Here is a 57671-nt window from a genome sequence, read left to right as displayed (position 1 = left end):
TGGCATTTTACTCCCCAACTCAAAGGCAATTTGCCATCTGATGACGGCTATAATCATCATGTGGGGGCATTTTAGAATAAAAAAAACCCAGCCGAAGCTGGGTTTTCTTAAATCCACTAAAATTATTTAATTTTAGCTTCTTTGTAGATCACATGCTGACGTACAACCGGATCAAACTTTTTCAGTTCAAGTTTTTCTGGTTTGGTACGTTTGTTCTTGGTAGTGGTGTAGAAGTGACCAGTACCAGCAGACGAAACCAGCTTGATCTTCTCGCGAATACCTTTAGCCATGATTCAGTTCCTTAATACTTCTCACCGCGGGCGCGAATTTCGGCCAAGACCGTTTCGATACCCTTTTTATCAATAACACGCATACCTTTAGCAGATACACGCAGAGTTACAAAGCGCTTCTCGCCTTCAACCCAAAAGCGGTGTGAATGCAGGTTAGGCAGAAAACGGCGTTTGGTTGCGTTCATCGCGTGGGAACGGTTATTACCGGCCACCGGACGCTTGCCAGTAACTTGGCAGACTCGGGACATGTCTATTCTCCAAAAATCAAATCAGCTCGAGCTTCGTATAGGAAGTAGCCGCCTCGTCAGGCTTTAGAGCCCATCTCAGCAAACTTCACCGAGGAGACTCTGAGTCAGGTCGAAACCTGCTGAGATAGGCTCTTAACGCTACAACCAAGATTCTCAAAGGTGGCGTAGTATACGCTCTGAAGCGTAAGTGCTCAAGACCCGAACAGCAAAGATCCCTAAGGATCGCGAAAAAAAGCTTAAAGCCACCCTCTTTCAGCAAAAGATACGCTCTGGCCGTGACCGATCACCATATGATCTAGCACACGGATATCCAATAACGCGCAAGCTTTCACCACTCTTTCTGTGAGCACACGATCTGCTGCACTGGGCTCTGCTATTCCGGACGGATGATTATGTGCGAGGATTAACGCAACGGCGTTTACCTTAAGCGCACCACGCACAATTTCGCGTGGATATACATCCACACAGTTTATAGTACCCGAAAACATCTCCTCAGAGCGAATTACGCGATGCTGGTTGTCTAAAAATAAGACAAAAAAGGCTTCCCGCTCGTATCCAGAGAACACATTTTGCAAATATAGCGCCGTTAACTCGGGTCGAGTGATGACACTTTGCTCAGTGAGCTGGCGATGCAAAAACCGTTTTGACAGTTCCATCACCGCCTGCAACTGCGCATATCGAGAGATACCGAGACCCGGTTTCGAGCAAAAACTATCGTAATCAGCCTGCATCAGACTATAAATTGAGCCAAACTCGCGAATCAAATGTGATGACAGCGTCATCACATTAATCCCTTTCGTCCCTGTTCGTAAAAATATCGCCAGCAGTTCCTGATCGGACAGTGATTCACGTCCTAGGGATAATAATTTCTCTCTTGGGGCCAACATTGAAGGCCAGTACGCTATTGCAACGCTCTCTTCCATGAAATAAAACTCACAAGATGTGTTTAAGCCATCATCTCAATTTCTAAAATCGCGTCGAGTACCAAACGCCATCAATGCGAAGAAGTGCGCAAAAAACGATCGCAACGACTGCAACACATGTCATCTTCTCTGCTTATGGTAAAATCACGCTAATTTCTGCCTCGAATGGAACAACACCATGACTGCACTGACAGGCAAACGCATTGTATTAGGCATCAGCGGGGGCATCGCTGCATATAAATGCCCAGAAATCGTACGTCGACTGCGAGAACGTGGCGCAGAAGTTCGTGTGGTAATGACAAAAGGCGCTGAAGCCTTTATCACCCCGCTAACCTTACAGGCCGTTTCAGGCTATCCAGTATCGGATGACCTGCTTGATCCTGCAGCTGAAGCGTCAATGGGGCATATTGAGCTGGGTAAATGGGCTGATCTGGTCGTTATCGCACCGGCAACCGCTGATTTAATTGCGCGCATTGCCGCTGGAATGGCAAATGACCTTCTCAGCACGGTATGTTTGGCAACCGCCGCACCTATTGCGATTGCCCCAGCGATGAACCAACAAATGTACCACGCTGCGGCCACGCAAGAGAATCTGAAGACGCTAGAGCGCCGAGGTTTACAGCTCTGGGGACCAGACAGCGGTAGCCAAGCCTGTGGTGATGTAGGGCCAGGTCGTATGCTTGACCCAATGGTGCTAGTCACTATGATTCAGGCGCATTTTGCTCAACAGCAGGATCTCGCGCAATACAGCATTCTTATCACCGCGGGTCCAACCCGTGAAGCCCTAGACCCTGTACGTTTCATCACTAACCATAGTTCAGGGAAAATGGGCTTTTCTATCGCAGCGGCTGCCGCAAAACGTGGTGCTAAAGTCACGCTGGTTAGCGGGCCAGTTAATCAAAAAACACCTGAAGGTGTAGTGCGTATCGACGTGGAAAGCGCATTAGAAATGCAAACAGAGGTACTTGCTCAGGTTCCCGCACATCAAATTTTCATTTCTTGCGCTGCGGTGGCAGACTATCGCGCCGAGCAAATTTGCGGCGAAAAAATAAAAAAACAGGGTGATGAAATCACACTTAAGCTGGTGAAAAACCCTGATATTGTGGCTGGTGTTGCAGCCCTGACTGAGCATCGTCCCTATGTCGTAGGATTTGCCGCCGAAACCCAGAATGTGGAAGAATACGCCAAGCAAAAACTCGCACGTAAAAATCTGGATATGATTTGTGCGAACAATGTTTCCCAAGAAGGGCAAGGGTTTAACACCGATACCAATGCCTTACACCTTTTTTGGCCGCAGGGCGATAAGCAGTTGCCACTCAGCAATAAGTCCTTGTTGGGCCACTATTTAATTGACGAGATTGTCAGCCATTATGAAGAAAAAAATAGACGTTAAAATTTTAGATCCGCGCATCGGTGAACAATTCCCATTGCCAACCTATGCAACGCCAGGCTCTGCGGGTCTAGACCTACGCGCTTGTTTGGATGAAGCCGTCATTTTGGCACCGGGTGAAACCACTCTGTTACCAACCGGACTGGCAATTCATATTGAAGACCCTAGTCTAGCGGCGATCATTCTGCCTCGTTCGGGTTTGGGTCATAAGCACGGAATCGTGTTGGGTAATCTAGTCGGCTTGATCGATTCTGACTATCAAGGTCAGTTAATGGTTTCTGTCTGGAACCGTGGTCAAACGACCTTTACCATTGAACCTGGTGAAAGAATTGCTCAGATGGTGCTGGTTCCAGTTGTACAGGCAGACTTCAACCTCGTCGAATCTTTCGACGCGAGCGAACGTGGTGCCGGTGGTTTTGGTCACTCCGGTCGCCAATAAGCCGATTACCACGCTGCAAAAAAAACCAATAAGCCGCCCTAAGGTGGCTAACTGTTTGGTGTGCCCGTTATCACCGCTTAGCAAGGATCTTGTCTGGCATGGCAGAAAAAGAAAATACGAAAAGGAACCGTCGCGAGGAAATCTTGCAGGCGCTGGCGCAAATGCTGGAATCCAGCGACGGTAGCCAACGCATTACGACTGCAAAACTTGCTGCGAACGTGGGTGTTTCAGAAGCTGCACTTTACCGCCATTTTCCTAGTAAAACGCGGATGTTCGATAGCCTTATTGAGTTTATCGAAGACAGTCTGATCACCCGCATTAACCTCATATTGCAGGATGAGAAAGAAACCTTTAATAGGCTTCGTCTTATTCTGCTGTTGATTCTGGGATTTGCAGAACGCAATCCGGGGCTGACCCGCATCATGACCGGCCATGCCCTAATGTTTGAACAAGATCGCCTTCAAGGGCGCATCAATCAGCTATTTGAGCGTATTGAGGCCCAAATCCGACAGGTGCTAAAAGAGAGAAAAATCCGTGAGGGCCAGGGGTTTGTTCACGATGAAACGCTGCTTGCAGGACAGCTTTTAGCCTTCTGCGAAGGTATGCTGTCTCGTTTTGTACGATCAGAGTTTCGCTATCGCCCAACGCAAGAATTCGATTTGCGCTGGCCGTTGCTGGCAAGCCAACTTCAGTAGCCTAAACGTATAAAAAACGGCCACTCATCAGTGGCCGTTTTTCTTAGTAACGATTCACTTAAACGCCGTACTGCTCGCGATAAGCTTTTACTGACGCCAAGGATTCAGCCATCTCCGGCTTCTCTTCCAAATAGCTGATCAAATCTTTCAGCGTAATAATTGAAATCACCTTACAGCCATAATCACGCTCTACTTCTTGAATTGCAGAGATATCTCCCCGACCACGTTCTTGGCGGTCGAGTGAAATCAGCACGCCGGCTAACTTAGCATTGTGAGCCTGAATAATTTCCATTGATTCACGAATTGCGGTGCCCGCAGTAATCACATCATCCACCAGCATAACTTTGCCCTGCAGCGGGCTACCCACCAGAGTTCCGCCTTCACCGTGAGATTTGGCTTCTTTGCGGTTAAAGCAATACGGTAAATCTCGGTCATGATGCTCTGCTAGCGCCACCGCCGTGGTGGTCGCGATAGGAATGCCTTTATAAGCAGGTCCAAACAGCAAATCAAAATCAATGCCACTATCAACCAATGCCTCGGCATAAAAACGCCCCAAAAATGCCAGATCGCGCCCAGTATTAAACAGGCCAGCGTTAAAGAAATATGGGCTGGTACGGCCTGATTTCAGCGTAAATTCGCCAAACTTCAATACCTGCTTGCTTAGCGCGAACTCAATAAACTGGCGCTGATAGGCTTTCATGCGTGCATCTCCTTCATTGTCGGTAATTAAATAATTCACTCGTGGGTACAACCGTTTTTCTCATGCCAAATTGCAGGCATAAAAAAGGCGACTAACAAGTCGCCTCAAACAATTAATTTTCCAACGCCGCTTTCTGCGCTTGGATAATTTCCTCTATCCCGCCTCTGGCGAGTGCCAGTAGCTGGAGAAGTTCTTCATGGCTGAAAGGTTCGCCCTCTGCGGTGCCCTGCACCTCAATCATGCGGCCATCTTCCAACATCACAACGTTCATGTCCGTTTCTGCAGCAGAATCTTCAACATATTCCAGATCGCACACTGCCTGACCATCGACGATCCCCACAGACACCGCGGCAACCATACCCTTCATCGGGTTAGCTTTCAGTTTACCAGCGGCGACTAAGGCGTTCAGCGCGTCAGCTAATGCCACACAGGCACCGGTAATCGATGCAGTACGGGTACCACCGTCAGCTTGAATAACGTCGCAGTCCAGCGTAATGGTAAACTCACCCAGTTTTTTCAGGTCAACCGCAGCACGTAAAGAGCGAGCAATCAGACGCTGAATTTCCATGGTGCGACCACCCTGCTTGCCTTTGGCCGCTTCGCGCGCCATACGGCTATGGGTAGAACGTGGCAACATACCATACTCAGCCGTGACCCAGCCCTGTCCCTGACCTTTTAGAAAGCGCGGAACTCCTTCCTCAACGGTGGCGTTGCACAACACTTTAGTTTCACCAAACTCCACCAGCACAGACCCTTCAGCGTGTTTAGTGTAATTACGGGTCAGTTTTAACGGACGGATTTGTTCGGCAGTTCGGCCTTCTGGACGCATAAGCTTGTCTCCGGCTAGCATTTATATTTATTTCAATGTGGCTGCGCATTATACCCAAATTAATTTGAGTTGCAGCAAGCCCACCAACGAAAGGCTCTCGATAAATTCATCCGCCACCTCTTCTCATCAACCCAAAGCGATATGCCATGTTCGTGAGCTTATGCCTATCATGGCAGACGGTGCGGGGCTATAATCCTGACATCATTCATTTTTACAGGTACGCAAAATGATCCGCAGCATGACAGCCTACGCCCGCCGTGAAATAAAAGGCAACTGGGGCAGCGCAGCTTGGGAGCTACGCTCCGTTAACCAGCGCTATCTTGAGACCTATATTCGCCTGCCGGAACAGTTCCGCAGCCTAGAGCCTGTGGTGCGCGAAAGACTGCGTACGCGTTTAACTCGCGGGAAAATCGAATGTAACCTGCGTTTTGAGCTCGACCCTAGCGCACAAAGCTCCATGATCCTGAACGAAAAACTGGCAAAACAGCTGGTTGAAGCCGCGAACTGGGTCAAAATGCAAAGCGATGAGGGTGAAATCAACCCGCTGGAGATTCTGCGCTGGCCGGGCGTGATGTCTGCCGCCGAACAAGATCTAGACGTTATCAGCACCGAGCTGATGGCCGCACTGGAATCTGCAATTGATGACTTTATCGATGCCCGTGAACGCGAAGGTAATGCCCTAAAAGCGATGATCGAGCAGCGTTTGGAAGGCGTATCAACTGAAGTGGCTAAGGTTCGTCAGCAGATGCCTGAAATCCTGCAGTGGCAGCGCGAACGTTTGGTTAGCAAGCTAGAAGAAGCTCAGGTTCAGTTGGAAAATAACCGTCTAGAACAAGAGCTGGTTCTGATGGCGCAGCGCGTTGACGTTGCAGAAGAGCTGGATCGTCTCGAAGCCCACGTCAAAGAAACCTATGTGATTCTTAAAAAGAAAGAAGCCGTAGGCCGTCGTCTCGACTTCATGATGCAAGAATTCAACCGTGAATCGAATACTTTGGCTTCTAAGTCTATCAATGCAGACGTCACCGCATCCGCTATCGAACTGAAAGTATTGATCGAACAGATGCGCGAACAGATCCAAAACATCGAGTAATTTTCTGCTCAGCTTCAACAAACAAAAGCCCGGTTCTACCATCGTAGAGCCAGGCTTTTTTATCGCTCAAACAATCACTCTGTGGATTGTTCTTCTGCTTGGTTACTGCGATAAATCAATACCAGAGCCAAGGCTAGGCAAACTAAAGCGGCCATACGACTGCTGGAAAAGCCGATTGCTTGATTGCCAAACCATCCAAAAGTATCAATCATCATCCCCATTGACAGTTGCCCGCAAATCACCGCCACCGTCGCTGTCGCAACGCCTATTTTCGGTACTGATGCCACCATCACCAACATATAAAACATGCCAAACAATGCTCCAGCCAACTGCCATTTCGGCACGGTGAGTAAAGTCTGTGAATGTGAAGGCTCAAAGAAGAAAATCAGCAATCCACTAAGAACGGCGCCAACAACAAACGTCAGTTGGCTGCTGCGTATCACCCCAACGCGTTCACCTAGTCGGCCATTGATAGCGGCCTGCATGCTCAGAACTGCGCCAGCCAAAACCACCAGCGCCAGCATTATGATATGTCCCATCATTGTGACGCCCCCACAGCGATAAGAATCAAAGCAGCGACAATGAGCGCTAATGCGAGTAGGCGCTGCACCCCCACGCGTTTACGTGAGATCCCAAACCAACCAAAATGGTCGATTAATAAGCTTTTCGCCACCTGACCCGACAGAATGGCGATCATCGTCATTGCGACACCAATCACCGGCGTCGCCAGCGTCAACATAATGACGTACACAGGTCCCAGAAGACCGCCTGTAAGTTGCCAACGGGGCAGCGAGCTGAAAGAGCGATGCTCTGTCGGCTTTCCGGTTAATAACGAGATAAGAAACAGTAGGGCTGCGCCTACGCCAAATATGCTCAACGTCGCCCATAAGTGCCCCACCGCCTCACCGAGTGGACCAAGCAATCCGGCTTCAACAGAAAGCCCCATACCGGCCATAATGACCAATGGAATATAGGCGCCGTTCATTGAGCCTGAATGCGCTGTTTTACGTCGCTCTGGCTGTGTCATCGATTACTCACTCCGCATCATTCAAACGATTCGCGAAAAGTCGCTAAATCTGATGGCGAGCATTATCAGACACCTTTATCTTTCGAAAAACAGCATGAGTTGCTAAACAGTTTTGCGAATTACGCACAGCATGCAGTGATTTGACTCACCTTTCCTGAAACTCTAGGGTGGGGATACAAAAATAGCCGGAACCTGCAATCACACCGGAAGACAATGACTAGGAGTAACTCATGAAGATCGCTTTTCTTGGATTAGGCTCTATGGGCCAGCCTATGGCGCACAACCTGCTAAACGCAGGATATGAAGTCGCTGTATGGAACCGTAGCTCAGCTGCAGCAAACCCGCTCGTTGACGATGGTGCAAGGCTTTGCCAATGCCCTGCTGATATCGCAGGAAGTGAAGTTGTTATTTCGATGTTAGCCGACGATGCGATTACCCATGATGTGATGATCGCTCAGGGCGCATTAGATTCGTTAGCAGCGGGGGCGGTCTATATCAATATGGCAACGGTTTCTAATGACCTCACGCGTAAGATGGCAAGCTACTGCGCAGAAAAAGGCATTCATTACATTGCAGCCCCCGTATTAGGACGGGTAGACGTTGCAGCCGCAGGGAATTTAAATATTTTAGCCGCTGGAGAGCCCGAGCAGCTCCGCCGCGTGCAGCCTGTATTCGATGTATTAGGCCAAAAAACTTGGTACTTCGGCGATAATCCAGAACAGGCCAGCACGGTAAAACTCGCGGCAAACTTCATGCTTGCTACCGTCATTGAATCCGTTGGGGAATCCACAGCATTGGTTAAAGCGCACGGCATTGAGCCTAAAGACTTTATCAATATGCTGACCAGTACGCTATTTTCGGCTCCGGTATACAAAAACTATGGCGGCATGATCGCCGAAGAACGCTATACCCCCGCAGGCTTCAAACTAACGCTTGGTTTGAAAGACGTTCGCTTGGCACAACAAGCTGCCGAAGAGAAAAACGTACCCATGCCATTCGCTAGCGTATTAAGAGATAACTTCATTGATGCTATCGCTCAAGGCGACGGTAATCTTGATTGGTCAGCGCTAGCCAATGTTTCCGCCCGTCGCAGCGGTTTAAAGTAATTCAACGTAATATCTTGATATTGTCATAGTACCAACCCTCTCCTTAGTGGAGAGGGAAAACTGCTGAATAGCCCACTAGTAAAACCATTCACAAAAACGCACCATAGATAAAACCTCTTTGCGGAATATGCACAACATGCAAGCGTTCAATGAACTCAATATAAAAGCACTACGATTGTTTGTTGCCGTCCTCGATCACGGAAGTTTTTCGGCGGTTGCACGCAAAGAAGGCGTTGCGCCATCGTCTATTTCACGCCAAATGCAGCTTATAGAACAAGCGCTTAATCAACAATTGTTGTATCGCCACACCCGCGCGGTAACTGCAACGGAAAGCGGTCGGCTATTGGCGACGTACGCACGACGAGTCCTCGAACAGCTCGAGGAGGCTGAGCAAGCGTTACAGGAAAAGAAGCTTGAGCCTGCAGGGCTTGTGCGCATCAACGCTCCAGTGGTATTTGGCCGACTGCATATCGCGCCCTATATTCCTGAACTCTGTGAAAAATACCCCAAGCTTTGCGTTGAACTGGTGCAAACAGATAATTTTGTCGATCCCATGCAAGATGCATCTGACCTTCTGTTTCGTATCGGTATTTTGTCAGACTCAAATCTACAAGGCAGAGTACTAGCCCAACAAAACTACCGTATCGCCGCGAGTCCAGAATACTTACATCGCTTTGGGATCCCAACCACGCCAGAAGAATTAGAGCATCACAATTGCATCGTATTTAAGGGTTTTGCGGGTGCGCAGAGATGGTTTTTCCAAATTAAAAATCAATGGATTCCCTATAGCCTGCATGGCTCCTTCACCGGAAATAATGCCGATTCGCTGTTAGATGCAGCAATCCAAGGTTTAGGGATCGTAGTCTTCCCAACATGGCTATTGGGGGATGCATTACAAGATGGCCGTCTGGTGAGTTTGATGGAGAAATATCCCGTATCCACTAGGCTGGAGCCCCAGCAGCTAGCGGCTCTCTATCCGCAGAGTCGGCGGCTTCCGCTTAAAGTACGCGTTGTCATCGATTTCTTTGTCCATAAGTTTGGGACACCCGCGTATTGGGATAATGTTTGATTTTCGAATTATAAATTCTTATCCATTATTAATATTTAAAATAAAATAAAGCCTATATATTCAGCATTAAGATAATATTTTGACATAGCTAAATTAATTCGAAACCTAACCCTTTAGAAAAACTCAGTCGAGATAGTCACAGCAAGTCACTACTCTGCATGTTCTATTATCTCATTTCAGCTCTAAAAGGTTGTTGGGTCATGTTACTGAGTATTCTTTATATTGTTGGGATCACTGCTGAAGCCATGACTGGCGCACTCGCCGCTGGCCGCCGTCAAATGGATATGTTTGGCGTTATTATCATTGCTTCTGCCACAGCCATTGGCGGTGGCTCTGTACGTGACATGCTGCTTGGCCACTATCCTTTGAGCTGGGTCAAACACCCTGAGAACATCGTTATCGTTGCTGTTGCCGCCATTGTCACAACGTGGGCTGCACCGTTGATGACGCATTTACGTAAACTCTTTTTAGTTTTAGATGCCGTCGGGCTTGTGGTGTTTTCGATTATCGGTGCTCAGGTCGCGTTAGAGATGGGACATGGGCCGATCATCGCGTCTATCGCTGCCGTTGTAACCGGTGTCTTTGGTGGCGTCCTACGTGACCTGTTCTGTAACCGCATCCCGTTAGTGTTTCAAAAAGAGCTGTATGCGGGGATCTCTTTCGCCGCCGCGTGGCTCTATATGGGATTGCTTTATTTATCTATCCCTCAAGATCTCACGGTGATGATTACACTATTTGCCGGCTTCACGGCACGTTTATTGGCGCTGCGTTTCCGCTTGGGACTGCCGGTCTTTGACTATCAGCAGCCCGATCACTAATAGAAAATTGATTAAAGGCAGCAACGCCCTGCTGCCTTAACCGAGCCACAAGCTTAAGCCACTCAGCGTTATGCCAGAACCGCTGATATTGCTTTTCTTGAGCCAATGAAAAGTGGCAATCGACGCTTTCTAAGCCACAGTTAGCTAAAGTATTTGGCATTCCCAGCGCTTTCAGCCACGTTATTACTGGAGCCGCTTTCACTTTTCCTAGCTCGTCGCTCAGCTTGTTTGCTCGACTCCCCCCAATACCAGCCTTAACTAAATCGGCCTCGGTCAGCCTAAAAATTGTATCCACATCTGATAACAATCCGTGCTGCGCCAATTCTCGCCAGAAAACCTCACCAACCCCTGAAACACCCAAGGTTTGAACCATCCAAACTATGCGCGCAACGAACTGCTGCTCGCAGTCTGGCGTGTAGTGCCAACAACTTAATGAATGGTATTTATTTTGGTCAGGTGCATTGATGATAACTCTGTCGGGGCTACGCCAAATTACTTTTTCTAAATGGGGAACCCCCTGTCCTGCTAGCACCACCGAAATTTGATCATGGGGCTGAACATCCCACTGCCGCCAACGCATCACGGAACCTAAGCTCACACGGCTAACACGTTTATCATCAACCATCACAGGGTCGATCAGCAGGATGGCATTGATTCTCCCACTGCGCCCAATACTGAACTGCACGTCTTTAACCTCAGCAACTTGGGATTTCAGTGGATACTTCCATGCCACGGCCCATCCCGGCGGTGACGGCTGCCACAACGGTGATGCGGGTTGTTGATCCATATGCAACACCACACCATCGGTGACAAAAGGCAATGCGTGCTGATACCAATAGTCGCGCCAGTACCCAACGGCACCGACATCGGCTACCGCATTGGTATATTGCTCTGCCAGCGGGAAGCCCAACTGCGTCAACGTGCTTAATCTTTGTTGCATATTATCCGCGCCGTCGGGGTATCCCCAGATGAAAACATCCAGCTGCGCGGCAGTGTCGGGAGGTAAAATCTTTAGCCGCATGGCCCCAGCTACTTTGGCCCGAGCATTGATCCCGCCGTCTCTTTTCTGTTGATGATCGGTCACCTTCAGGAATAGCTCTCCTTGCAACACAACATCGGCGTTTTCATCGACAATCTTTTTAGGGATGGCGGCAATCACCATCGCCGCCTTAGTCCAATCTTGCCCCTTCAGACCATCGCCACGGCTGATCATATTGACTAAACGCCCACCTTGGTAATGCAGAGTAATTGCCACGCCATCAATTTTCGGCTGCACCCATACACCTTTTTTACCCTGTAACCACCTCTGCACCGCAGGCTCATTCTCTAACTTACTCAGCCCCGTATGCGCCACGGGGTGAAGAAGCGTATTGCCTAAGCTCGGCGGTTCAAGCGCCACTTGGCTTGAATTTGCTTGGGAAAAACAGTGCTTCCACGTTTTCAACCGCTGAGCCATTTGGTCATATATTTCATCGGGTACGGGCGATGTGCCCTGTAGAAAATAGTCTTCATCCCACTTGGCGATCTGTTTTTGCAATGCATTGATCTCATGAGCCCCGTGTTCGGCAGTCCATTGTGGACAAAAAGGCTGAGCCCAACCTCGGTTAAAACCGGAAACAAACCACACGAGTAGCGCAATCCATATTTTCCATGCCATATGACACCTCCTGTTTGCAGCCATTAAAACGCAAGCAGGACAGTATTCCAGCGGTCTTGCTGGCCTTTGCGAAACGGATTCATCACAGATTTAATAACTGACATGAGATTGCACTTTTTTTGCAAACGGGCTCGCAATGCGCAGAGATGACAAATAAATTCACGCCGTAGACTGAAAGTGGGCGCTGCATCACGGCGAGTAGCCGTGTATACTACGGGGAGTTGTATCTTTCTTTTGTTCTTTTAACACGAACGACATCAATAAGACCCACTATGGTTCAAGGCACTTTATATATTGTTTCCGCGCCAAGCGGGGCAGGAAAATCCAGCCTGATTCAGGCATTGCTGAAAACTCAGCCGTTGTACGATACGCAGGTTTCGATTTCGCACACCACTCGTGCCAAACGTCCTGGCGAAAATCACGGCGAGCATTACTATTTCGTCTCTCATGACGAATTCCGCCAGATGATTGGGGAAGATGCCTTCCTTGAACATGCGGAGGTATTTGGCAACTATTACGGCACATCGCGTAAAGCGATTGAGCAGATTTTGTCGACCGGCGTGGATGTCTTCCTTGATATCGACTGGCAGGGCGCACAACAAATTCGTAAGAAAATGCCGCAGGCACGCAGCATTTTTATTCTGCCACCATCGAAAGATGAGTTAGGCCGCCGCTTACGCGGTCGTGGTCAGGATAGCGAAGAAGTCATCGCCAAACGCATGGCGCAAGCCGTTGCCGAGATGACGCACTATGCCGAATATGATTACCTCATCGTGAATGATGATTTTGATTTGGCGCTGTCCGATCTCAAAACCATTATCCGCGCTGAACGCCTGCGTTTAGGTCGCCAGAAAATGCGACATGACGCGTTAATAACCAAATTGTTGGCAGACTGAAGACTCTTTCAGTATCATGCCCAGTCATTTCTTCACCTGTGGAGTAGCACATTTATGGCACGCGTAACTGTTCAAGACGCTGTAGAGAAAATTGGTAACCGTTTTGACCTAGTGTTGGTCGCTGCTCGTCGGGCACGCCAAATGCAATCTGGCGGCAAAGATCCGTTAGTACCAGAAGAGAACGATAAGTACACCGTTATCGCCCTGCGCGAAATCGAAGAAGGTCTGATCAACAACCAGATCCTCGACGTACGTGAGCGCCAGGAACAGCAAGAGCAAGAAGCCGCAGAAATTCAAGCGGTGACTGCAATTGCTGAAGGCCGTCGTTAATTAACACGAAGAGCTGCCTTTGTATCTGTTTGAAAGCCTGAATCTGCTGATTCAAAAATACCTGCCAGAAGAGCAGATCAAGCGCCTTAAACAGGCATACCTCGTCGCGCGCGATGCGCACGAGGGACAGACACGCTCCAGCGGTGAGCCCTACATAACTCACCCGGTCGCGGTGGCCTGCATTCTTGCAGAAATGCGCCTCGACTATGAAACCTTGATGGCGGCGTTATTGCACGACGTCATTGAGGACACGCCCGCTACCTATCAAGATATGGAACAACTGTTTGGCAAAAGCGTTGCCGAACTGGTTGAGGGTGTGTCAAAGCTGGATAAGCTGAAATTCCGTGACAAGAAAGAAGCTCAGGCAGAAAACTTCCGTAAGATGATCATGGCGATGGTGCAGGACATTCGCGTGATCTTAATTAAACTCGCCGACCGCACGCACAACATGCGCACACTGGGCTCTTTGCGCCCAGATAAACGTCGTCGCATTGCGCGTGAAACGCTGGAAATCTATAGCCCTCTGGCACATCGTTTAGGTATCCATCACCTAAAAACGGAGCTTGAAGAGCTGGGTTTTGAAGCCCTCTATCCAAACCGCTATCGCGTTATCAAAGAAGTGGTGAAAGCCGCTCGTGGTAATCGTAAAGAGATGATCCAGAAGATTCTTTCTGAGATTGAAGGTCGTCTCACCGAAGCGGGGATTGAGTGTCACGTCAACGGTCGAGAAAAACATCTGTACTCGATTTATCGCAAGATGCATCTCAAAGAGCAGCGTTTTCACTCCATTATGGATATCTACGCTTTCCGCGTGATCGTCAAGGATGTGGACACCTGCTACCGCGTTTTGGGTCAGGCGCACAGCTTGTACAAGCCGCGTCCGGGCCGCGTCAAAGACTATATTGCCATTCCTAAAGCCAACGGATATCAATCACTGCATACCTCGCTGATTGGCCCGCACGGTGTTCCTGTCGAAGTGCAAATTCGCACCGAAGACATGGACCAAATGGCAGAGATGGGTGTTGCTGCTCACTGGGCTTATAAAGAAGGCGAATCCAGCACCACGGCGCAAATCCGTGCACAACGCTGGATGCAAAGCCTGCTCGAACTGCAACAAAGCGCAGGAAGCTCCTTCGAGTTCATTGAGAGCGTTAAATCCGATCTATTCCCAGACGAAATCTATGTGTTCACGCCGGAAGGTCGCATTGTCGAACTACCTGCGGGAGCAACGCCGGTCGATTTTGCTTACGCCGTACACACCGACATCGGCCACGCCTGCGTAGGCGCGCGCGTCGATAGACAGCCATATCCACTGTCTCAGGCGCTGCACAGCGGGCAAAACGTTGAAATCATTACTGCACCGGGCGCTCGCCCAAATGCAGCATGGCTGAACTTCGTCGTCAGCTCCAAAGCTCGCGCTAAAATCCGCCAGATGTTGAAAAACCTCAAGCGCGATGACTCCGTAAGCCTTGGCCGCCGTCTGTTAAATCACGCGCTCGGCAACGGACGTAAGCTGTCTGACCTGCCTCCAGAGAATATTCAGCGCGAATTGGATCGCATGAAGCTTCATTCGATGGATGACCTGCTGGCCGAAGTCGGCCTAGGCAATGCCATGAGCGTCGTGGTGGCGAAAAATCTGCTAGGCGAGCCGCAACAAAGCAGCTCAAGTTCAGGCCGTAAACTGCCGATCAAAGGCGCTGACGGCGTGCTACTCACCTTTGCCAAATGTTGCCGTCCAATTCCAGGTGACCCGATTATTGCGCACGTGAGCCCAGGTAAAGGTCTGGTCATTCATCACGAGTCTTGCCGCAATATTCGTGGCTATCAAAAAGAGCCAGAGAAGTTTATGGCCGTGGAGTGGGATAAAGACATTGAGCAGGAATTCATTGCTGAAATCAAAGTGGATATGTTTAACCATCAGGGCGCGCTGGCGAATCTGACGGCTGCAATCAATGCCACCGCATCAAATATTCAGAGCATGAATACCGAAGAGAAAGATGGCCGGGTATACAGCGCCTTCATCCGCCTGACCACCCGCGATCGCGTCCATCTGGCGAATATCATGCGTAAAATTCGTATCATGCCGGATGTGATTAAAGTTAACCGCAACCGAAACTAACTCTATGACTCCTCAACGCTATGCGCGGATTTGTCAGATGCTTGCCACCCGACAGCCGGATCTTACCGTCTGTATGGAGCAAGTACACAAACCGCATAACGTTTCAGCCGTTATCCGCACGGCTGACGCCGTGGGCGTGCATCAGGTCCATGCCGTATGGCCAGGAAAAAGCATGCGTACCATGGTATCTACCGCAGCAGGCAGCAACAGCTGGGTATCCGTAAAAACGCATCCAGATATCTCCTCCGCTGTCTCGACGTTAAAGTCTGAAGGCATGCAAATTCTGGCTACGAATCTCTCCAGCACCGCCGTTGATTTCCGTGAAATAGACTACACGCGCCCGACCTGCATTTTGATGGGGCAAGAGAAACACGGGATCACGGCTGAAGCACTCGCCTTGGCCGATCAAGACATTATCATTCCCATGATCGGCATGGTTCAGTCACTCAATGTTTCAGTGGCTTCGGCGCTTATATTGTATGAAGCCCAACGCCAGCGCCAAAATGCAGGCATGTATCAACGCGAACACAGCCCGCTGAGCGAAGAAGACCAACAGCGTTTACTGTGGGAAGGTGGATATCCCGTGTTGGCCAACGTCGCCAAACGCAAGAAACTGCCGCGCCCACGTATCGATAACGAAGGGCAAATCGATGCCCCTCAAGCATGGTGGGATGCCATGCAGTCAACTAAAGGCTAACGATGAAAGGCCGCTTGCTGGATGCTATCGCATTAACTTCTTTAGCCGGCGTTGGCGCCAGCCAAGCAGGTAAACTCGCCAAAATAGGTCTGGAGAATATCCAAGATCTGCTGCTGCACCTGCCTTTGCGCTATGAAGATCGCACCCGTCTGTACGCTATCAACGATCTTCTACCCGGCATTTTTGCGACCGTAGAAGGCGAAGTGCTGCGCACCGATATTAGCTTTGGCCGCCGCCGCATGATGACCAGCCAGATAAGCGATGGCACCGGTATGCTGACGATGCGCTTCTTCAACTTTAACGCTGCGATGAAAAATAGCCTGTCTGCCGGTAAGCATGTTTTAGCCTACGGTGAAATCAAACGCGGTAACTTAGGTGCAGAAATTATCCATCCTGAATATAAAATTCAGGGTGAAACCGAGAACGTTGAGCTGCAAGAAGCCCTTACGCCGGTTTATCCCACCACCGAAGGTATTCGTCAGGCAACATTGCGTAAGCTGACCGACCAAGCATTGGCCTTGCTCGACACGGTGCCCATCGCAGAACTATTGCCCGATGAACTGCGCCAAGGGTTAATGAGTCTGCCAGATGCATTGCGTATGCTGCATCGTCCACCGCCAAATATGCAGCTTGCCGATCTAGAGCATGGTAAACATCCCGCGCAGCGTCGTTTAATTTTAGAAGAACTGCTGGCTCATAACCTCAGCATGCTTGCAGTACGAGCCGGAGCGCAAAGCCATAAAGCGCTGCCGCTTTCTGTGGATGACCGTCTCAAAAACCAGATGCTGGCCTCTTTGCCCTTTAAACCAACGGGTGCGCAAGAGCGCGTAGTCGCTGATATTGAAGCCGATATGGCGAAGCCTGTCCCCATGATGCGTTTGGTTCAAGGGGACGTAGGATCGGGTAAAACCTTGGTTGCCGCACTTGCCGCACTGCGAACTATCGCGCATGGCAAACAAGTTGCCTTAATGGCACCCACCGAACTACTTGCCGAGCAGCATGCCAATAACTTTCGTCAGTGGTTTGAGCCGCTAGGATTGAAAGTGGGCTGGCTGGCTGGCAAACAGAAGGGCAAAGCGCGTCAGACACAGATGGAAGCTATTGCCAGTGGCGAAGTCGATATGATCGTGGGCACGCACGCCATTTTCCAAGATCAGGTGCAATTCTCTGGATTAGCGCTGGTCATCATTGATGAACAACATCGATTTGGCGTGCATCAGCGTCTTGCCCTATGGGAAAAAGGCGAAGAGCAAGGTTTTCATCCTCATCAGTTAATCATGACTGCGACCCCTATCCCGCGCACGCTGGCGATGACCGCCTACGCCGATCTCGATACGTCAGTTATTGATGAGCTGCCGCCAGGCAGAACGCCGGTGACCACCGTTGCCATTCCAGATTCACGCCGCACCGACGTCATTGAGCGCGTTAAAAATGCCTGTTTAAAAGAGGGCCGACAGGCTTATTGGGTCTGCACGCTGATTGAAGAATCAGAGATGCTGGAGGCTCAGGCAGCAGAGGCTACCGCAGAAGAGCTCAAGCTGCTCCTGCCTGAAATTAAAGTCGCGTTAGTTCATGGGCGCATGAAAGCGGCAGAAAAACAGGAAGTGATGCGGGCATTTAAGGCGGGTGAAACTCAGTTGCTGGTCGCCACGACCGTAATCGAAGTTGGCGTTGACGTGCCTAACGCCAGCCTGATGATCATTGAAAACCCTGAGCGATTGGGTTTGGCACAGTTACATCAGCTGCGTGGCCGCGTCGGGCGCGGTGCCGTAGCATCACACTGTGTTCTGCTTTATAAAACGCCGCTGAGCCAAACCGCGCAGAAACGTCTACAGGTATTACGTGATAGCAATGATGGCTTTGTGATTGCTCAACGAGACTTAGAAATTCGTGGCCCCGGTGAGCTATTAGGGACCAAACAGACCGGTAGTGCAGAGTTTAAGGTAGCTGACTTGCTCCGCGATCAAGCGCTTATTCCTGAAGTTCAGCGCATTGCACGCCATATTCACCAAAACTACCCAGAACATGCGCAGGCACTTATCGAGCGCTGGCTGCCTGAACGCAGCCGATATACCAACGCATAATCTCGTGTAAAGCCCTCCCAGCCTCCCCTTACTCAGGGGAAGGCGCTGATCGAGATCACCAAACTGCTCCCTCCCCTGCGAAGGGGAGGGTTGGGTTGGGGTTGGGTTGGGGTCAGATCGCAATAACCGAAAACTACCCCATCACCGCAGGAAATACCGGCAGCATCAGGTATAGCTTGATCACAATCGCATTAACGATATCAATAAAGAACGCGCCAACCATAGGTACTACGAGGAAAGCCAAATGCGACGGACCGAAACGATCGGTAATAGCCTGCATATTGGCGATCGCCGTTGGCGTTGCGCCTAAGCCAAAACCACAATGGCCTGCGGCTAGCACCGCTGCATCGTAGTTTTTGCCCATAATTCGGTAGGTAACAAAAATAGCGTACAGTGCCATCACCAGCGTTTGAACCAGCAAAATGGCCAGCATCGGTAGCGCCAGCGAGGCAAGTTCCCACAGTTTCAGGCTCATCAATGCCATGGCCAAGAACAGCGATAAACTCACGTTCCCGAGCACCGATACCGCACGCTCAAACACACGATAGAAACCAACCGCATGCATCGTATTACTTAACACAACCCCGACAAACAATACGCAGACAAACGTTGGCAGCTCGAACGTCGTTCCACGGAGGAAATCAGCAATCACATGCCCCACGGTTAGACAGATCGCAATCAAAGCCAGTGTTTCAATTAACACCAGCGACGTGATCATGCGGCCGCTATAGGGTTTTTCAAACGCGGTTGGGACTTCCGTATCGTCCGGCGTTCCGTTAGGCGTTGATGAATGTTCGACTAAATAGCGAGCAACAGGCCCACCAATCAACCCACCGAGCACCAAGCCAAAGGTGGCACATGCCATGGCAACTTCAGTCGCATTCTCAAACCCGTAGCGTTCGCTGAAAACCTTACTCCACGCAGCGCCCGTACCGTGTCCACCGGACAACGTAATCGAGCCCGCTAATAGCCCCATCAGGGGATCAAGGCCCAGCATTTTCGCCATGCCAATACCAATGGCGTTTTGTACCAGCAGTAATCCCACAACCACAAAAACAAAAATGCTCAACGCCTTACCACCTTTTTTCAGGCTGGCTAAGTTTGCGTTAAGACCGATAGTGGCAAAGAAAGCGAGCATCAACGGATCTTTGAGTGACATGTCAAAACCGACCTCAAAACCCGTGGTTTGCTTAAGCAACAGAAAACCCAATGCCACCAGCAAACCGCCAGCAACAGGTTCAGGAATAGTGTATTTCGTTAGGAAAGGGATTTTTTGTACCATTTGGCGCCCGAGAAGAAGCACCAAGGTCGCCGCGACTAGCGTACCGTAAACGTCCAGATGAATCATTTTATTACTCCATGTAATAATTGTATTTATTTCAAATAATTATAGTTTTCTCACCGTTATTCAAATACGACATCCCCAATATAATTGGAGCAGCATTGGTGCAGAGCGCTTCAAGAATGAAGGGGACAAACGCTTAATTAGAAAGCAAAACGTAACCCTTGAGCAAGTTTCTTTAGCAAATAATGCGATCCAAAAGTCTCATCCTTTTTAGGTAAATTTGTGCGCAACCGATTGCTTTTGTGACGGCTATCATTAAAATGCGTGCATTGTTGCTTCTGGAATATGGATTATGACCACGCCATCCACTGAGTTCGACCAAGTTCACTCTTCAACCGCGAAGCCTAGCGCTACCGCGCCGGCCAAAAGTGAGCTGATATATCGTCTCGAAGACCGTCCACCTCTCCCGCAAACCCTTTTCGCTGCCTGCCAACATTTGCTCGCCATGTTTGTGGCGGTTATTACGCCCGCGCTACTGATTTGTCAGGCGTTAGGTCTTCCGGCGCAGGACACGCAACACATTATCAGCATGTCGCTATTCGCTTCTGGACTGGCGTCTATCTTGCAAATCAAAACCTGGGGCCCTGTTGGTTCGGGTTTGTTGTCTATTCAGGGAACGAGCTTTAACTTTGTTAGCCCTCTGATTATGGGTGGGATGGCGTTGAAAAACGGCGGAGCCGATATTCCGACTATGATGGCAACGCTGTTTGGAACGCTGATGCTAGCTTCCTGCACCGAGATTATCCTCTCGCGTTTCTTGCACCTAGCACGCCGAATTATTACGCCATTGGTATCCGGTGTGGTGGTAATGATTATCGGTTTATCGCTGATTCAGGTCGGTTTGGTTTCTATTGGCGGCGGTTACAGCGCTATGAACGACCACACCTTCGGTGCTCCGAGCAATTTGATGCTGGCAGGTTCCGTTCTGGTGGTGATCATTTTGCTTAACCGTCAGCGCAATCCTTATCTGCGTGTATCTTCATTGGTTATCGCCATGGCCGTTGGCTACGCGCTGGCGTGGGCGATGGGTATGCTGCCAGACACCAGCAATATGGAAAAAACCACCTCTCTGCTGATGGTGCCAACTCCGCTCTATTATGGTCTGGGCATTGATTGGAACCTGCTGATCCCGCTGATGCTGGTCTTTATGGTGACGTCTTTAGAGACTATCGGCGATATTACGGCAACCTCAGACGTATCCGAGCAGCCAGTTTCTGGCCCGCTCTACATGAAGCGACTTAAAGGCGGCGTTCTCGCCAACGGGCTTAATTCGATGCTGTCGGCGGTGTTTAATACCTTCCCTAATTCCTGCTTTGGCCAGAATAACGGCGTTATCCAGTTAACCGGTGTCGCAAGCCGCTACGTGGGTTTTGTGGTCGCCCTCATGCTGATTGTTTTAGGCCTGTTCCCTGCGGTGGCAGGTTTTGTGCAGCATATCCCAGAGCCCGTACTGGGAGGCGCAACCATCGTGATGTTCGGCACTATCGCGGCATCTGGCGTTCGTATCGTCTCGCGTGAGCCATTAAACCGCCGCGCCATTATGATTATGGCGCTCTCTTTAGCCGTTGGTTTAGGGGTTTCTCAGCAGCCGTTGATTTTACAATTCGCGCCGGATTGGATGAAAACCCTGCTGTCCTCAGGCATTGCGGCTGGCGGTATTACTGCCATAGTCTTAAATCTGGTTTTCCCACACGAAGATTAATACCGCATAAATGGCTAAAAAAGGTCGGATGTTTCTGCATTCGGCCTTTTTTATTGGTGTTTACATTTCATCCCTTGAGCCATCTTACTTAATACGGCATAAACTAAAGTACCTTTGGCCTGAAGGACTAATGCCGTGAAATTTATTGGAAAACTACTTTTAATCCTGCTCGCGATAATCATCGCGCTGGGTATTGTGGCTTATGTGATTGCACAGACCACATGGGGTGCCCGTCACATCAGCACGTGGGTGAACGAAAATACTCAATATCGATTGTCGCTTGGGAAAATACACCACGACATTCGCGACCCCGCAGAAATGACTTTGCACGATGTCACGCTCGCTAACGCTGGTCAGCCTCCTTTTCTACGCGCTGAAAAAATCAGTTTATCGCTCAGCGTACGCCAGCTAACCGAACCGAAAGATTTCGATAGCGTCACGCTCGAAAATGGATCGCTAACGCTTTCAGCCACGGCTCAAACTGCACTGCCAATTCAGGCCCAAAGCCTGCGCATGCTCAATATGCAGGTGCAACAAGATGAGCCCCAACAAAAAGTAAGCGCTTCTCAGGTCAACGGTTATGTTTCGCCGTGGCAGCCTGTCTCAGGGCAAATTTTTGGCAAAAACAATCAATTTCAGTTCAGCGCTGGCAAGTTAACGCTAAATGATATTCCTGCACAGAACGTACTGATCCAAGGTAACGATAAGCAGGGGCAGCTCACAATAAGCAACGCGGGCGCTGAATTTGCCCAAGGACAAGCCACTGCCGACGGTGTACGCAATGCCGATGGGAGTTGGGTAATCAATAACTTACGCCTAAGCAATCTCCACTGGCAGACCAGCCAATCTATCGATGCTTTCTTTGCGCCGCTGAAGCAACTTCCAGCAATCACGCTGGGGAAAATGAGTATTACCGATGCCAAGCTGGAAGGTGCAGGCTGGGCGCTCAGTGATTTAGACGGAGAATTGAACGGTGTAACGTGGAGCAATGGCAGCTGGCAAAGTGATAAAGGGTCTATCGCCTTTAATGCTAACGATATCATCGTGGGCAATGTGCACTTTGTTGAGCCTATCTTTAGCGCCGATCTTTCCAATGCGGGAGTGGCAATAAAACAGTTAAGTACTCGCTGGGAAGGCGGTTTGCTTCGAGCAAGCGGCAACTGGTTGAGCAGTAATCAACAGCTTACCCTCGATGAAATTACTCTCGTTGGCTTGGAATATACGCTACCGCAAAACTGGCGTGAAATCTGGCAAATGCCGCTGCCTGCTTGGTTAAACGATGTGATCGTGACCAAGTTCTCCAGCAGCCGAAATCTGATTGTCGATATCAATCCTGAATTCCCTTTCCAAATTACCGCTTTGGACGGCTTCGGCAGCAACGTTCGCTTAGTTCATAACCGCCTGTTTGGTCTATGGGACGGTCAAGCAACGTTCAACGCCAGCGGCGCAACGTTTAATAAGGTCGATCTGCAAAAGCTTTCGATCAGCTTGAACGCGAACGACCAGCAAATTAGCGCCACTGAACTCAGCGCGTTATCGCAAAAGGGAATATTGGAAGCGACCGCGTCGCTCACTCAGTCTGGCCGCCAACTCCGCTTAGATCTTAAGGGGAAAGCGGTTCCCGCCGATCAACTGGTTGAATGGGGATGGCCAGCGTTGCCGATCACAGGTGACGTCAATATGCAGCTTGGGTTACAAGGCGTACTGACCGGTGAAGCACCGCTTAAGCCTAGCGTAAACGCCACGCTAAGCGCGCAGAATGCGAGTGGGCAACAGGTGACACAGAAGATGGTTAACGGCGTAGTAAACTAATCATCCAGCCCTCCCTGCATAGGGAGGGCTTTCACAGAAAATTACTCGGTAATCTTCAGAGTATTAATCACACCGTTGGCAATATTGGCCGCTTCCTGCTGATTTTCACCCGGCAGAGAGACCTGCATGGTCATCAACTGATCGCCAGCTTTAGCCAGTACGATGCTGGAATAGGAGACTTGGCCTTTAGCCGTTTGCAGGCTATTCACTTCCTGAGCTTGCTGCCCACTCACCTCAATGCTCTTATCGGAAAGCACATTCAGGCTTGGATCACGAGATTTCTGCTGTTCAACCAAACGACCACTCAATGTGCTCAGGCTGTCTGCTGGCAGCGGAGCCATAATCACAATAATCGCCTGCTGGCCGCTCTTATTGGCGTAAACGTGCATGCTGTTTGATTGAGAGCCTAGCTTACCGCTTTGGTCAGTTAAGCCTGCCGGCAGCGTAAAGGTCACTTTCCCGTTAAGCAGGCTAATGTTCTCTCCGGCAGGTACGCTAGCTTCTACCGGTGTAGATCCTTTAGCAGCAGAGGTGGCGTTATCAGTCGACTGGCCATCACACGCGGCAAGTCCTGCCACGAGCAAACCCACTCCCATAAACTTCACTAAATTACGCATGGTAATTCCTTCTATTGTCCTAACGTCTCGATTGACCAATAAACGTATCGCACCTTATCGGTGCACTAAATGCAAGTAACATATTGTAGCTTCGCTACTTATCATTGGTTCCGTGCGTTAGGCACTTCACCAGTCGGACTCGGTTATCAGCTATGTTGTCAGCCACTTCTAGCTCAGATAACTGGTAGCCATTTTTTATGAGCATTATCAGCATAGCCGGAAAACAGTTTCTGGTTTTCACTTCGATACGCTGATAGCCATGATTTAAAACCCAATCTTCCTGTGTATGCAATAGGACTTGGGCTATTCCGTCGCGGCGAGAGTGAGGAAGTACACCACCTAACCAACTATAGAAAGTGGTGTCGCTAAGCACATAACCCAACTTAAAACCGACAGGTTTTTCATTTTTATAGGCAACTAATATACATGTTTCTTTATTATTCAGTCGGTTAATTAAATCTTGCAGGCTGTGTAACGAGGAGAATTCAGGCAGCAGGTTATAAAGATGATGAACATCTTCAACGGTAGCGAGTTTGACGTTAATCGCGGGCATGACATCCTCCGAGGCTCAGGGACATCAGCATATACGATACCGAGAAAAAGCGCTTCTCGGCATCGCGATACGTTTCTTAATTCAACTGAGGATGCGGATCTTGGCGGTTAGCTGAGAGATACTTCAGAACCACGTTTAACATGACGCCATACATTGGCAGGAAGAAAATCAAGCTAATCAGTAATTTAAACGTGTAGTCCACCAGCGCGATCTCAACCCAGTTAGCGGCCATGAACGGGTCTGTGCTGTGGTAAAACGCGATAAAGAAGAATGCCAAAGTATCGCTAATATTACCAAACAACGTTGAGGCCGTCGGTGCCACCCACCACGCACTGCGCTGACGCAGGCGGTTAAAGACATGCACGTCAAGGATCTGCCCAAGAACATAGGCCATGAAGCTTGCGGTCGCGATACGCGCCACCATCACATTAAACTCGCCCAACGCGGCAAAACCTTGCCATTCTCCCTGAAAGAACAGCGCTGAAATACAATATGAAATCAGCAGCGCAGGCGCCATAACCGCCAGAATAATTCGACGAGCCAAAGGCGCACCAAACACACGGACGGTGAGGTCTGTTGCTAGGAAAATAAACGGGAAGGTAAATGCGCCCCACGTGGTGTGAAAACCGAAAATCGAGATCGGCAACTGCACCAAATAGTTACTGGACGTAATAATCAGAACATGAAAAACAGAAAGCCAGCAAAGGGCTTTCATCCGCTGTTGCGGAGTAAAATCAAACATATTTTGGCCTTTTTGGAGATTGGGGTGAGGGAACCCAATGAAAATGTGTGCATCTGAGATGCGGCAGGGATGATACCGCGATAATTTCCACATGCAATGGTTAATTTTAACGCAAACGTTCACGTCTCTTGCAGACTATTTTTCAGCAGGTAAACTAGAGACGTTTTAAATTTCACTCAGCCGTAGCCCTTCGCCAGTACGATTGCGCAAATCGGCCTTCAGAGAAAAACCATGACCGATCTTTTCGCTAATCCTGATAAAACGCTGGATGCACTTGGGCTTCGCTGCCCTGAGCCTGTGATGATGGTGCGTAAAACAGTACGCCATATGGATGATGGGCAAACATTGCTGATCATCGCGGATGATCCGGCAACCACCCGTGATATTCCGGGTTTTTGTCGTTTTATGGATCATCAACTGATTGCGCAAGAAACCGAGCAAGCGCCCTATCGCTATTTGTTACGTAAAGGGACTCCCGCCTAACTAACGCAACGTTGAGCCCCGAACGATAAGCTCGCCGGGATATTTTTGTTCAACGGTAGGCTGTGCGTCGCCTTGGATGCGGTTCACTAATAGCTCTAGCGCAGCGTAGCCGATCTGATAGGTCGGCTGCTTAAGCGTGGTAATTCCCGCCCCTGCCAGCTCTGCCCACTCCAATTCATCAAAACCAAGCAAGCCAATATCGCTGCCCCAATTAAGGCCTAAACGACGCAGGGAGCGAGCCACCTGCAGGGTTAATGCACCGTTGGCAGACATCACGGCTTTACGCATCCCCCGATGCTGATGACAAAACTGGCTCAATGCCTGATCCAGAAGTTCACCTTTGTTAAGCACAACTTCGGCATGGCAGGCGATCAGCTCAGGGCATTCCGCCATCGTGCTTTGAAAAGCATGCAAACGCTCAAGCCGAGTATTAACCAAACCCAGCGGCTCACTTAAAAACATCACCGCTTCAAAGCCCTGCTCGATTAAATGCCGAGTCGCTTCAGTGGCGGCGCGATGATTGTCTAACCCCACCATATCGCAGGAGAAGTCTGGTATTTTTCGGTCAATCAGCACCATGGGCAACAAAGACTGTTGTAGCTTAGATAACGCCTCTTCACGCATTCCCACCGCATTAACCACTAATCCCTCAACGCGATAGCTGCTTAACAGCTCAAGGTAATGCTGCTCCTGATTGATTTCGTTGTTGGTATTACACACCAGCAAAGTAAAACCTTGCACACGACAGGCTTCTTCAACGCCGCGCAAAACGTCCACAGAATAGGGATTGGTGATATCGGCGATGATCATACCAATAAGGCGCGTTTGCCCACCTTTTAAGCTGCGAGCCATCTGGCTTGGGCGGTAATTAAGGCGTTGGATGGCTTGTTCGATGCGCTGTTTGAGATCGTCGGACAGCAGGTGTTGCTCGCCATTTAAATAGCGCGAAACGCTAGTCTTACCGGTTTTAGCGGCCTTGGCGACATCACTGATGGTGGCGCGGGTTCCCTGACTGCTCACGACGTGTTCCTCTGAAATTCAACGGATAGGCAAATTTAGCATAACCACAGGGGAACTGATGAGATAAGGTTGAGGAAATAGCCTCCTCAGGCAAAGCAGGAGGCTAAAAGATGAAATGTTTTACATTAGTACTGGACACTTAAGTCCGATTTTTGGGGGAGCACACCGATGGGTCGTAGCGGCGTAAGCCGCCGGAGTGCCCCGCAGTGTGGTAGACCCGTGTATCTCGATCTCTTAAGTGGCCTGAATTAAGCTCTATTACATCGGGCTTAACGTAATCTCAACACGACGGTTCTGAGCTTTGCCTTCTGCTGTGCTATTTGACGCGATTGGGTTCGCAGGGCCCATGCCCTGAGTACGGACGCGGCTTGCTTCAACGCCCTGAACAATCAGAGAACTTGCAACGCTGTCGGCACGCTGCTGAGAAAGACGCATATTCAGATCTTGGCTACCGCTGCTATCGGTATAACCCACCACGTTAACCGCGGTCTTAGGATACTCTTTTAAAACCATCGCCACGCCGGTCAAGGTATTGGCTCCGGCCGGTTTCAAGGTGCTGCTGCTGGAGTCGAAGGTCACATTATTTGGCATATTCAGCACAATGTTGTCGCCTTGGCGCGTTACGCTCACACCGGTACCACGCATTTTGTCGCGCAGTTTCGACTCTTGAACGTCCATATAGTAACCAGCACCGCCGCCTAAAGCAGCACCTGCTGCAGCGCCAATCAGTGCGCCTTTACCGCGATCGTGCTTAGAAGAGGACAGAACACCCACGCCTGCACCAACCAGCGCACCTAAACCTGCGCCCACGCCGGCTTTGCCTGCTTCGGACTCACCGGTATACGGGTTGGTTGTACAACCAGACAGCAGCAACGCAGCGCATACTGCGCCAGCAATACAGAAACGGCTTTTACTCATTTATGGAACCTCATCTTGCACAGAGCGTAATCGCTCAAGATATTTGCTGTAACAGGCCAGTAATCCACTGACCCAAAAAAATCATGCTCAAAACCGTGAATCGGGATCTACGGCGGTGGCATTTCAGCAAATTCCCATTAAAAAATAATGGTCACAATTCCTAAAATTCCAATAAATTAGACAAATACACGCCAAATAGCAGGATTTGTTTAATCTTCAAGCCAAGCACCAGGAGTTTTCTCCCATAACATAATGGCCGTTTTGTGCTGTGTATCCTCATTGAACTGTGTATCTTGAATATGAAACCCCTCATGCTGATAAAAACGCAGCGCGCGGTGATTCTCCAGATACACCTCGAGCATCAGCTGCGGAAAAATCATCTTCACATGCATCATCAGCAATTGCCCAACGCCTTTGCCGTGATAACGTTTATCCACGAATAAAGCACCAATAAACTGCTGCTCAAGCACACTGATAAACCCGATGATTTCCCCCTTATCTTCAGCAACCCACGTGAGCGCATTAGGTAAATAGGTATCACGCACCACGGCTTCGCTTTCACGCCAATACTGCGCAGAAATAAACGGATGCGCCTCGGTAGTGCTAACCAGCCACAACGCCATAATAGCCGGCATATCTTGTTTCACAGCAGAGCGGATCATGGCTTAGTGCTTCCCACAAAAGCAGGTTTTGACGTGATCGTTCACCATGCCGCTGGCTTGCATAAAAGCATAACAAATGGTTGAGCCAATAAACTTAAAACCTTTCTTCTTCAGCGCCTTGGACATCATGTCAGAAATCTCGGTTTTTGCAGGAACATTGGCGAGGGTTTCAGGGCGGTTAAGCTGCGGCTTGCCTTCGGTAAATGACCAGAGGAACTGAGAAAAATTCTCACCCTCCTGCTGCATTTTCATATAGGCGCGGGCGTTAACCACAATGGCGTCTAATTTCAAACGATGGCGGATAAGACCAGCGTCCTGCATCAGCGCATCGATATCCTCGTCCGTCATCGCCGCCACCTTGCGCGGATCGAAGTGATGAAAAGCATTACGATAGTTTTCACGCTTCTTCAGCACGGTTATCCACGAAAGCCCCGCCTGTTGTCCCTCAAGACACAGCAGTTCGAATAAATGAGCATCGTCGTAGACGGGCTGCCCCCATTCATTATCGTGATAGCTGATATACAGGGGATCGGATGAGACCCAACCACAGCGAATTTTTTTATCTTCAAACGTCTGGCTCATAATCCTATTCCTTGTCAGAAACCCTTTGCGAATCATTGGGGTTTTAGTGCTGTTTACTGGGCAACAATGCCGACAACGTGAGAGACAACTATAACGCTTCGTGCAGCGTTAACTATTTATTTCAACCCACCTTGACGCAGTCGCAACCTCGTCAAATAGTTAAGAGTGCAGCACCACAAAATAATAACGAATAACGCCTCCCTTTTAATGGAGTGGCATCAATGATTAGACCTCTGGCATCTGTTTGTTTAGTGAGTTGCGCCCTGCTCTCATTACCTGCTTTGTCGTATGATTTGAAAGATGTTTTTTTTAATAACAGTGACACGAGCGATATCGTGCCGCTCGATCGCGCCTCAACGTCCATTGAACCTGGGTTTTCAACGCACTGGGTGGGCAGCAATTCGCTGGCCTCTGCGGCGTTAAATCCAACCACCCAACAACAAGTGGGCTCTTTGGGCTGGCGGTTAGATTCCAATCTAGAATTGTTCACGCCCTATGCTGAAATCAGCTATCAGCGTTTATCAAGCAACGAGTCTTATAAACAGGTGGGAGAATTTAGCTCGCCGCAAAACTTATTTAGCCGGGATACCCCCAATCAAGAAGCTCATTGGGTTGATGTCACCGTGGGTGCCAATATTCCGCTAACCGATTATATGGCCGCATTTGCCGAGCTATCGCAGACCAATCGCCTCAATAATAGCGAGCAATTTATGTACAACATTGGCGTTAGCGCCAACTTTTAACTCGACCTTCACGGAGAATGTTCCCAGCCTTTGCCATGTTTTATGGCAAAATACACGCAAAATCCCACCCTTTGAGACGGGATTCGGGCTGTATATCTTACGTTCAGGCGGTATACTGCAACATTCTATATAAATCCACTTGTATCGCGCGAACTCATCCAATATGCAAAAGTTTGATACCAAGACCTTTCAGGGGCTGATCCTGACTCTGCAGGACTATTGGGCGCGCCAAGGCTGCACCATTGTTCAACCACTGGACATGGAAGTTGGCGCTGGCACCTCACACCCAATGACCTGCCTGCGAGCACTCGGCCCAGAGCCAATGGCAACTGCCTACGTGCAACCATCTCGCCGTCCAACCGATGGCCGCTATGGCGAAAACCCTAACCGCTTGCAGCACTACTACCAGTTTCAGGTAGTCATTAAGCCATCACCAGAAAATATTCAGGAACTGTATCTGGGCTCATTGAAAGAGCTCGGTTTAGATCCGCTGGTGAACGACATTCGCTTCGTCGAAGACAACTGGGAAAACCCAACGCTGGGCGCATGGGGCTTAGGCTGGGAAGTATGGCTTAACGGCATGGAAGTGACTCAGTTCACTTACTTCCAGCAGGTTGGCGGCTTGGAATGTAAGCCGGTAACCGGTGAGATCACCTACGGTCTGGAACGTTTGGCGATGTATATTCAGGGCGTAGACAGCGTCTACGATCTGGTATGGAGCGACGGCCCGCTGGGTAAAACAACCTACGGCGACGTGTTCCATCAAAACGAAGTGGAACAGTCCACGTATAACTTTGAATACGCAGACGTCGATTTCCTGTTCTCCTGCTTCGAGCAGTATGAGAAAGAAGCCAAAATGTTGTTGGAGTTGGAAAACCCTCTGCCTCTGCCAGCGTATGAACGCATTCTGAAAGCCGCACACAGCTTTAACCTGCTGGACGCGCGCAAGGCGATCTCGGTCACCGAACGCCAACGCTACATTCTGCGTATTCGTACCCTGACCAAAGCGGTCGCTGAAGCCTACTATGCCTCCCGTGAGGCGCTGGGCTTCCCAATGTGTAAAAAAAGCGACGATTCTAAATTAGAGAATATTTGAGGCAGCCATGACCCAACAAACTTTTCTGGTGGAAATCGGCACCGAAGAGCTGCCACCGAAAGCGCTACGCTCTCTGGCAGAATCTTTCGCAGCTAATTTTACCGCTGAACTTGATAACGCAGATCTCGCCCATGGCGAAGTGACTTGGTTCGCTGCACCGCGCCGCTTGGCACTGAAGGTCGCGGCGCTGCATGAATCTCAGCCCGATCGCGAAATTGAAAAACGTGGTCCGGCCATTGCTCAAGCATTCGACGCTGAAGGCAAACCAACCAAGGCCGCTGAAGGCTGGGCTCGTGGTTGTGGCATCACCGTCGATCAGGCTGAACGTCTGACCTCCGACAAAGGTGAATGGCTATTATTCCGCGCGCACCAAAAAGGTCAGAGCGCACAGCAACTGCTGCCAACGCTGGTGACCAATGCATTAGGCAAGCTGCCAATTCCAAAACTGATGCGCTGGGGCGACAACGATACTCAGTTCGTACGTCCGGTTCATACCGTCACGCTGCTGCTGGGTAGCGAAGTGATCCCTGCCACCATTCTTGGCGTGCAGTCCGATCGCGTGATCCGCGGCCATCGTTTCATGGGCGAACAACAGTTCACCATCGATAACGCCGAGCAATATCCGCAAATCTTGATGGAGCGTGGCAAAGTCATCGCTGATTACGCCACCCGTAAAGCCATCATCAAACGTGACGCTGAGCTAGCTGCGCAGAAAATCGGCGGCGTCGCTGATATGAGCGAAAGCCTGCTGGAAGAAGTGACTTCTCTGGTTGAATGGCCAGTGGTGTTGACTGCCAAGTTTGAAGAAAAATTCCTCGCTGTACCTGCTGAAGCGCTGGTTTACACCATGAAGGGTGACCAGAAATACTTCCCTGTGTATGACGCTGCCGGAAAACTGCTGCCAAACTTTATTTTCGTCACCAACATCGAATCTAAAGACCCACAGCAGATTATCTCTGGCAACGAGAAAGTTGTTCGTCCACGTTTAGCCGATGCAGAGTTCTTCTTCAAGACCGACCGCAAACAGCGCCTGGAAGACAATCTGCCACGTCTAGAAACCGTTCTGTTCCAGCAACAGCTGGGAACGCTGCGCGACAAAACCAACCGCATTGAAGCATTGTCTGGTTGGGTTGCAGAACAAATCGGCGCTGACGTCAATCTGGCGACCCGCGCAGGCCTGCTGTCCAAGTGTGATTTGATGACCAATATGGTCTTCGAATTCACCGATACACAGGGCGTTATGGGCATGCATTACGCACGCCACGACGGCGAAAACGAAGAAGTTGCCGTTGCCCTGAACGAACAGTACCAACCACGCTTCGCCGGTGATGCACTGCCAGATTCTCTGGTGGCATGTTCTGTCGCGATTGCCGACAAAATGGATACCCTTGCAGGTATCTTCGGCATTGGTCAGCACCCTAAAGGCGATAAAGACCCGTTTGCTCTGCGCCGTGCTGCGCTGGGTGTGCTGCGTATTATCGTTGAGAAAAAGCTGCCGCTGGATTTAGTTACGCTAACTGAAGAAGCTGCGCGCTTATACGGACAGAAGCTGACTAACGCGAACGTCGTTGATGATGTAGTGGAATTCATGCTGGGCCGTTTCCGTGCTTGGTATCAGGAAGAAGGCCACAGCGTTGACACTATTCAGGCGGTACTGGCTCGTCGTCCAACTAAACCGGCTGACTTTGATGCACGCGTGAAGGCGGTTTCCCACTTCCGCACACTGCCTGAAGCCGCAACACTGGCCGCAGCCAATAAGCGTGTTTCCAATATTCTGGCAAAATCAACCGAAGTACTGGGCGATCATGTCCATGCTTCCGTATTGAAAGAAGCGGCAGAAATCAAACTGGCAACCCATCTAGTTGTTCTGCGCGATAAGTTGGAACCACTGTTTGCTGAAGGTCGCTACCAAGAAGCTTTATCCGAACTGGCCGCGCTGCGTGAACCGGTAGATAACTTCTTCGAACAAGTGATGGTTATGGCTGACGATGAGCAAGTGCGCATCAACCGCCTAACCCTGCTGAGCAAGCTACGCGATTTGTTCCTTCAGGTTGCGGATATTTCTGTTCTGCAGTAATCCCGAGAGTAAAATAAAGCCCGCCTTTCGGCGGGTTTTTTACTTTCTGGCTGTTATCCCCAAATTATCAGGTTAAACTAACTTGATGAGTAGAATTTCAACAGAATGATATCGACCGAATTTTTTCGCGTGGTTACAGGAGTAATTACATGTCATTTGCAGTAACTAAACAGGCACAGCGTTGGTTGATGCCAATTTTCGCCGTCATTATGGCGTTTCAACTAGCTGGCTGTGGCGACAACGATAAAGAACAACGTAAAGCTTTCATCGACTATCTGCAAAATACCGTCATGCGTGGCAGCATCACCGTGCCAACCCTGAGCGAAGACCAAAAGCAGAAACTCGGCAACTATGTCAGCGATTACGCGATTTTAGTGACGTTTTCACAGAATTTCAGCCGCTCTATGGATAGCAGCTTAAATCCGCTGTTTACCACTATCGATCAGATCCGTGTTCCTCAGGACTACCTGCTCAAACGCGACGATCTGCGTCAGGAATCCGGGGCACTAAACCTGCTCGGCCAACAGATCCAAAGTGCAAAATCGATCGCAGACACTGCACGAGCTGCATTAAAACAGCCTGATGATGTAAAAGCAGTTTATGATCAAGCCTTTGCCAAAGTCGTCACCGATCCGGCGAATGCCGTGATGCCAATTATTCCTATGGCCGCAAGCCTGTCACAGGATTTGATTCAGGTCGGTGATTTCCTGCAAAGCATTGGGACTCAGGCGCGCTTTGATAACCAAAGCATCCAGCTACAAACCCAGCAGCAGGTAGATCAATACAATCAGTTAATGACCTCAATTGCTGCCAAGCATCAAGAATTGTTAAATGCGAAAAACCGCAGCGCGGCTATTTTCCAGAATTAATCTTTCTTGATCCAAATTCAGGCCCCTCTGGGGCCTTTTTTATACCCAAAAAACACTACATGTAATTTTACAACGCGTTGGGTGAAAAGCTGAGGTGTGTTGATGGCGTGCTGATGGGATGCAAAATAACTTGTGAAGAGAATCACAATTTAAAAACAAAACCACTAACAACTTAAGTGATTTACGTCACATAAAACCACCCAGAACGGGCGATATTTTAACTTTGTAGCAGACTTTCAGCTTACTTATGTGATCAGTATCACCATAAACACCCCAATAGAGGGGGGCGTTACGAGATCAAGATCACAAATCCCCCACGGGGTACGCGAGATGAAAACGGCGTGATAGAGTCGATTTTGCATACAGAACGACAGGACGGTTTTTGGCGAAACCACCACAACTATTACGACGCGCAACATCTTAGCGCACCACGAGGGGTGTTTTATGTTATCACCAGATATCAAGGTCAAGGTACAGAATTTTGGCCGCTTCCTCAGCAATATGGTGATGCCCAATATCGGCGCATTCATCGCATGGGGTTTGATTACCGCTTTATTTATTCCTACCGGCTGGCTGCCAAATGAAACCTTAGCCAAGCTGGTTGGCCCAATGATCAGCTACCTGCTGCCATTATTGATTGGTTACACCGGTGGCCGTTTAATCGGCGGTGAACGCGGCGGCGTCGTGGGCGCGATTACCACCATGGGTGTTATTGTTGGCGCAGATATGCCGATGTTCATGGGCGCAATGATTGCAGGCCCACTAGGTGGCTGGGCAATCAAACGCTTTGATCGCTGGGTTGACGGCAAAATCAAAAGCGGCTTTGAAATGCTGGTGAACAACTTCTCCGCAGGCATTATTGGCATGCTGCTGGCGATGCTGGCATTCATGGCGATTGGGCCATTGGTAGAGTCGCTTTCAAAAATATTAGCGGCAGGCGTGAATATCATGGTGCAAAACAATCTGCTGCCATTAACGTCTATCTTCGTCGAACCCGCTAAGATCTTGTTCCTGAACAACGCCATCAATCACGGAATCTTCTCTCCGTTAGGTATTCAGCAGGCAACAGAAACCGGCAAATCTATTTTCTTCCTGATTGAAGCAAACCTGTAGCTGGGGTTAGGCGTTTTACTGGCTTACATGTTCTTCGGTAAAGGTAGTGCAAAACAGTCTGCTGGCGGTGCCGCAATCATCCATTTCTTCGGCGGTATCCACGAAATCTATTTCCCGTATGTGTTAATGAATCCACGCCTAATTCTGGCCGTGATTCTGGGCGGCATGACCGGCGTATTCACGCTAACCCTCTTTAACGCTGGCTTAGTCTCCCCTGCATCTCCAGGTTCTATTTTCGCAGTCTTGCTGATGACACCAAAGGCCTCGCTCATCGGTGTCGTGCTGTCGATTATGGCTTCAACGCTGGTTTCATTCCTAACCTCTGCCATGTTGCTTAAACGCGCTCGCGTCGGTGATGAAGAAAGTAACGGCTTAGCTGAAGCTACTCGCCGTATGCAAGGTATGAAACAACAGTCTAAATCGGGTGGAAAAGTGACTGGGGCAGAACCTCAGCCAGCCATGCGCGCCACGCTTGATTTGTCTAAAGATTTACATCATGTGCGCAAAATCATCGTAGCCTGCGACGCAGGGATGGGCTCAAGCGCTATGGGCGCAGGAGTATTGCGTAAAAAGGTGAAAGACGCAGGGCTGAGCCATATTTCCGTTGTGAACTGCGCGATCAACAGCCTGCCTGAAGATGTTGACCTGGTGATCACTCATCAAGATTTAACCGAACGCGCGATGCGCCACGCACCACAGGCGATGCATATTTCATTAAGCAATTTCCTTGATAGCGGCCTGTATACCGATCTTACAACCCGTTTACTGGCGGCTAAGCTACCGCAGGCAGCCAACGATAATCGCTTGATCAACCAAACAATCATTGCCGCTAACGATGACTCATTTGAATCAGCCGACCGCGAAGAGAATCTGTTTAAACTCAGCGCAGCCAATATCTTCCTGAACTTAACCGCCGACACCAAAGAGCAAGCCATTCGCTTTGCCGGTGAAATGCTGGTATCTGGCGGCTATGTCGAACCGGATTACATCGATGCCATGCTCGCCCGCGAAGCACTCACCTCAACCTATTTAGGAGAATCTATCGCCGTTCCACACGGCACCGTAGAAGCCAAAGACCGCGTATTACGCACCGGGATCGTCATATGCCAATACCCTCACGGCGTTCGATTCGGTGACGAACCAGACGATGTCGCTCGACTGGTTATCGGCATCGCCGCGCGTAATAACGAGCACATTCAGGTCATTGCCCGCTTAACCAACGCACTGGATGACGAAGGCGTAATCGAACGTCTGGCGCAAACCACCAGTGTTCAGGAGATCTTAGATCTTCTGTCTGGTGAACAAGCGGCATAAGGCAATTATAAGGCGTCGTTCACCGCAGCTAGTCGGCCCTAAAAAAGTGCCGTTGCTGTCGACGCCGTTCTTGGGGGCTCCCCCGCCCCCCTTTTTACGGATAGGTTTGAGGTCAATAATATGAAAGCAATTCATTTTGGTGCAGGAAATATCGGTCGTGGCTTTATTGGTAAATTATTGGCAGATGCGCAGGCAGAACTCACCTTTGCTGACGTAAACCAGCCGTTGGTCGATCAGCTTGCTCACCAGCAAAGCTATCAGGTTAACGTCGTGGGTGAAAACGCACGCATCGAACAGGTTAATCGCGTAAGCGCCATTCATAGCAACAGCGCAGACGCCATTCAACAAATTGCACAAGCAGATATCATCACCACCGCCGTAGGCCCGCAGGTTCTTAGCAAGATTGCCCATACGCTCGCGCAGGGGTTAATGGTTCGTCATAGCAATGGTAACCAGCAGCCAATGAATATCATCGCGTGCGAAAATATGGTTCGTGGTACTAGCCAACTTAAGCAGCATGTCCTCGAGGCGATGCCAGTAGAGCTTCACCCTTGGGTGGAAGAACACATCGGCTTTGTCGATTCTGCGGTAGACCGTATCGTGCCACCGAGCGCCGCAGCGAACGACGATCCGTTGGAGGTCACGGTTGAAACCTTTAGCGAGTGGATTGTTGATAGCACACAGTTCAAAGGCCAGCTGCCGCAAATTACCGGGATGGAGTCTACCGCTAACTTAATGGCCTACGTTGAGCGTAAACTCTTCACACTCAACACAGGGCATGCAATCACTGCTTATCTTGGTCAGCTTGCAGGCTATCAAACTATTCGTGAAGCTATTCTCGATCCCGCTATTCGTACCGTGGTAAAAGGCGCGATGGAAGAAAGTGGGGCAGTGCTCATCAAGCGCTACAGTTTTGATCCCCAGCAACATGCGGCCTATATCGAAAAAATTCTTGGGCGCTTTGAAAACCCTTACCTGCATGATGATGTCGAACGTGTTGGGCGCCAACCGCTGCGTAAGCTTAGCGCTGGCGACCGCCTTATCAAACCGTTACGAGGAACGCTTGAATACGGCCTTAGCAACCATAATTTAATCATGGGTATTGCTGCTGCCTTAAGCTACCGCAGTGATCAAGACCCTCAGGCGCTAGAAATGGCAACGCTCCTGAACGAAAAAGGCGTGAGTAACGCCGTGATGCAAGTTTGTGAACTGGAAGATCAGCCAGAACTTGTCGCACAGATCGCTAATGTGTATAACGCCATGCAGCGCAAAGCATGATGTAACCCATATGATTGGAGTTGCGGCGAAGCGGCAGCTCCAAATGAGAAGGGTAAAATGAAATTAAATCGCGTGCATAACCGTGCACAACCTGAAAGAGAAAGGGAACTTCCGAGTGCCGCCGCCCCAGAAAAGCAGCGATATTCGGTAAGTGAAACAACGACTATGGCAACAATGGAAGAATCTGACCTCTATAAAAGCCAAGCTTTTGAAAACCGTATTCTGGAGCGCCTGAACGCTCGGCAAACGGTAGCAGGTTTTATTCAGGCCACCGTTGGGCTGCTCGCCGAAGCGGTAGATCTTTTGGTTCTTCAAGCCTTTCGTAAAGACGATTATGCGGTGAAATATGCAGTGGAGCCCCTACTGGAAGGAACCGGCCCACTTGCTGATTTACCCGTGCGGCTAAAGCTTATCTACGCGCTAGGCGTGATTAGTCGTGACGAATATGAAGACGTTGAGCTTTTACTCGCCCTCAACAACGAATTAAAGCATGAGAACAAAATCTACAGCTTCACCGATGATGAAATACTCGGGCCAATTAACATGCTACATAGCATGACCGCACTCCCTCCGCAGCCCACGCTTCATCTGCCCGAAGACGTTGTTGATGATCAGTTGGTAAATATGCAGGAGCAGCGTTATCAACAAATGGTTCGTTCAACGCTGGTGCTCAGCATCACCGATTTAGTGACTCGTTTGTGCCATAAGAAAGCCTTCTAATCCCCCCAGTTTTCAAGACTGGGGCGTCTTCTTTTCAGGCAATCCCCACATTGACGCCGACAGCTGTTAAACTATCTCCTAATCCCTAAAAGTATTGATGACCGGAAGATATGTCATGAAAGAAAAAGCAGAAATTAAACGCCTGAGCGACAAGCTAGACGCCCTGCGTCGTAAAGAAGCTGGCCTGCTGTTACAAGAGATTGATTCTGTAGCTACGCACGCGCTGGATGAGAACCGCGCCGAGCAGGAAAAATTGAACGCAGAGATCGAGCGCCTACGTGCCGTTCAAGCGAGCCATTTCAGCGCTAAAGCACAGCAGCTTTTAAAGATGCCATTCAGCCGTGAAATTACCAAAAAAGAACAGGCTGATATGGGCTCTTTGAAAAAGGCCGTACGTGGTATCGAAGTGGTTCATCCAATGACGGCGTTAGGCCGTGAGATGGGCCTGAAAGTGGTTACTGGCTACGCGAAAAAAGAGTTCTAATCTTTTTGACTCTTAGCTAAAACAAACCCCGCAACAGCGGGGTTTGTTTTATCACACGGCTACCTATCGTTTGCCGTCGTAGCGTTTCTTCTTACCGGCATCTTCTTGGTGCGCGCGTTCTATCTCTTCAGCAAGAATCTGTACACCTTTCTCGATTTGCTCTGGTTCAGGGACATAGTTCATGCGCATGCATTGATGCGTATGCGGCCAATCGTGTTCCAGCCCAGGGAAGAAATAGTGTCCAGGCACCATCAATACCCCTCGCTGTTTGAGCCGCTGGTACAAAATCTCCGTGCTGATCGGTAGATCGATAAACCATAGCCACAGGAAAATCGCGCCCTCGGGTTTATGAATCAAACAGCGCTCTTCCGGTAAATAGCGACGAATCACTTCGATAGTCTGCTCTACACGCTGGCGATAAAACGGCTTGATTACCTCGTTAGATAGACGCAGTAAATCGCCACGTTCAATCATTTCAAGCGCCATCGCGGGGCCAAGACTGCCCGGTGAAAGGCTAATTATTCCGTTCATATTGCTGATTGCGCTGATCACTTTTTCATCAGCGATCACAATACCGCAGCGAGAACCCGGTAACCCCAACTTCGACAGGCTCATGCACAGAATAATATTAGGGTTCCACAGCGGCTTCACATCAGAGAAAATAATTCCAGGGAACGGTAAACCGTAGGCGTTATCGATCAACAGTGGAATGTTGCGCTGCTGAGCCAAAGCATCAAGGCGAATAAGCTCTTCATCGGTCAAAACATTCCCCGTCGGGTTAGTCGGACGAGAAACGCAAATCAGCCCAACATCATCGCCAATATTGAGATGGTCGAAATCAACGTGATATTTGAACTGGCCTTCAGGCAATAGCTCGATAGTGGGTTTAGCTGAAACAAACAGATCTTCGTCTAACCCAGCATCAGCATAACCAATATATTCAGGCGCAAGTGGGAACAAAACACGACGACGAGAGCCATCGGAAAAACGCCCAGCATACAAATTGAATAAGTAGAAAAATGCGCTCTGGCTGCCGTTTGTTAGTGCAATATTTTGTGCTTCTATTTGCCATCCAAACTCATCGCGCAGCATTTTGGCCAACGCCTGCAACAGCGCATCTTTACCCTGTGGACCATCATAGTTACACAGCGCCTCAGTGAGTTTGCCTTCATTCAACATATCCGCACAAAGTTGAGTGAAATAATCCGTCATCTGAGGGATTTTAGCCGGATTGCCGCCGCCAAGCATTATGGCGCCCGGCGTACGCAGGCCATCATTCAAATCGTCCATCAGACGGGTGATCCCCGCGTAGCGGGTAAATTTGTCGCCAAAAACAGAAAAAGTCATGGTAGCAATCACAGGTAATTATTAGGGAAAGACAACCGACACCATACCTGCTACACCCTGCACGAACAACCCGAGCAAAATCACCGGTTTTTTATATAATTCTGAATAAAACCTGAGATGCAGAATAAAAAAAGGCGCAGTTTCCTGCGCCAAAAATGATAGAGAGGGTAGATCAGAGATGCTTATTGGTTTCAGCGTCGCTTGCTGGAGTTTGGGTCTGCTCCAGTGCAGGAGTCGTTGTTTGTCCACCGATAGCAATACGCTGAGGCTGCAGCGCTTCCGGCACATTACGCACCAGATCGATATTCAACAGCCCATTTTCAAACTTAGCACCATCTACGGTGAGATGTTCAGCCAAGGTAAAGGTTAAGTCGAACGCCTTATAAACCAGCCCCTGATGTAAATACTCCACCGGTTTTTCCGGCTGGGTTGGATTACCACGCACGGTTAAGCGCGGGCCTTCAACTTCAATATCCAGTTCGCTCTGCTTAAAACCGGCCAATGCCAGAGAGATGCGATAGTGGTTGTCGTCACTTTTCTCGATGTTGTATGGCGGAAACCCTTGAGGTTCTAGGCCACTTTGCATCGCATTAGCCAGTTTATCGAAGCCAATCCACTGACGAAGTAATGGAGAAAGATCGTGATTACGCATAGATATAAACTCCTTCTGAGAAGCGAGATATTATTTTCGGCTGTTTTATCAAAATATAACAGCCGACCATTAGCCCCCCGTAGGCAGGCTATTTAGTTAGATCTTTAACCGCTATTAGCTAAAGTTAATTACTTAATTTCAATCTTACGTGGCTGCAATGTTTCAGGAACAATGCGCTCTAAATCGATATATAGCAGTCCATTTTCCAAGTTGGCACCTTTAATTTGAATATGTTCGGCCAGCTGGAATTTGCGCTCAAAGTTACGCTCAGCGATCCCTTGATATAAATAGGTTCGTTCTTTGTCTGTTTGTTCATGAGAACCTTTAACAATCAGAGTATTAGCTTGCGCAGTGATATCCAACTCATGCTCAGCGAAACCAGCAACCGCAATAGATATGCGATAGTGGTTGTCATCAACCAGCTCCACATTGTAAGGAGGGTAACCTCCATTAGACTGATTTTGACCTGACTCAATCAGGTTAAATAAGCGGTCGAATCCAATAGCGGAGCGATAAAGTGGAGATAAATCGTAATTGCGCATAAAAATATGCCTCCTAATAAAATCAGCGAGGAAAAAATAATCTTCCATCATGGACAGACTATATAATCGTTAAGCCCGAAACACCCTGACGGCATATTTCTCATTGGCTTGCTAATAAGATGGAGTCGGTCCAAAATTTTTCAAGCGTAAAAATTTAATTTTTATAAGAGCGCACGAATTGTTCAAATCGCTGTCATAAACAGGCAAGATACGATCGTGCACGCTATTTTTTTGTGAAGTGAGATAAATGCCACAGAGCCAATGGATGGTTTTGTCAGTTTCTCGGCACAGATGCTATAACTCAACAACTCTGGCTTAAGCATAGTGCAGCCATTATTGGGATGGATTTATGAGACAACGGATTAGATGCTTGACGATAACTCTGCTTGCTGGCTCAACGCTGCTCGCAGGAGGCTGTTCCAGCGTCATGACCCGTGTTGGACCGAGCCAAGGTTATTATTCTGGTGCCAAAAATGATGTCAAAATGATCAAGGATGACGATACCGGTTGGGCGATGACACCGCTTCTTGCTTTGGATCTGCCGTTTTCTGCCGTAGTTGATACGCTACTACTGCCTTACGATTACTATCGTTCAGATTCAAATCCAGAAGACGATTCTCCGCGTGCGCGCGTTTTGCGCGACGAGCAAATCAGCGGAGTCAGCAATATTGCCCCGAATACTGCTGCGCCTAACAATTCAGCTCCGCAGTACGAATAGAATCGAAATCATCCCCAAACAGCAAACTTGGGCATCGTTAGCCGTTTAAGTTCACCACAAAAAGCTGTGGCCAGCCTGCAATTTCTCGCATAAATGCAACGTGGTTTCCATCCGGGGAAACCACAACGGCTTCTGCGCACGGAGGTTGCTCAGAGCGCGTTGTTAGGCGAGTGATTGCACCTGAATGTACGCTGCATCGTACGACACTATTATCCATCACGAAAAATAACGACTCCCCATCAGGATGCCAACTCAATGCCGACTGCACTGAATGTTTGCCGTGGGTTATCTGCCGTGGTTCTCCACCATTAGGCGAAATAGTCCAAAGCTGTACCACGCCCGTATCATCTTGCATGAGGAACGCAATTTCAGACCCGTTTGGTGAAGAACGCAGCCAATGGCGCGGCACAGTTACAAGTCCAGGGAAAACGCGCTGATGAGTGAACGTAATTCGACGCTGATATACATTGGCTGGCGGCGCTGGCAGCCTATCAGCGGTGCCTTGCAACGGGTATTCCCCCGCCTGCGAATAGGCTGCATTTTGCTCTGGTAGATCGACGATAAAGATCTCAGGAACTTTAGCGCCATTATCACCAACGGTATCGCCGATAAAAGCTAAAGCCCATCGCTGGCGAGTTCCATCCGGCTTTAGATATCCTTCATTCCCAATCCATCCCTCTTCATAGGCACGTGAAATCTGATCGCTTCCTGCCTGAGGATTAAGCGTAGTCTGGCTCACCAGAACGCAAAAGTGGCTGCCGTCATATTCACGTGGATGTTGCTTCGGCACATTGACCGCATGCAGAGGTATGGCGATGCCCACGTTACGCTGATCGAGTGCCATATCTTTTTCATGCATGACGTGATCGTTGTAGGTAAAACTCAGCCGAGTGGCATCTGGGCTAAAAACATGGACATGCGTTCCACCGCGTAGGGCTCCCGCAGTGTAAGGCTCGGTAATATCCATCGCATCAAGCGTTTCAGCTAATTCTCTATCTGGCTCACTGACAATCACGCCGCGCCGATGGTGGAAATCATAGTGCCAGTGGGCATCAGGATGCTCTGGGCCATGAATAAAAACGTAGCGTGTAGGTTGCTGAGGGCTTACCGTCACCACGCCAACATGTGCGCCATGCTGTGCGCGGTACACAACTTCCACTCGTCCATCATGAACATTCACACGCTCAATGCACAGCCCGGTAAAGGAAGCTCCGCTGGGCCGTACATCGTATGCCAGCCACTCACTGTCTGGGGTCCAAACATTAATATTGGTGAGCTGGTGCCCACGCGGATCGAATGTGAGTTGCTTTTCAGCATAGCGAGACATGATTGATTCCTTAAGCAAGGTAACGCATATCTCATTAGCATAAACTAAGCGAGGTTTTCGATCACTGAAGCTTGCGGATGTATTCCTCGTTGAAATCATCTTTGTTCAACGGGCGTGAGAACAAAAATCCCTGAGCCAATCTAACGCCATGTTTTAACATCAGCGATGTTTGCGCAAAGGTTTCAATCCCCTCGGCAACCACATCGGTATCAAGCGACTGCGCCTTATCAATCAATTTAAGCGTTTCATCCATCGCGCCTTTCTTAAAACAAGAACGATCTAACTTTATGAAATCTGTTTTCACTAACTGCATTTTTTGCTCGGCTTCTTCAGCACTGGTCACGTCATCCCAAGCTAGCAGAAAGCCATACTCTTGCAGCTGAGCAGCATTATGTTGCCCATGAATATCGGGGTATCCCTGCGTTTCAGTGAGTTCAAGCATCACCCTATCAGCAGGAATTTTATACTTTTCAGCCAATTGAATAACATTTTGAGCAAATCCCTGCTCATTAAGTTGCACAAGCGAAATATTGACGCTCAGGATATAAAGAAAATTATTAGGGATCAGTACTTCAGACATATATTTAAACGTCTGAGCAATAACATAGCCACCTAAATTTATTATTCCACCGTTCTCTTCTAGCTGATGAATAAATAAATTCGGCGCGACAATATTGCGACGATAAAAACCTCTAACTAAAACCTCTGCCCCCACGCATTTAAAGCTAGAGAGATCAAAAACTGGCTGTAGAAAAATATCAACCGTCAGATTAAGGCTATTTTCCATCACTTTCTTTATAACAAAATTTGCACTTTTTTCCATTGCGAGTTCCAGCCGAGTGTCCAATCTAGGTTAGAGGCGACACGTCGGCTAGAAAACTTAATGAAATATTCAAATTTAGAAAAATCTTATTAGTAATACAGTTTAAATATCAATCTATACGCTTCACATCACCCACTAAAAATATGTATGAGAGAGCTCCAATCAATGCCACGGAGGCAATATAGGTTAACGAAGGAGCAAAACCATAATATTGAGCGAGAAACCCAACAACCAATGGAACGGTAATGCCGCCTAAGCCACCAATAAAATTAAACACGCCGCCGGTGAGCCCAATCAAACGCATCGGCGCCAAGGAAGAAATCAGCGACCATGTAATAGATGCGAATCCGTTGCCAAAGAATGCTAATGCCATCAGGATCATAATCCACATAGGATCATTGGTATAATTTGCACCGATAATACAGGTGGATAACAACAGGCCACAGATAATTGGAGTTTTTCGTGCAAAACCAATCGACTTTCCACTTTTCAGTAACTTATCGGCCACAATACCTGAAAGGATCACCCCCAAAAAAGCAGCCATAAACGGTACCGTTGTCATAAAACCAGCGGTCAGCGCGGTAATATGTTTTTCTTGAGTGAGATAATTAGGGAACCAAGTCAGGAAAAACCACAGCGTTGAAGCAATGGCGAACTGCCCAATATAAACCCCCACAAGTTTACGATGGAACACCAACTTCCAATCTGCCGTTGTTAAAGGTGCAGCCTCTTTTTTTCCAGTCGCTACGTCGCCGTCAACCATGCCACCACCGTTAGCAATATGGTCAATCTCAGCCTGATTGGCGAACTTACTTTTGCGTGGAGCCTGATAGACAAAGCGCCATATCACAGCCCAAAGAATACCAACTGCACCCGTCACGATGAACACCCAGTGCCAGCTGGTCTCCTCTTGTAACCAAATCAGCAACGGAGTTAAAAACGCTAAACCGACAAATTGGCCAGACGTATAAAATCCTACCGCAGAAGCTCGTTCTTGCTCGGGGAACCAGCTAGTGACAATGCGGTTATTGGTTGGAAAAGCAGGAGCTTCAAACATGCCAGTTACCGCTCGCAGAGTTATCAGCGATACCAACCCGTTGGCAAAACCTTGGAATAAGGTTCCAATAGACCACCCCATAATCGCGATAAAATAGGTTGTCTTAGCTCCCATACGATCGAGAAAGCGCCCGCCCGGTATTTGGCATAAAGTGTATGTCCAGGCAAACGCCGAGAAAATATATCCCATCTCTGATTTGCTAATACCAAACTCCGCTTGAATATGCGCAGAAGCAACGGCCAGATTAGCGCGATCGACATAACAAATCACAACGGTAATAAAAATCATTAATAGCGTTAAATAACGCCTTTTTGTAGGAACAGAAGACAGTGTTATATCACTCATATTCTTCTCACTTATAATATCGGAGTATCTATATTTGAATAGCGTAATTATTTAACGCCGACTCTAGGCGTCACGATCCCCTGCGAGAAAGATACGCCGTTTAATATTTATTATTTATATATTTAACGCCAACGAGCAGCCAATGAAATTGGATTTGTATCAAGGCGGCAAGTGAGAGCATTCCGATGAGCTTACTCAAGTAAGTGATTCGGGTAAGCGAACGCAGCCAACACAGATACAAGTTCAATTACGAAGGCTGATCACCATTCGGCGATGGCACCATCGGGATACCGCCAAACCGGATTATGCCAATCAGGTGCATTTTTACTACGTTCTATCACCATTTCTTCATTAATTTCAACGCCAAGGCCAGGCTTATTTAATGGATAAAAATGGCCATCAACCATATTGAAGTCTTCTTTATTCACCACGTAATCAAGCAGTTCAGCACCTTGGTTGTAGTGAATTCCCATGCTTTGTTCTTGTAACACGGCATTACGGGCCACAAAATCCAAGTGTAAGCAGGAAGCCAACGCAATCGGGCCTAGAGGGCAGTGCGGCGCTAATGCAACATCATAGGACTCAGCCATGGCGGCAATTTTAAAGCATTCGGTAATACCACCTGCGTGAGAAAGGTCGGGTTGTACAATCGCCAAACCACCATCAGCCAATACACGTTTAAAATCAAAACGTGAATACATACGCTCACCCGCAGCAATTGGGATATGCGTTTGAGCAGCTAGACGGGAATAATATTCAGCTTGTTCTGCCAACACCGGCTCTTCGATAAATAAAGGGCGATAAGGCTCTAACTCTTTGATAAGGATTTTTGCCATCGGCGCATCGACGCGGCCATGAAAATCCAAACCAAACTCAATGCGATTGCCAAATTCAGCTCGGATTTCTGCTACCACTTCAACCGCTGCATCCACTTTACGGGCGTTATCAATAATGCCCATTTCCTCACAGCCGTTGAGCTTAAAGGTATCAAAGCCAGCCGCCGTAAGTTTTTTAATACCATCAATGACATCAGATGGCCGATCGCCACCAACCCAGCTATAGGCTTTAATTTTGTCACGAACTAATCCGCCGAGCAGTTGGTACACCGGTGCACCTAATGCTTTGCCTTTTATGTCCCACAACGCCTGATCAATACCTGATATAGCGCTCATTAAGATCGGGCCGCCGCGATAAAAACTACTACGGTAAAGCATCTGCCAAATATCATTAATTCGCGCAGGATCTTGCCCAATAATAAATTCACCTAGCTCGTGCACTGCGGCTTCAACGCTTTTAGCTTTGCCTTCAATGACGGGCTCGCCCCAACCAACGATACCTTCATCGGTTTCTATTTTTAAAAACATCCATCTAGGCGGCAAACGGTAGGTGGTTAATTTAGTAATTTTCATTGCACTGCATCCTTATATGCTTTCACGAAAGCCTTCGCTTGCTGAGCGGTTCGCTCTACGCTCTGCCCTGCACGATACAAATCACCACCTAATCCCGCACCAATGCAGCCCGCGTTCAGATATTCATGTAAGTTTTCTGGCGTAACGCCGCCAACAGCAAATACGGGAATTTCAGCGGGAAGAACCGCTTTGAGTGCTTTCACGTAATCAGGGCCAAATGCTGCCGAAGGAAAAATCTTTAACGCCTGAGCACCTGCGTCTATTGCATGAAACGCTTCTGTCGCCGTGGCACATCCACAACATACCAACATCTGACAATCAACCGCACGGCGGATAACATCAGGTTCAGTGTTTGGAGTCACAACCAGCTTGCTGTTCAGCGCATGTAACCGCTCAACGTGTTCTGGTTTTAATACGGTACCCGCACCAATCAGCGCTTGATGGCCAAACAGCGTTACCGCCAGTGCGATGCTTTTTTCCCACTCCGGTGAATTTAGCGGGATCTCTATGGCATCAAATCCGGCGTCTAATAACGCGGTGATATGTGCTTCAACCTCTTGCGGCTTAATCCCACGCAAGATGGCAATCAACGGCAGTTTAGTAACCCAAGACATTTGCAACACTCCTTATCCCAGCCTGAAACGCCACATCCCCTTCAATCGCTTGGTAATTTATACCGGCGAATTTCAACGCCTGCGCATAGCGTTCGGTCAATTTTTGGCTACCGATCAGCGTAATATCATCGTGGGAGCTCAAGGCATAATCCTGCTGCATCTGGGCGACTTCATTGCCAATTAATACGCCGGATAACCAATCGCTTACCGTGCTTTTGTCTCTTCTTCCTAATAGATGCGCAGCGCGTGTTTCAAATAAACAGCGCAAAATATTGGCATCATTGAATCCTGTTTCCATTCCTTGGCGGAACGCCTCTGGAGAGGAAAATTGTTCACCAATACCCACGCCGATAAGGCCGTGCTGTAGCAGCAAATAATGCAGTTCGCCGGTAATCACCGTACGGAAGTCATCAACGCATTCACCCGACAGATGTACCCATTTGCTATGGGTACCGGGCATAATATAGCGAGAGGATGCGTGTATTTGGTGTGCACCGATAAGCTGTGTTTCTTCTCCCCGCATCACATTGGAATTGTCAGAACGATCGATGCATAGCCCAGGAATAATGCGGATATCGGCCATATTCGGTGAATGAACGGAGGTAAGATGATGAGCGATTTCACCCAGAGAAACAGGGCAAGGTAGGTAAGGAACCGCTTGCCATCCTGCATTGCTTCCCACCATTCCAGCCATTAGCGTGGGTAACTGGCCATAATCCTGAAACCATGGTTGCATAAGGTGAGTAAAAACCTGCTGCGGAGTTTGCCCTTGCAAACGGGTCACGCCAGATTCTGAATTAAGAGAGTCCATGCATAAACCTTGCTTATAAAGCCATGCACGGAGATTGGTCGACCCCCAATCAATCGCTATAAAACTTTCATTCATATTTCATCCTTTAATCTCCTCGTCGAGCTTGCAATCATTGCAAGCGCCGCCTGCTCTGCTGCATCGGCATTCTGATGGCGAATCGCATCGTAAAGAGCCTGATGCTCGCGCAATGTTCTCGGCATATTGCCCTCATCAGGCATATACGTACGCTCAAAAACCGCTCTTTGTAATGAGCTGATTGCCACATTTAACTGCTGTAAAACAGGATTGTGCACGGAGGACAACACGGCTTCGTGGAAGCGAATATCAGCCTCATTAAACGCATTAAAATCTTGATGATGCCGGTTCATATCATTCAGCGCGGCCTCTATTTCTGCCAGTTCGCTGGAGGTCGCTCTCTCAGCAGCCCAGCGGGCAATAGCAGGTTCAACCAAATTACGTACCTCACTCAATGCGCTAATCAGGCGAGGGTCATAATCATTGGCAAGTACCCACTGCAGAACGTCAGTATCCAAGTAGTTCCATTGATTACGCGCAGCCACAAAAGCACCGCGATAGCGCTTTACCTCAACCAACCGTTTCGCCGTAAGCGCTCGAAGTACTTCGCGAATAATGTTGCGCGAGGTCTGAAATTCCTCACACATCTCAGCTTCTGACGGCAGAGATGAGCCTGGCACATACTTCCCACTGATAATCTGCTGACCAATCTCAGCAATAATGCGATCGGTTTTACTCAATTCAGTCTTGTTCATAATTTTTCCACTTGGAGGCTCGTAACGTTCCTCCTACTTTACCGTCAAGTGAATAAAATAACTGCACTAATGCAGTACAAAACAAAAACACCACCGCATAACCACAGCCATATTGTAGTATTAAATTACAATCTGGTACTACAATTTGGATCACAAAATAGACAACTAGAGTTCATTTTACGCCGTTGCTAATCCGAGGTTTATTTGTCGCGCCAAATAGGTCAATTTGAAGCCATGCTCTTCTTTTCTCTTACCCAACATTGAAAATGCACAAGGAAACCCGATGACGACTCTCTTTGAAGACATCATGCAAGCTCATCAGGCACTGCGCCCGCAGGTACGAGTCACACCGCTCGATCACAGCGTTTTGCTTTCTTCACACACGGGTTGTGAGGTGTATTTAAAGTGCGAACACTTACAGCACACCGGCTCTTTCAAGTTTCGCGGTGCCAGCAATAAGCTACGTTTACTCAGCGATAAGCAGAGAGAGCAGGGCGTGATCACCGCATCCACCGGAAATCACGGACAAGGTGTTGCTCTAGCAGGAAAAATTGCAGGAATTAAAGCTACGATCTACGCACCTGAATCCGCGGCAGCCATCAAACTGGATACTATCCGCGCATTCGGAGGCGATGTGCGCTTAGTGGCCGGTGATGCGCTTAATTCCGAACTCGCCGCCAGCGCAGCTGCCGCTGAGCAGCACCTTACCTATATCTCTCCCTATAACGATTTGCAGGTGATTGCAGGCCAAGGCACCTGTGGTGCAGAAATAGCGGAACAGCAGGCTGATTTAGATGCCGTTTTCATTGCCGTGGGGGGCGGTGGCTTAATTTCAGGAATTGCCACCGCGCTCAAAACACTCTCACCGCAAACGGAAATCATCGGGTGTTGGCCAGAGAACGCCACCAGCATGTATAGCAATCTGGAAGCCGGTCATATCTATGAAGTAGAAGAAAAAAGTACGCTATCCGATGGAACCGCGGGAGGCATTGAGCCGGGTGCAGTGACCTTTGAGCTATGCCAAAAGCTGATTAACCGAAAAGTATTGGTCAGCGAAGATGAGATCAAACAGGCCATGAAACTTATTGCTGTGACCGATCGTTGGATGATTGAAGGGGCCGCAGGCGTTGCCTTAGCGGCAATGCTGAAATTAGCAGCTGATTATCGGGGTAAAAAAGTCGCGGTTGTTTTATGCGGAAAAAACATCGTGTTGGATAAGTATTTGAAGGCGTTAGCATAAAATAAGCTTACACCGCTTCCGTGAAAGGTTTCGAACGCCTATAACACCAAGTATTACATGACCTCTGTGCAGGCGTCCGAGTTGGAGGGCCAATCGCCGCCCTCCAACACCTCGGCTTGGCACCACCTTCCAGCCCGCTTCGCGGGTTCCCTCATTTCATCATTACGGTTTTAACGGAACGAACGGCAATCGCCATCCTGGCTCCTCCGTTCTTTCGCCGACATCCCTGTCGGCGAATCCTAACCTTCATGATTCATTCGGCTGTCCGGTAACGTGCCGATAAGGTCAAAACCAACATTCTGTGGCTTAATTATTATGGAAGGCTAAATAAGTATTTTATTTCCCCAATACAAACTTATTGATCGCTACAGCCACGCCATCTTCCTGATTACTCGTGGTAACAAACTGGGCCGCTTCTTTAATTGCTGGCTCAGCGTTACCCATGGCAACACCAACGCCCGCATATTCGACCATCGCTAAGTCATTGCCGTGATCGCCAATACACATCACGTTTTCTCGTGGGATATCCAGATATTGCGCCAAGCGCGCAATGCCTTTCCCTTTATCTGCATCTTTGTTCAATACTTCGAGGAAATAAGGGCTGCTTTTCATCATGGTATAGCGTTCATACGCTTCCGGTGGAATGCGAGCAATTGCCGCATCAAGCACTTCAGGATGGTCGATCATCATCACTTTTGGGAAGCGAATGCTTTTATCCATTTCATCCGCAGGACAGAAATGCAGAGGAATGCCGGTAATAAACGATTCATGAACGGTATATTTGCTGACGTCACGGTTAGCCGTATAGAGCTTGTGATGATCGAGCGCGTGAAAATGCGAACCGACCTGACGCGATAGCGATTCGAGGTATAAATAGTCGGCATTATCAAGCAGGGTTTCAAATAAAGGTTCCCCGTTTTCGGCATGAACAATCAGACCACCATTGTTGCAAAGGCAGTAGCATCCGGCGGTATCCAACTCCAATTCACGCAGATATTGCTGTGCGCCGATAAATGGACGCCCCGTTGCTAACACCACATGCACGCCTTGCGCTTTGGCCGCCAAAATAGCCTGTCTCACCGCAGGAGCAACCATCCGTTCGTTATTAAGCAGGGTTCCATCCAAATCTATGGCAATCAATTTAATCGACATCACATTTTCCCTTCGGGTCAGAATAATAGAGTAACGGTAATCAATCTAGGTCAGGTTGTCATTGCTTATGCGAGGCAAAAACGAGGAACAAAAGCATAAAAAAAGGGACGATAAATCGTCCCTTTTGTCGTTCTTCAGAAATTAGAAGTCGAGGTTTGCAGCGCGCAGCGCATTCTCTTCGATAAATGCACGGCGAGGTTCAACCGCATCGCCCATCAACGTAGTGAATAACTGATCAGCAGCTACCGCATCTTTTACGGTAACACGCAGCATACGACGGCTCTGTGGATCCATGGTGGTTTCCCACAGCTGCTCAGGGTTCATTTCACCCAGACCTTTGTAACGCTGGATAGCGAGGCCACGACGGGACTCTTTCACCAACCATTCCAATGCCTGTTCGAAGCTGGTAATCGGCTGGCGACGTTCGCCTCGCATAACAAACGCATCTTCTTCGATTAAGCCACGCAGCGTACCACCCAAGTTGCAAATGCGGCGATATTCCGCACCGTGAATGAATTCGAAGTCCAGAGGATAATCAGTATCAACCCCGTGAGTACGAATACGCAGCAACGGCTCAAACATCTGACGCTCGCGGTTCTCAGTCACAATCGCAGAGTAAGTGCTGCCGTGAACTTCTTTTTCATTCAGCGTATTTACCAGTGATTCAATCCACTGCTGCACTTTAGCCTGATCGCCAAGATCGGCCTCTACCAGAGTTGGATGATAAATCAGCTGGTTCAGCAACGCCTTAGGATAACGACGCTCCATACGACCAATCAGTTTTTGAACCTGGTAGTGCTCGGTCACCAACTTCTCTAAATGCTCGTTAGACATCGCTGGCGCATCAGCATTGATGTGCAACTCTGCGCCATCTAAGGCGATAGAGAGCTGATACTGATCCATCGCGTCATCATCTTTAATGTACTGTTCTTGCTTGCCTTTCTTCACTTTATACAGCGGCGGCTGAGCAATAAATACATGACCACGTTCGATAATTTCTGGCATCTGACGATAGAAGAAGGTCAATAGCAGCGTACGAATGTGCGAGCCATCGACGTCGGCATCGGTCATGATGATGATGCTGTGATAACGCAGCTTGTCAGGGTTATATTCGTCGCGACCGATACCACAGCCTAGTGCGGTAATCAGTGTGGCAACTTCCTGAGAGGAAAGCATTTTATCGAAACGCGCTTTCTCAACGTTCAGGATTTTACCTTTCAGCGGCAGAATTGCCTGATTCTTACGGTTACGCCCCTGTTTTGCAGAGCCGCCCGCAGAGTCCCCTTCCACTAAGTACAGTTCAGAGTGGGCAGGATCGCGTTCCTGACAGTCAGCCAGTTTGCCCGGCAGACCCGCTAAATCCAACGCACCTTTACGACGCGTCATTTCACGGGCTTTACGAGCCGCTTCACGCGCGCGCGCAGCATCAATAATTTTACCCACAACGATTTTGGCATCGCCTGGGTTTTCTTGCAGGTACTCAGCCAGCAGTTCGTTCATCTGCGTTTCAACGGCAGTTTTAACCTCAGAAGAAACCAGTTTGTCTTTGGTCTGAGATGAGAACTTAGGATCTGGAACCTTAACAGAAACCACCGCAATCAAGCCTTCACGCGCATCGTCACCGGTGGCACTTACTTTGGCTTTCTTGCTGTAGCCTTCTTTTTCCATATAGCTGTTCAGGGTACGGGTCATCGCAGCACGGAAACCGGCCAGATGAGTACCACCATCACGCTGTGGAATGTTGTTGGTAAAGCAGTAGATGTTTTCCTGGAAACCATCGTTCCACTGAAGCGCAACTTCAACGCCGATATCATCCTTCACGGTTGAGAAATAGAACACGTTTGGATGGATCGGGGTTTTATTTTTGTTCAGATACTCTACGAACGCCTTGATACCGCCTTCATAGTGGAAATGATCTTCACGGTTGTCGCGTTTGTCGCGCAGGCGAATAGACACACCGGAGTTCAAGAAGGAGAGCTCACGCAGACGCTTAGCCAGAATATCGTACTGGAATTCGGTATGGTTAGAGAATGTCTGCAGGCTTGGCCAGAAACGTACGGTTGTGCCCGTTATTTCAGTATCGCCAACCACTTTCAGTGGGAATTGAGGAACGCCGTGGGCGTAAGTCTGCTCGTGAACTTTACCTTCACGGCGGATAATCAATTCCAATTTTTCAGACAGGGCGTTAACCACGGAAACACCAACGCCGTGCAGACCACCGGAAACTTTATAAGAGTTATCATCAAACTTACCACCGGCGTGCAGCACGGTCATGATAACTTCGGCAGCAGACACACCTTCTTCTTCGTGCAGGCCAGTAGGAATACCACGGCCATCATCCTGTACCGACACAGAGTTGTCGCTATGGATGGTAACGATAATGTCTTTACAGTAGCCAGCGAGCGCCTCGTCAATCGCGTTGTCCACCACCTCGAATACCATATGGTGCAGACCGGTGCCGTCATCGGTATCACCGATGTACATGCCCGGGCGTTTACGCACGGCGTCCAGCCCTTTTAATACCTTGATACTTGAGGAGTCATAAGTATTTGACATCAGCCTTTCTCGCTCATTAAAAAACTGTGATTAAACCGCTATTTTACCCTGTTCCACGCGGAACATCTTGCCCTTTTCATCAACCATATCGGAGACCTGTTCTGCACTCACCGCACTCACAAAAACCTGTGCGCCAGTGGCTTTCAATCGGTCGGCTAATAAACGTCTGCGACCCGTATCCAGCTCAGAAGCAAAATCATCGATAAGGTAAAGGCAACGGCGACCGCTGTGGCGGGTAAGATATTCACCCTGTGCCAAACGCAGCGCACACATCAGTAACTTCAGTTGCCCACGCGACAGTAAATCCTCAACCGGTGTACCTTCTGCCCGGATGCGGAAATCTGCCTTGTGTGGACCAACCGCGGTATAGGTCAGAGCCCTATCGCGTTCAAATTGACGCTCTAGCAACTCTCCGTAATCGCTCTCTTTATCCCAGCCACGCTGGAAAGAAAACGTCAGTGCAAATTCAGGCAAGAACTGCGCGCATGTTGCGCTGATATCTTCGGCAATCGCTGCGCTGTATTGCGCTCGCAATTGGCTGATACGTTCTGCCAGCGGGATCAGTTCCTGATCCCATGGACGTAATTGTCCATAGCGGGTTACCTGTCTTAACGCCGCATTGCGCTGCTTTAGCAGTCGCTTGAGGTTGCTCCAGGCAACAAAGAAACCGGGATCGCTATGAAAGCAGCCCCAGTCGAGAAAAGCGCGCCGAAATTTTGGCCCGCCGTTCAATAAGGTAAAACCTTCTGGCGTGATAAGCTGCATCGGCAACATCTGCGCTAGCTCCGCCACTTTGTGGCCATCGCTGCCATCAATGCGCACTTTGCTATCACCGGCACGGCTTTTACTAAGCCCAACGGACAGCTCGCGCTCTGCACCGGTATCAATGCGACCATGTAGAACAAACTCATTCTGGTCGTGGCGGATCACTCTTCCCGCCTGCAAACTACGAAAAGCCCGCCCGTGCCCAAGCGTATAAATAGCCTCGAGCACGCTGGTCTTTCCGCTACCGTTGGCACCGACCAGAAAGTTGAATCCCTCAGCAGGAGAGAGATCCGCCGATTCAATATTGCGAAAATCGCGGATCGTTAGACGCGTTAAAGCCATACGAATTTCAATTCCAGGGCGTTATCGTCGCAGCCAATTTACGTGCGGCCAGCGCACAGCCACCGGAGCGTACATGTAGTACGTGAGGATGGCGAGCACTGCCCAAGCGTAAAGTGGCAAGTAAGATAGCCCGATACATGGCTACAAACGCATTGGCATGACTACGTAGGCTGCCGACTGGCTCGCCGCGTCTTCAATCTGAACGCTAGATACGGAGTCAGTCAGTAGCATATGCACGTCTCCACACTTGAGTGCGTTGAGGACATCCAGAACGTAACTGACGTTGAAACCAATTTCTAAATCGGTGCCTTCGTAATTCACATCCAGAATTTCTTCCGCTTCTTCCTGCTCTGGGTTATTCGCAGTAATTTTCAGCTGGTTATGGCTGACATAAAGGCGAACACCGCGGAATTTTTCATTCGACAAAATCGCCGCACGCGCAAACGCCTGTTTGAGTTCATCACAGCCTGCTTTCAGCGTTTTGTCCGGGTTCTTCGGCAATACGCGGCGATAGTCAGGGAAACGCCCATCAACCAGCTTAGAGGTAAAGATAAAGCCACCAACGTGAGCACGAATGTTATTGCTGCCAATTTGCAGGCGCAGCGGTGTTTCACCGCCATCTAACAAACGAGACAGTTCCATCACGCCTTTACGCGGCACGATCACCGAATGACTTGGCAAACTCTGGCCAATAGGCATAGAGCAAACGGCAAGTCGGTGCCCATCGGTCGCGACGGTGCGCAGCTCTTCGCCTTCGGTCTCAAACAGCATACCGTTCAGGTAATAGCGTACGTCCTGATGTGCCATTGAGAACTGCGTCGCTTCAATCAGCTTTTTCAGCGTTGCCTGAGGCAGAGTAAACTCCACCTCGCTCTGCCAATCATCCAGATTAGGGAAGTCAGCGGCCGGCAGCGTAGACAGCGAGAAGCGGCTACGTCCAGAGCGAACCAACATGCGATCGCCGTCCAGTATCACGGTGATTTCCGCACCGTCTGGTAGGCCACGGCAAATATCAAAAAACTTACGCGCAGGAACCGTTGTCGCACCCGTCTCATGCTCTTGAGCAAGAGGAACACGGGCGATCATTTCCATTTCAAGGTCGGTGCCTGTCAGCAATAGATGGCCGTCTTCAACCTGCAGCAGCAGATTACCAAGAATAGGCAACGTTGGTCGACCACCCAGCGGGCTGCTTACCTGTTGCAACGGCTTTAGCAGATGTTCACGTTCAACAATAAATTTCATATCGCTACGATGACTGTTATTTGATTAGGATGACAACGTTCTGATTAAATTAGAAAAATCTTCTTTGATGTCGTGGCTTTCTTCACGCAGCTGTTCAATCTTACGACAGGCATGCAAGACCGTAGTATGGTCACGACCACCAAATGCATCACCGATTTCCGGCAAGCTATGGTTGGTCAGCTCTTTTGCCAGCGCCATCGCCATCTGGCGTGGGCGTGCAACCGAGCGGGAACGGCGTTTAGACAGTAAATCTGCCACCTTGATTTTATAATACTCAGCGACTGTCTTCTGAATATTATCGATAGTGACTAATTTTTCCTGCAAGGCGAGCAGATCACGCAATGCTTCACGCACGAAGTCGATGGTAATTGCGCGGCCGGTAAAGTTGGCATTGGCAATCACGCGATTCAGTGCGCCCTCGAGCTCACGTACATTAGAGCGTAGACGCTTGGCGATGAAAAAGGCGACTTCACCCGGCAGGCGAATATCATTTTCATCGGCTTTTTTCATCAGAATAGCGACGCGCGTTTCTAATTCCGGCGGCTCGATAGCCACGGTCAATCCCCAGCCAAATCGTGATTTCAGGCGATCTTCCACGCCGTTGATCTCTTTTGGATAGCGATCTGACGTCAGGATAATTTGCTGATTGCCTTCAAGCAGTGCGTTAAAGGTATGGAAAAACTCTTCCTGCGAGCGCTCTTTGTTCGCAAAGAATTGAATATCATCGATAAGCAGAGCATCAACAGAACGATAGTAGCGTTTAAACTCTTCGATCGCGTTATTTTGCAGAGCCTTAACCATATCCTGAACGAAACGCTCAGAGTGCATGTAAACCACTTTGGCATTGGCTTTGCGCGCCATAATGCCATTTCCCACCGCGTGCAAAAGGTGGGTTTTACCTAAACCAGTGCCACCGTATAAAAACAACGGGTTATAGGCTCCGCCAGGGTTATCAGCCACCTGACGCGCCGCCGCGCGGGCCAGTTGGTTAGACTTACCCTCAACAAAGTTATCGAACGTATGCTTAGGATTTACATTCGAGCGATAAGACAGTTCAGGCTGCGCCGGTGAGTTATCCCAGCTCGGACGCATAGGTGCAATATTGCGAGCTGCGGTCTGAATGACAGGCGCAGAAACGCTGGCAGTAACCGGGCTTTGTGCCGGAATTGCCATTGCAGGTTTGGTGCCAACTTCAAAACGTAAAACCGGCGCATCGCTGCCACAAAAATCATTCAACAATCCGTTGATGTTGTTGAGATATTTGTCACGAACCCAATCCAATACAAAACGGTTAGGAGCATACAGCGCCAGGGTGTTGTCACTCAGTTCCGCCTGTAAAGGACGGATCCACATACTAAATTCTGTGGCAGGTAACTCATCCTGCAATCGGGCAAGACACTGCTGCCAAAGCGAAAGTGACAC

At 49.1% G+C, this 57671-nt stretch carries 56 protein-coding genes and 1 pseudogene (1 of these 57 running past the window's edge); 25 read left to right on the top strand and 32 right to left on the bottom strand.

Annotated elements, in window-relative coordinates:
* The 4 genes from mutM to radC form a co-directional block, all read right to left on the bottom strand.
* Window positions 1-6, bottom strand: the 5' end (the start) of a protein-coding gene (gene mutM, locus AB3Y96_RS00285; RefSeq protein ID WP_072308188.1) for a bifunctional DNA-formamidopyrimidine glycosylase/DNA-(apurinic or apyrimidinic site) lyase. Its footprint begins 804 nt before the window's first position; only the first 6 of its 810 coding nucleotides appear in the window; its start codon is at window positions 4-6; its stop codon lies beyond the left edge, outside the window.
* 116 nt (window positions 7-122) lie between these two features.
* Window positions 123-290, bottom strand: a complete 168-nt coding sequence (gene rpmG / locus AB3Y96_RS00280; protein ID WP_001051798.1) for a 50S ribosomal protein L33 — start codon at window positions 288-290, stop codon at window positions 123-125.
* 11 nt (window positions 291-301) lie between these two features.
* Window positions 302-538: a 50S ribosomal protein L28 gene (rpmB, locus tag AB3Y96_RS00275; protein WP_008815765.1), complete on the bottom strand. Its 237-nt coding sequence runs from the start codon at window positions 536-538 to the stop codon at window positions 302-304.
* Between the two features lie 236 nt (window positions 539-774).
* The gene (gene radC / locus AB3Y96_RS00270) at window positions 775-1461 is read right to left on the bottom strand and encodes a DNA repair protein RadC (RefSeq protein WP_072308187.1); all 687 of its coding nucleotides are present in this window, start codon (window positions 1459-1461) and stop codon (window positions 775-777) included.
* A gap of 178 nt (window positions 1462-1639) precedes the next feature.
* On the opposite strand from radC, the gene coaBC reads away from it, so the two are divergent.
* The 3 genes from coaBC to slmA all read left to right on the top strand — a co-directional run bounded on the left by coaBC (window position 1640) and on the right by slmA (window position 3985).
* Complete coding sequence (gene coaBC, locus AB3Y96_RS00265) at window positions 1640-2854, top strand: bifunctional phosphopantothenoylcysteine decarboxylase/phosphopantothenate--cysteine ligase CoaBC (RefSeq protein ID WP_367298250.1); 1215 nt, start codon at window positions 1640-1642, stop codon at window positions 2852-2854.
* Complete coding sequence (gene dut / locus AB3Y96_RS00260) at window positions 2832-3290, top strand: dUTP diphosphatase (RefSeq protein ID WP_043490063.1); 459 nt, start codon at window positions 2832-2834, stop codon at window positions 3288-3290. Before coaBC ends, dut begins: the two co-directional genes overlap by 23 nt.
* Window positions 3291-3388: 98 nt before the next feature.
* Window positions 3389-3985 (top strand): nucleoid occlusion factor SlmA, encoded by a 597-nt coding sequence (gene slmA / locus AB3Y96_RS00255; RefSeq protein ID WP_043490061.1) that lies wholly within the window; start codon window positions 3389-3391, stop codon window positions 3983-3985.
* Between the two features lie 58 nt (window positions 3986-4043).
* Here the strand turns inward: slmA and pyrE are convergent, their stop codons facing one another.
* Window positions 4044-4685 carry an orotate phosphoribosyltransferase gene (pyrE, locus tag AB3Y96_RS00250; RefSeq protein ID WP_367298249.1) on the bottom strand — a complete coding sequence of 214 codons (642 nt, stop codon included), beginning with the start codon at window positions 4683-4685 and terminating at the stop codon, window positions 4044-4046.
* Window positions 4686-4797: 112 nt separating this feature from the next.
* On the bottom strand, window positions 4798-5514 hold the full coding sequence (gene rph / locus AB3Y96_RS00245) for a ribonuclease PH (RefSeq protein WP_043490059.1): 717 nt from the start codon (window positions 5512-5514) through the stop codon (window positions 4798-4800).
* A 226-nt stretch (window positions 5515-5740) separates the two neighbouring features.
* Here rph and AB3Y96_RS00240 point away from each other — a divergent pair, with 226 nt between their 5' ends.
* Window positions 5741-6604: a YicC/YloC family endoribonuclease gene (locus AB3Y96_RS00240; protein ID WP_072308185.1), complete on the top strand. Its 864-nt coding sequence runs from the start codon at window positions 5741-5743 to the stop codon at window positions 6602-6604.
* Window positions 6605-6678: 74 nt separating this feature from the next.
* Here the strand turns inward: AB3Y96_RS00240 and AB3Y96_RS00235 are convergent, their stop codons facing one another.
* Complete coding sequence (locus AB3Y96_RS00235) at window positions 6679-7146, bottom strand: DMT family transporter (protein ID WP_367298248.1); 468 nt, start codon at window positions 7144-7146, stop codon at window positions 6679-6681.
* Window positions 7143-7589: a DMT family transporter gene (locus AB3Y96_RS00230; RefSeq protein ID WP_139130916.1), complete on the bottom strand. Its 447-nt coding sequence runs from the start codon at window positions 7587-7589 to the stop codon at window positions 7143-7145. The genes AB3Y96_RS00235 and AB3Y96_RS00230 overlap by 4 nt, the downstream gene beginning before the upstream one ends.
* 272 nt (window positions 7590-7861) lie before the next feature.
* On the opposite strand from AB3Y96_RS00230, the gene AB3Y96_RS00225 reads away from it, so the two are divergent.
* The 3 genes from AB3Y96_RS00225 (at window position 7862) to AB3Y96_RS00215 (ending at window position 10624) form a co-directional block, all read left to right on the top strand.
* Window positions 7862-8737: an NAD(P)-dependent oxidoreductase gene (locus AB3Y96_RS00225; protein ID WP_367298247.1), complete on the top strand. Its 876-nt coding sequence runs from the start codon at window positions 7862-7864 to the stop codon at window positions 8735-8737.
* Window positions 8738-8873: 136 nt separating this feature from the next.
* Complete coding sequence (locus tag AB3Y96_RS00220; protein ID WP_367298246.1) at window positions 8874-9806, top strand: LysR family transcriptional regulator; 933 nt, start codon at window positions 8874-8876, stop codon at window positions 9804-9806.
* A gap of 200 nt (window positions 9807-10006) precedes the next feature.
* Entirely contained in the window at window positions 10007-10624 is a 618-nt protein-coding gene (locus AB3Y96_RS00215; RefSeq protein ID WP_072308180.1) for a trimeric intracellular cation channel family protein, read from the top strand.
* On the opposite strand, the gene ligB is transcribed toward AB3Y96_RS00215, so the two are convergent.
* Window positions 10551-12281: an NAD-dependent DNA ligase LigB gene (gene ligB, locus AB3Y96_RS00210; RefSeq protein WP_367298245.1), complete on the bottom strand. Its 1731-nt coding sequence runs from the start codon at window positions 12279-12281 to the stop codon at window positions 10551-10553. The genes AB3Y96_RS00215 and ligB overlap by 74 nt on opposite strands.
* A 272-nt stretch (window positions 12282-12553) precedes the next feature.
* Between ligB and gmk the strand changes: the two genes are divergently transcribed.
* From gmk to recG, 5 genes are read left to right on the top strand one after another with little or no spacing between them, the layout of a single operon-like run.
* A complete protein-coding gene (gene gmk, locus AB3Y96_RS00205; protein WP_072308178.1) occupies window positions 12554-13177 on the top strand; it encodes a guanylate kinase in 624 nt (207 codons plus the stop codon).
* A 54-nt stretch (window positions 13178-13231) separates the two neighbouring features.
* The gene (gene rpoZ, locus AB3Y96_RS00200) at window positions 13232-13507 is read left to right on the top strand and encodes a DNA-directed RNA polymerase subunit omega (protein ID WP_004094076.1); all 276 of its coding nucleotides are present in this window, start codon (window positions 13232-13234) and stop codon (window positions 13505-13507) included.
* 19 nt (window positions 13508-13526) lie between these two features.
* Complete coding sequence (gene spoT, locus AB3Y96_RS00195; protein ID WP_046457304.1) at window positions 13527-15626, top strand: bifunctional GTP diphosphokinase/guanosine-3',5'-bis pyrophosphate 3'-pyrophosphohydrolase; 2100 nt, start codon at window positions 13527-13529, stop codon at window positions 15624-15626.
* Window positions 15627-15630: 4 nt separating this feature from the next.
* On the top strand, window positions 15631-16323 hold the full coding sequence (gene trmH, locus AB3Y96_RS00190) for a tRNA (guanosine(18)-2'-O)-methyltransferase TrmH (protein ID WP_025797270.1): 693 nt from the start codon (window positions 15631-15633) through the stop codon (window positions 16321-16323).
* Window positions 16324-16325: 2 nt separating this feature from the next.
* The gene (gene recG, locus AB3Y96_RS00185) at window positions 16326-18407 is read left to right on the top strand and encodes an ATP-dependent DNA helicase RecG (protein ID WP_072308177.1); all 2082 of its coding nucleotides are present in this window, start codon (window positions 16326-16328) and stop codon (window positions 18405-18407) included.
* A gap of 133 nt (window positions 18408-18540) precedes the next feature.
* On the opposite strand, the gene gltS is transcribed toward recG, so the two are convergent.
* Complete coding sequence (gltS, locus tag AB3Y96_RS00180) at window positions 18541-19755, bottom strand: sodium/glutamate symporter (protein WP_367298244.1); 1215 nt, start codon at window positions 19753-19755, stop codon at window positions 18541-18543.
* A gap of 289 nt (window positions 19756-20044) precedes the next feature.
* Here gltS and AB3Y96_RS00175 point away from each other — a divergent pair, with 289 nt between their 5' ends.
* Together AB3Y96_RS00175 and AB3Y96_RS00170 are read left to right on the top strand one after the other, a co-directional pair.
* Window positions 20045-21454 (top strand): NCS2 family protein, encoded by a 1410-nt coding sequence (locus AB3Y96_RS00175; protein WP_072308175.1) that lies wholly within the window; start codon window positions 20045-20047, stop codon window positions 21452-21454.
* 135 nt (window positions 21455-21589) lie between these two features.
* Window positions 21590-23266, top strand: a complete 1677-nt coding sequence (locus tag AB3Y96_RS00170) for an AsmA family protein (RefSeq protein ID WP_367298243.1) — start codon at window positions 21590-21592, stop codon at window positions 23264-23266.
* A 41-nt stretch (window positions 23267-23307) separates the two neighbouring features.
* Here the strand turns inward: AB3Y96_RS00170 and AB3Y96_RS00165 are convergent, their stop codons facing one another.
* The 3 genes from AB3Y96_RS00165 to AB3Y96_RS00155 all read right to left on the bottom strand — a co-directional run bounded on the left by AB3Y96_RS00165 (window position 23308) and on the right by AB3Y96_RS00155 (window position 25178).
* Complete coding sequence (locus AB3Y96_RS00165) at window positions 23308-23883, bottom strand: DcrB family lipoprotein (protein ID WP_072308173.1); 576 nt, start codon at window positions 23881-23883, stop codon at window positions 23308-23310.
* A gap of 94 nt (window positions 23884-23977) precedes the next feature.
* Window positions 23978-24436 (bottom strand): GNAT family N-acetyltransferase, encoded by a 459-nt coding sequence (locus AB3Y96_RS00160; RefSeq protein ID WP_367298242.1) that lies wholly within the window; start codon window positions 24434-24436, stop codon window positions 23978-23980.
* A 76-nt stretch (window positions 24437-24512) separates the two neighbouring features.
* Entirely contained in the window at window positions 24513-25178 is a 666-nt protein-coding gene (locus AB3Y96_RS00155) for a 7-cyano-7-deazaguanine/7-aminomethyl-7-deazaguanine transporter (protein ID WP_025797284.1), read from the bottom strand.
* A gap of 231 nt (window positions 25179-25409) precedes the next feature.
* On the opposite strand from AB3Y96_RS00155, the gene tusA reads away from it, so the two are divergent.
* A complete protein-coding gene (gene tusA / locus AB3Y96_RS00150; protein WP_040045256.1) occupies window positions 25410-25661 on the top strand; it encodes a sulfurtransferase TusA in 252 nt (83 codons plus the stop codon).
* On the opposite strand, the gene AB3Y96_RS00145 is transcribed toward tusA, so the two are convergent.
* The 4 genes from AB3Y96_RS00145 to AB3Y96_RS00130 form a co-directional block, all read right to left on the bottom strand.
* The gene (locus AB3Y96_RS00145) at window positions 25662-26681 is read right to left on the bottom strand and encodes a LacI family DNA-binding transcriptional regulator (RefSeq protein WP_046457310.1); all 1020 of its coding nucleotides are present in this window, start codon (window positions 26679-26681) and stop codon (window positions 25662-25664) included.
* 258 nt (window positions 26682-26939) lie between these two features.
* Window positions 26940-27599 carry an OmpA family lipoprotein gene (locus AB3Y96_RS00140; RefSeq protein ID WP_072308171.1) on the bottom strand — a complete coding sequence of 220 codons (660 nt, stop codon included), beginning with the start codon at window positions 27597-27599 and terminating at the stop codon, window positions 26940-26942.
* Window positions 27600-27808: 209 nt separating this feature from the next.
* Window positions 27809-28261 carry an N-acetyltransferase gene (locus AB3Y96_RS00135; protein WP_367298241.1) on the bottom strand — a complete coding sequence of 151 codons (453 nt, stop codon included), beginning with the start codon at window positions 28259-28261 and terminating at the stop codon, window positions 27809-27811.
* Between the two features lie 3 nt (window positions 28262-28264).
* The gene (locus AB3Y96_RS00130; protein WP_367298240.1) at window positions 28265-28843 is read right to left on the bottom strand and encodes a DNA-3-methyladenine glycosylase I; all 579 of its coding nucleotides are present in this window, start codon (window positions 28841-28843) and stop codon (window positions 28265-28267) included.
* A 221-nt stretch (window positions 28844-29064) separates the two neighbouring features.
* On the opposite strand from AB3Y96_RS00130, the gene AB3Y96_RS00125 reads away from it, so the two are divergent.
* The 8 genes and pseudogenes from AB3Y96_RS00125 (at window position 29065) to AB3Y96_RS00090 (ending at window position 38537) form a co-directional block, all read left to right on the top strand.
* Window positions 29065-29586, top strand: a complete 522-nt coding sequence (locus tag AB3Y96_RS00125) for an autotransporter domain-containing protein (protein ID WP_367298239.1) — start codon at window positions 29065-29067, stop codon at window positions 29584-29586.
* Between the two features lie 163 nt (window positions 29587-29749).
* Window positions 29750-30682 carry a glycine--tRNA ligase subunit alpha gene (gene glyQ, locus AB3Y96_RS00120; RefSeq protein ID WP_367298238.1) on the top strand — a complete coding sequence of 311 codons (933 nt, stop codon included), beginning with the start codon at window positions 29750-29752 and terminating at the stop codon, window positions 30680-30682.
* A 7-nt stretch (window positions 30683-30689) separates the two neighbouring features.
* Complete coding sequence (glyS, locus tag AB3Y96_RS00115) at window positions 30690-32759, top strand: glycine--tRNA ligase subunit beta (RefSeq protein ID WP_367298237.1); 2070 nt, start codon at window positions 30690-30692, stop codon at window positions 32757-32759.
* 149 nt (window positions 32760-32908) lie between these two features.
* Complete coding sequence (locus tag AB3Y96_RS00110) at window positions 32909-33628, top strand: DUF3053 domain-containing protein (protein WP_367298236.1); 720 nt, start codon at window positions 32909-32911, stop codon at window positions 33626-33628.
* Window positions 33629-34072: 444 nt separating this feature from the next.
* A pseudogene (locus AB3Y96_RS00105) lies at window positions 34073-36055 on the top strand (PTS mannitol transporter subunit IICBA).
* Window positions 36056-36175: 120 nt separating this feature from the next.
* Window positions 36176-37333 (top strand): mannitol-1-phosphate 5-dehydrogenase, encoded by a 1158-nt coding sequence (locus AB3Y96_RS00100; protein ID WP_072308165.1) that lies wholly within the window; start codon window positions 36176-36178, stop codon window positions 37331-37333.
* Between the two features lie 165 nt (window positions 37334-37498).
* Window positions 37499-38053 (top strand): MltR family transcriptional regulator, encoded by a 555-nt coding sequence (locus tag AB3Y96_RS00095; protein ID WP_247650299.1) that lies wholly within the window; start codon window positions 37499-37501, stop codon window positions 38051-38053.
* Window positions 38054-38168: 115 nt separating this feature from the next.
* Window positions 38169-38537, top strand: coding sequence for a YibL family ribosome-associated protein (locus AB3Y96_RS00090; protein ID WP_072308163.1), 369 nt, complete (start codon window positions 38169-38171; stop codon window positions 38535-38537).
* Between the two features lie 63 nt (window positions 38538-38600).
* Here the strand turns inward: AB3Y96_RS00090 and AB3Y96_RS00085 are convergent, their stop codons facing one another.
* From AB3Y96_RS00085 to ibpA, 3 genes are all read right to left on the bottom strand, one after another.
* Window positions 38601-39884 carry a valine--pyruvate transaminase gene (locus tag AB3Y96_RS00085; protein ID WP_367298235.1) on the bottom strand — a complete coding sequence of 428 codons (1284 nt, stop codon included), beginning with the start codon at window positions 39882-39884 and terminating at the stop codon, window positions 38601-38603.
* Between the two features lie 172 nt (window positions 39885-40056).
* A complete protein-coding gene (ibpB, locus tag AB3Y96_RS00080; RefSeq protein WP_072308161.1) occupies window positions 40057-40536 on the bottom strand; it encodes a small heat shock chaperone IbpB in 480 nt (159 codons plus the stop codon).
* Window positions 40537-40664: 128 nt separating this feature from the next.
* Window positions 40665-41078 (bottom strand): small heat shock chaperone IbpA, encoded by a 414-nt coding sequence (ibpA, locus tag AB3Y96_RS00075; RefSeq protein WP_072308160.1) that lies wholly within the window; start codon window positions 41076-41078, stop codon window positions 40665-40667.
* Window positions 41079-41427: 349 nt separating this feature from the next.
* On the opposite strand from ibpA, the gene AB3Y96_RS00070 reads away from it, so the two are divergent.
* Window positions 41428-41796: a YceK/YidQ family lipoprotein gene (locus tag AB3Y96_RS00070; protein WP_072308159.1), complete on the top strand. Its 369-nt coding sequence runs from the start codon at window positions 41428-41430 to the stop codon at window positions 41794-41796.
* Between the two features lie 37 nt (window positions 41797-41833).
* On the opposite strand, the gene AB3Y96_RS00065 is transcribed toward AB3Y96_RS00070, so the two are convergent.
* The 7 genes from AB3Y96_RS00065 to dgoR form a co-directional block, all read right to left on the bottom strand.
* Window positions 41834-43123, bottom strand: a complete 1290-nt coding sequence (locus AB3Y96_RS00065; protein ID WP_072308158.1) for a DUF3748 domain-containing protein — start codon at window positions 43121-43123, stop codon at window positions 41834-41836.
* A 61-nt stretch (window positions 43124-43184) separates the two neighbouring features.
* On the bottom strand, window positions 43185-43946 hold the full coding sequence (locus AB3Y96_RS00060; RefSeq protein WP_367298234.1) for an EAL domain-containing protein: 762 nt from the start codon (window positions 43944-43946) through the stop codon (window positions 43185-43187).
* A 109-nt stretch (window positions 43947-44055) separates the two neighbouring features.
* On the bottom strand, window positions 44056-45348 hold the full coding sequence (locus AB3Y96_RS00055) for an MFS transporter (RefSeq protein WP_367298233.1): 1293 nt from the start codon (window positions 45346-45348) through the stop codon (window positions 44056-44058).
* Between the two features lie 260 nt (window positions 45349-45608).
* Window positions 45609-46757, bottom strand: a complete 1149-nt coding sequence (gene dgoD / locus AB3Y96_RS00050; protein WP_072308156.1) for a galactonate dehydratase — start codon at window positions 46755-46757, stop codon at window positions 45609-45611.
* Window positions 46754-47371 (bottom strand): 2-dehydro-3-deoxy-6-phosphogalactonate aldolase, encoded by a 618-nt coding sequence (locus AB3Y96_RS00045; protein ID WP_367298232.1) that lies wholly within the window; start codon window positions 47369-47371, stop codon window positions 46754-46756. The genes dgoD and AB3Y96_RS00045 overlap by 4 nt, the downstream gene beginning before the upstream one ends.
* A complete protein-coding gene (locus AB3Y96_RS00040) occupies window positions 47355-48257 on the bottom strand; it encodes a 2-dehydro-3-deoxygalactonokinase (RefSeq protein ID WP_367298231.1) in 903 nt (300 codons plus the stop codon). The genes AB3Y96_RS00045 and AB3Y96_RS00040 overlap by 17 nt, the downstream gene beginning before the upstream one ends.
* Window positions 48254-48952, bottom strand: a complete 699-nt coding sequence (gene dgoR / locus AB3Y96_RS00035) for a D-galactonate utilization transcriptional regulator DgoR (RefSeq protein WP_367298230.1) — start codon at window positions 48950-48952, stop codon at window positions 48254-48256. Before dgoR ends, AB3Y96_RS00040 begins: the two co-directional genes overlap by 4 nt.
* Window positions 48953-49235: 283 nt before the next feature.
* Here dgoR and AB3Y96_RS00030 point away from each other — a divergent pair, with 283 nt between their 5' ends.
* Window positions 49236-50192: a threonine/serine dehydratase gene (locus AB3Y96_RS00030; protein WP_367298229.1), complete on the top strand. Its 957-nt coding sequence runs from the start codon at window positions 49236-49238 to the stop codon at window positions 50190-50192.
* Between the two features lie 336 nt (window positions 50193-50528).
* Here the strand turns inward: AB3Y96_RS00030 and yidA are convergent, their stop codons facing one another.
* From yidA to dnaA, 5 genes are all read right to left on the bottom strand, one after another.
* Window positions 50529-51344 (bottom strand): sugar-phosphatase, encoded by an 816-nt coding sequence (yidA, locus tag AB3Y96_RS00025; protein WP_367298228.1) that lies wholly within the window; start codon window positions 51342-51344, stop codon window positions 50529-50531.
* Window positions 51345-51485: 141 nt separating this feature from the next.
* A complete protein-coding gene (gyrB, locus tag AB3Y96_RS00020) occupies window positions 51486-53900 on the bottom strand; it encodes a DNA topoisomerase (ATP-hydrolyzing) subunit B (RefSeq protein ID WP_072308150.1) in 2415 nt (804 codons plus the stop codon).
* Between the two features lie 30 nt (window positions 53901-53930).
* On the bottom strand, window positions 53931-55007 hold the full coding sequence (gene recF / locus AB3Y96_RS00015; protein WP_025797341.1) for a DNA replication/repair protein RecF: 1077 nt from the start codon (window positions 55005-55007) through the stop codon (window positions 53931-53933).
* A 141-nt stretch (window positions 55008-55148) separates the two neighbouring features.
* A complete protein-coding gene (gene dnaN / locus AB3Y96_RS00010; protein WP_367298227.1) occupies window positions 55149-56249 on the bottom strand; it encodes a DNA polymerase III subunit beta in 1101 nt (366 codons plus the stop codon).
* Between the two features lie 24 nt (window positions 56250-56273).
* On the bottom strand, window positions 56274-57671 hold a 1398-nt coding region (gene dnaA / locus AB3Y96_RS00005; RefSeq protein ID WP_367298226.1), incomplete at its 5' end, for a chromosomal replication initiator protein DnaA.

It is taken from the genome of Hafnia alvei, from assembly GCF_964063325.1.
Taxonomy (GTDB): Bacteria; Pseudomonadota; Gammaproteobacteria; order Enterobacterales; family Enterobacteriaceae; genus Hafnia; species Hafnia alvei_B.
The sequence above is the reverse complement of the archived record's forward strand: the minus strand, read 5'-3'. Positions and strand labels throughout refer to the sequence as shown.

Coding starts and splice junctions, on each gene's coding strand:
- rpmG (WP_001051798.1), bottom strand. CDS start 290: ATGGCTAAAGGTATTCGCGAGAAGATCAAGCTGGTTTCGTCTGCTGGT.
- rpmB (WP_008815765.1), bottom strand. CDS start 538: ATGTCCCGAGTCTGCCAAGTTACTGGCAAGCGTCCGGTGGCCGGTAAT.
- radC (WP_072308187.1), bottom strand. CDS start 1,461: ATGGAAGAGAGCGTTGCAATAGCGTACTGGCCTTCAATGTTGGCCCCA.
- coaBC (WP_367298250.1), top strand. CDS start 1,640: ATGACTGCACTGACAGGCAAACGCATTGTATTAGGCATCAGCGGGGGC.
- dut (WP_043490063.1), top strand. CDS start 2,832: ATGAAGAAAAAAATAGACGTTAAAATTTTAGATCCGCGCATCGGTGAA.
- slmA (WP_043490061.1), top strand. CDS start 3,389: ATGGCAGAAAAAGAAAATACGAAAAGGAACCGTCGCGAGGAAATCTTG.
- pyrE (WP_367298249.1), bottom strand. CDS start 4,685: ATGAAAGCCTATCAGCGCCAGTTTATTGAGTTCGCGCTAAGCAAGCAG.
- rph (WP_043490059.1), bottom strand. CDS start 5,514: ATGCGTCCAGAAGGCCGAACTGCCGAACAAATCCGTCCGTTAAAACTG.
- AB3Y96_RS00240 (WP_072308185.1), top strand. CDS start 5,741: ATGATCCGCAGCATGACAGCCTACGCCCGCCGTGAAATAAAAGGCAAC.
- AB3Y96_RS00235 (WP_367298248.1), bottom strand. CDS start 7,146: ATGATGGGACATATCATAATGCTGGCGCTGGTGGTTTTGGCTGGCGCA.
- AB3Y96_RS00230 (WP_139130916.1), bottom strand. CDS start 7,589: ATGAACGGCGCCTATATTCCATTGGTCATTATGGCCGGTATGGGGCTT.
- AB3Y96_RS00225 (WP_367298247.1), top strand. CDS start 7,862: ATGAAGATCGCTTTTCTTGGATTAGGCTCTATGGGCCAGCCTATGGCG.
- AB3Y96_RS00220 (WP_367298246.1), top strand. CDS start 8,874: ATGCAAGCGTTCAATGAACTCAATATAAAAGCACTACGATTGTTTGTT.
- AB3Y96_RS00215 (WP_072308180.1), top strand. CDS start 10,007: ATGTTACTGAGTATTCTTTATATTGTTGGGATCACTGCTGAAGCCATG.
- ligB (WP_367298245.1), bottom strand. CDS start 12,281: ATGGCATGGAAAATATGGATTGCGCTACTCGTGTGGTTTGTTTCCGGT.
- gmk (WP_072308178.1), top strand. CDS start 12,554: ATGGTTCAAGGCACTTTATATATTGTTTCCGCGCCAAGCGGGGCAGGA.
- rpoZ (WP_004094076.1), top strand. CDS start 13,232: ATGGCACGCGTAACTGTTCAAGACGCTGTAGAGAAAATTGGTAACCGT.
- trmH (WP_025797270.1), top strand. CDS start 15,631: ATGACTCCTCAACGCTATGCGCGGATTTGTCAGATGCTTGCCACCCGA.
- recG (WP_072308177.1), top strand. CDS start 16,326: ATGAAAGGCCGCTTGCTGGATGCTATCGCATTAACTTCTTTAGCCGGC.
- gltS (WP_367298244.1), bottom strand. CDS start 19,755: ATGATTCATCTGGACGTTTACGGTACGCTAGTCGCGGCGACCTTGGTG.
- AB3Y96_RS00175 (WP_072308175.1), top strand. CDS start 20,045: ATGACCACGCCATCCACTGAGTTCGACCAAGTTCACTCTTCAACCGCG.
- AB3Y96_RS00165 (WP_072308173.1), bottom strand. CDS start 23,883: ATGCGTAATTTAGTGAAGTTTATGGGAGTGGGTTTGCTCGTGGCAGGA.
- AB3Y96_RS00160 (WP_367298242.1), bottom strand. CDS start 24,436: ATGCCCGCGATTAACGTCAAACTCGCTACCGTTGAAGATGTTCATCAT.
- AB3Y96_RS00155 (WP_025797284.1), bottom strand. CDS start 25,178: ATGTTTGATTTTACTCCGCAACAGCGGATGAAAGCCCTTTGCTGGCTT.
- tusA (WP_040045256.1), top strand. CDS start 25,410: ATGACCGATCTTTTCGCTAATCCTGATAAAACGCTGGATGCACTTGGG.
- AB3Y96_RS00140 (WP_072308171.1), bottom strand. CDS start 27,599: ATGAGTAAAAGCCGTTTCTGTATTGCTGGCGCAGTATGCGCTGCGTTG.
- AB3Y96_RS00135 (WP_367298241.1), bottom strand. CDS start 28,261: ATGATCCGCTCTGCTGTGAAACAAGATATGCCGGCTATTATGGCGTTG.
- AB3Y96_RS00130 (WP_367298240.1), bottom strand. CDS start 28,843: ATGAGCCAGACGTTTGAAGATAAAAAAATTCGCTGTGGTTGGGTCTCA.
- AB3Y96_RS00125 (WP_367298239.1), top strand. CDS start 29,065: ATGATTAGACCTCTGGCATCTGTTTGTTTAGTGAGTTGCGCCCTGCTC.
- glyQ (WP_367298238.1), top strand. CDS start 29,750: ATGCAAAAGTTTGATACCAAGACCTTTCAGGGGCTGATCCTGACTCTG.
- glyS (WP_367298237.1), top strand. CDS start 30,690: ATGACCCAACAAACTTTTCTGGTGGAAATCGGCACCGAAGAGCTGCCA.
- AB3Y96_RS00110 (WP_367298236.1), top strand. CDS start 32,909: ATGTCATTTGCAGTAACTAAACAGGCACAGCGTTGGTTGATGCCAATT.
- AB3Y96_RS00100 (WP_072308165.1), top strand. CDS start 36,176: ATGAAAGCAATTCATTTTGGTGCAGGAAATATCGGTCGTGGCTTTATT.
- AB3Y96_RS00095 (WP_247650299.1), top strand. CDS start 37,499: ATGGCAACAATGGAAGAATCTGACCTCTATAAAAGCCAAGCTTTTGAA.
- AB3Y96_RS00090 (WP_072308163.1), top strand. CDS start 38,169: ATGAAAGAAAAAGCAGAAATTAAACGCCTGAGCGACAAGCTAGACGCC.
- AB3Y96_RS00085 (WP_367298235.1), bottom strand. CDS start 39,884: ATGACTTTTTCTGTTTTTGGCGACAAATTTACCCGCTACGCGGGGATC.
- ibpB (WP_072308161.1), bottom strand. CDS start 40,536: ATGCGTAATCACGATCTTTCTCCATTACTTCGTCAGTGGATTGGCTTC.
- ibpA (WP_072308160.1), bottom strand. CDS start 41,078: ATGCGCAATTACGATTTATCTCCACTTTATCGCTCCGCTATTGGATTC.
- AB3Y96_RS00070 (WP_072308159.1), top strand. CDS start 41,428: ATGAGACAACGGATTAGATGCTTGACGATAACTCTGCTTGCTGGCTCA.
- AB3Y96_RS00065 (WP_072308158.1), bottom strand. CDS start 43,123: ATGTCTCGCTATGCTGAAAAGCAACTCACATTCGATCCGCGTGGGCAC.
- AB3Y96_RS00060 (WP_367298234.1), bottom strand. CDS start 43,946: ATGGAAAAAAGTGCAAATTTTGTTATAAAGAAAGTGATGGAAAATAGC.
- AB3Y96_RS00055 (WP_367298233.1), bottom strand. CDS start 45,348: ATGAGTGATATAACACTGTCTTCTGTTCCTACAAAAAGGCGTTATTTA.
- dgoD (WP_072308156.1), bottom strand. CDS start 46,757: ATGAAAATTACTAAATTAACCACCTACCGTTTGCCGCCTAGATGGATG.
- AB3Y96_RS00045 (WP_367298232.1), bottom strand. CDS start 47,371: ATGTCTTGGGTTACTAAACTGCCGTTGATTGCCATCTTGCGTGGGATT.
- AB3Y96_RS00040 (WP_367298231.1), bottom strand. CDS start 48,257: ATGAATGAAAGTTTTATAGCGATTGATTGGGGGTCGACCAATCTCCGT.
- dgoR (WP_367298230.1), bottom strand. CDS start 48,952: ATGAACAAGACTGAATTGAGTAAAACCGATCGCATTATTGCTGAGATT.
- AB3Y96_RS00030 (WP_367298229.1), top strand. CDS start 49,236: ATGACGACTCTCTTTGAAGACATCATGCAAGCTCATCAGGCACTGCGC.
- yidA (WP_367298228.1), bottom strand. CDS start 51,344: ATGTCGATTAAATTGATTGCCATAGATTTGGATGGAACCCTGCTTAAT.
- gyrB (WP_072308150.1), bottom strand. CDS start 53,900: ATGTCAAATACTTATGACTCCTCAAGTATCAAGGTATTAAAAGGGCTG.
- recF (WP_025797341.1), bottom strand. CDS start 55,007: ATGGCTTTAACGCGTCTAACGATCCGCGATTTTCGCAATATTGAATCG.
- dnaN (WP_367298227.1), bottom strand. CDS start 56,249: ATGAAATTTATTGTTGAACGTGAACATCTGCTAAAGCCGTTGCAACAG.